Source organism: Streptomyces sp. NPDC048361 (genome assembly GCF_040651795.1).
Taxonomy (GTDB): Bacteria; Actinomycetota; Actinomycetes; order Streptomycetales; family Streptomycetaceae; genus Streptomyces.
Genome location: NZ_JBEZKW010000020.1, coordinates 57,672 through 114,272, shown reverse-complemented (window position 1 = coordinate 114,272; position 56,601 = coordinate 57,672). Strand labels below are relative to the sequence as shown.

The following is a 56,601-nucleotide window of genomic DNA, read 5'->3' as shown; positions in this document are numbered from 1 at the left end:
GCCAGACCGTGTACATGCAGTACAGCGGCGCCACCTGGAAGCCCAACGAGGGCGCGCCGCAGGCGAAGCTGTTCGACACGTCGTGGAAGACCGGCGCGCCGTTCTCGACGACGATCGGTCAGGGTCAGGTCATCGAGGGCTGGGACAAGGGCCTCGTCGGCAAGAAGGTCGGCAGTCGTGTGCTGCTGGTCATTCCGCCGGAGCAGGGCTACAAGGACAAGGCGCAGGGCGCCGACATCCCCGCCAACTCGACCCTGGTCTTCGTCGTGGACATCCTCGGAGCAATGTAAGACTGGTGCGGTTGCCCATAGCGATCAGTAGGAGCATTACGTGAGCATCGACAAGCCCGAGATCGACTTCCCCGAGGGTCAGCCGCCGGCGGACCTGGAGATCAAGGAGATCTGGGAAGGCGACGGCGCCGTCGCCAAGGCCGGCGACAAGGTCAAGGTCCACTACGTGGGCGTGGCCTTCTCCACCGGCGAGGAGTTCGACGCCTCCTGGAACCGCGGCACCCCGCTTCAGTTCGAGCTCGGTGCCGGCCAGGTCATCGCCGGATGGGACCAGGGCATCCAGGGCATGAAGGTCGGCGGCCGCCGCCGGCTGACCATCCCGGCCCACCTCGCCTACGGCGACCGCGGCGCCGGCGGTGCCATCGCCCCCGGCGAGACGCTGATCTTCGTCTGCGACCTGGTCTCCGTCTGAGAGACACCTCGATCGGTCCTGAGCGATCGGACCTGATCGGAGCGAGGGTCCATGCCTGCGGGCATGGACCCTCGGCTTTTGCCCGGACAGCCCGGAGCGGTACGGTCAACGGTCGGAGCGCACAACGAGAGAGGGCGTAGGGCATCGATGGCGATTGCCAAGGCCGAGCGGCTGATGAACCTGGCGCTGTGTCTGCTCGGGACACGGCGGGCACTCAGCAAGCGCGAGCTGCGCGAGTCCATCGAGGCCTATCTGGAGGCCGGTTCCGACGACTCCTTCAACCGGATGTTCGAGCGGGACAAGGACGACCTGCGTGAACTGGGCCTGGTCATCGAGACCGTCGAGAACCTCGACGGCGAGACCGGCTATCTCGCCCGCCGCGACAGCAACCGGCTGCCGCCGGTCCAGCTCGACGCGGAGGAGGCCGCGGCCCTCGGGCTCGCCGCCCGCGTCTGGCAGCAGGCCCGGCTCGCGGGAGCGGCCAGCGGCGCACTCCAGAAACTGCGCGCCGCCGGCATGCCGGAGGCCGACAATCCGTATGAGCACAGCACGATCGAGCCGCGCATCCCGGTCCACGAGACGGCGTTCGAGCCGTTGATGCTGGCCTGCCGCGACCGGCGCCCGGTCGTCTTCGACTACCGCAAGGTCACCGCCGTACGCCCCGAGGAGCGGCACGTCGAGCCCTGGGGCCTGGAGTGCTGGCGCGGCCACTGGTACCTGGCCGGCTGGGACCGTGTCCGGGGCGCCGAGCGGGTGTTCCGGCTCAGCCGTATCTCCGGCAAGGTCCGCTCCCGCGCCGGCGCCTTCACCGCGCCCGTGCCCGATGTCGTCACCGTGCGCGAGACCGTCGAGACGTGGGCGGGGGAGACCGCGACCCGCTCGGCGAAGATCCGGCTGCGCGCCGGCGCCGGCTACCCGCTGCGCTCGCGGGCCACCTCGACGCGGGAACTCGGCGACGGGTGGGAGGAGTTGGAGATTCCGTACGGGCACGGGCTCGACGCCCACCTCGTGGAGTTCGGCCCCGACGTGGTCGTGCTGGAACCCGCCGATCTGCGGGCCGATGTGATGGACCGGCTGCGTGCCGTGGCCAAGGGCTGAGGGGGACCGTACGACCATGGCTGCCAATGCCATCGACCAGACGCGGCGGATGCTGTCGCTGGTGACCTATCTGCGCGAGCGCCCCGGCGCCCATGTCGCGGACGTCGCCCGCGCCTTCGGCATCACCGAGGACGAACTGATCTCCGACCTCGATGTGCTGCCCATGTGCGGCACGAGTTTCCGCGGCGGCGACCTCCTGGACATCGACACCGACGGCGACCGCATCTGGTGGCACAACCCGGACGACGTCGCGGCGCCGCTGCGGCTCGCCGCCGACGAGGCGACCGCGCTGCTCGTCGCCGCCCGGGCCGTCTCCACCCTGCCGGGTCTGCGCGAGGGCGACCGGCAGGCGCTGCTGCGCGCCACCGCCAAGCTGGAGGCCGCGGCGGGCGAGGCCGCCGGCGCCAGCTCGCGGCTCTCGGTCACCTTCGAATCCGAGGGCGGGGTCTTCGCCGAGGTCGACCGGGCGATCTCCGAGCGCCGCCGCCTGTGGGTGAAGTACTACTCGCCCGCGCGCGACGAGCTCACCGAGCGCGAGGTCGACCCGATCCGGCTCTTCGCCGTGGGTCACACGTACATGGAGGCGTGGTGCCGCCTCTCCGAGGCGCGGCGCACCTTCCGGCTCGACCGGGTCGCCGAGATCCGTCTGCTCGACGAGGCGTCCGCGCCGCCCGAGCTGGAACTGCGCGACCTGTCCGAAGGGCTCGTCCAGCCGTCCGCCGAGGACCCCGAGGTCGTCGTCGAGGTCGGCCCGGGCGGGCGCTGGGTCGCGGAGTACTACCCGCACGACAGCGCCGAGGAGCTGCCCGACGGCGGCCTGCGGATCACCCTGCGCACGCCCGACCCGGCGTCGCTGCGACGGCTCGCGCTGCGCCTCGGTCAGGACGGCCGGATCGTCTCGCCGGACGCTCTCGCCGAGAGCGCCCGGCGCGCGGCCACCGAGGCGCTGGCCGGTTACGAGGACCAGCGCACGCTCGACGACCGGAGCTGAGGAGAGTGCGGAACGTGTCGGTATTGCCCGGTATTTCCCGTCCTGTGATCCCGGTGCTCTTCAAGGCGGCCTGCCCGGAGTGCCGGGCCCGCTTCGAGCTCGGCGCTCCCGCGTTCCGCCTGGCGATCGGCGCGAGCCGCCGCACCACCTTCTACTCCTTCACCTGCCCCGAGTGCGGCTCGGCCGTCCGCAAGCCGGCCGGGGAGCGCATCATCGAGCTCCTCACCGGCGGCGGCGTCCGCACCCTCCGGCTCCACTCCACCGTCTAGGATCCGCCTCCATGTTCTGGCCGATGACCGCCATCGCCCTCGGGTTCCTCGGGATCGCCGTCCTAGGCGTCCTCGCCGTCAAGGTGTTCGTCGAGGCGCAGCGGCTCGGCCGCCAAGTGGCCGACACCACGCAGCGGATCAACCGCGCCGCCGAAGACCTGGAGCGCGCCGCGGTCCACCTCGCGGGCGCGGGGGAAACGCTGGGATGAACGGTGCGCCCCGATGTCGTCCGTTTCGGGACGGTACGCTGCACATCGCGGTCCAGCGAACGAGGCACGGTCCGCAAACGGGAGTGCGCACGGGGATTGCCCAGCGTTCACCCTTGCGCGTTACGATCGCTGCACGTAAGGCGTCCGGACATCCGTCCGGCGGCCCCAAGCAGCCCCCAACCCTGCAGCCTCGGTGAGAAGGTAAACGCTTATGTTCGGAAGGCTCGGCGCCCCCGAGATCATTCTCATCCTGATCGTCGTCGTCCTGCTGTTCGGCGCGAAGAAGCTCCCGGACATGGCGCGGTCGCTCGGCAAGTCGGCCCGCATCCTCAAGAGCGAGGCCAAGGCCATGAAGTCCGACGGTCAGGCACCGGCCGACCCGCCCACCCCGGGCGAGCAGCCGCCGGCCCAGCGCACCATCCAGTCGGCGCCCGGCGACGTGGGCAGCGCTCGCCCCGTGGCCGAGCCGACGGACACCAACAAGCGCTGACACCGGGCCCCAGCAGGCGCTGATCACCACCGGTGTGAACAGAGCGACCTGCCGCACGAGATGAGGACGTGGGTTGCTCAAGTCTGCCCGCAAACAACAGAGGGACCCCGAGGGGCGGATGCCGCTCTCGGACCACCTTCGCGAGCTGCGCAACCGGCTCGCGAAGTCGGTGTTCGCGATCCTGGTCTGCTCCATCGTGGCGGCGTTCTACTACAAGGACATCGCCGAGCTGATCACGAAGCCGATCAAGGAGGCCGTGGACTGCACGGTGCCCTTCACCGAGCTCACCAAGAAGGACAGCCACGACACCTGCGGCAACATCACGATGTCCGGTCTCATGGGGCCGTTCACTCTGATGATCAAGGTGTCCCTGGTGACGGGTGTGGTCGCGGCCAGCCCGATCTGGCTCTACCAGCTGTGGGCCTTCGTCTCGCCCGGTCTGCACCGGCACGAGAAGCGGTACTCGCTCAGCTTCGTCGCGGCCGGCTTCCCGCTCTTCCTCGCCGGAGCCTGGTTCTCGTACAACGTGCTGCCCGCGGCGGCCACCGTGCTCCTGGGCTTCACCCCGGCGGGCGTCGCCAACCTCCTGCCGCTCAACGAGCTCATCGACCTCGTCACGCGCATGATCATCGTCTTCGGCCTCTCCTTCGAGCTGCCGCTGTTCCTCGTCATGCTCAACTTCAGCGGCATTCTCACCGGCCGCCGGATGCTGGGCTGGTGGCGCGGAATGATCATGGGTGTGACGGTCTTCGCGGCGTTCGCGACACCGACCGTCGACCCGGTCTCGATGCTCTCGCTCGCCGCCCCGATCGTCGCCCTGTACTTCGTCGCCGTCGGTGTCTCGATGATGAACGACAAGCGCCGCAGGGAGCGCGTCGAGGCCGGGCCCGATGACGACGAGGCCTCCGACCTGGACCTCACCCCCGAGGACGTCGGCGCCATCGAGCCGGTGACCTCGCCCCCCGCGCTGCCCGAGCAGTCCGACGGCGGACGAGGGAGCAAGCTCAGCGGTTACGACGACATCACCTGACCTCGGGCGACCTCACCCGACCTCGTACGACGTCACCTGACCTCGCACGCTTGACGCAACCACCGGAGCTTGTAAGGTCCGGCGGGTGACCAGCGAGATCACCCTCTTCGTCAATCCCACCGCGGGACGCGGCCGGGGCGCGCACGCCGCGCAGCCGGCCGCTTCGGCATTGCGGGCCGCGGGATTCTCGGTACGCACCGTCCTCGGCGAGGACGCGGGTGACGCGCTGCGCCGCGCCCGTCACGCCGTCGAGGGCGGCACCGGGGCGCTCATCACCGTCGGCGGTGATGGCATGGTCAACCTGGCCCTCCAGGCCGTCGCCGGGACCGCCACCCCGCTCGGCGTGATCGCCGCGGGCACCGGCAACGACTTCGCCCGCGCCCTCGGTCTGCCCATACGCGACCCGGCGAAAGCCGGGGAACTGGCCGCCCGGGCCCTCACCGACGGGCACCACGCGGACATCGACCTGGGCCGCAGCGGCGACCGGTGGTTCGCCACCGTCCTCGCCTCCGGTTTCGATTCCAAGGTCAACGACCGGGGCAACCGGATGCGCCGGCCCGGCGGCCGCTTCAAGTACGACCTCGCGATGCTCGCCGAACTGGCCGCCTTCACGTCCGTCCCGTACAAGGTCACGCTCGACGACGGCGAGACCCGCGAGATCGAGGCGACCCTCATCGCCGTCGGGAACTCCTCCTCCTACGGAGGCGGCATGCGTATCTGCGCCGGCGCCGACCTCACCGACGGGCTCTTCGACGTCACGGTCGTCGGCGACTGCTCACGCGCCACCCTCATCAAGGTCTTCCCGCGCGTCTACAAGGGCACCCACCTCGACCACCCGGTGGTCAGCACCTACCGCGCCGCCTCGATCACGCTCGCCGCCCCCGGCATCACCGGATACGCCGACGGCGAGCCGCTCGGCCCGCTCCCGCTCACCGCGGAGTGTGTACGCGGTGCCGTACGGGTATTGGCTCCGGTACCGGCGTCCGGCCGGAAGGCCGCGGCACCAGGCCTCCAATAAAGATCGCGACCTCTGTCAGAGGCGGCGGGTAGGCTCGAAGACAAGATGACAGAGGACCTCTCACCAGCCGAAGCGTACGCAGCTGCCCGGCTCCGCGCCGCCGAGCAGGCCACCGCGCTCGCACCCTTCCGTGACCTGTACGACTTCGATCTGGACCCCTTCCAGATCGAGGCCTGCCAGGCCCTCGAAGCCGGAAAGGGCGTGCTCGTCGCGGCCCCCACCGGCTCGGGCAAGACCATCGTCGGCGAGTTCGCCGTGCACCTGGCCCTCGGGCAGGGCCGCAAGTGCTTCTACACCACGCCCATCAAGGCGCTCTCCAACCAGAAGTACGCCGACCTGGCGCGCCGCTACGGCGCCGACAAGGTGGGCCTGCTGACCGGCGACAACAGCGTCAACGCGGACGCACCCGTGGTCGTCATGACCACCGAGGTGCTCCGCAACATGCTGTACGCGGGCTCCCAGGCGCTCATCGGTCTGGGCTATGTGGTGATGGACGAGGTGCACTACCTCTCCGACCGCTTCCGCGGCGCCGTCTGGGAAGAGGTGATCATCCACCTCCCGGAGTCCGTCACCCTGGTCTCGCTCTCCGCGACCGTCTCCAACGCCGAGGAGTTCGGCGACTGGCTCGACACCGTCCGCGGTGACACCGAGGTGATCGTCTCCGAGCACCGGCCCGTTCCGCTGTGGCAGCACGTCATGGCCGGACGGCGGATGTACGACCTCTTCGAGGAGGAGTCCGACCACGGCGGCCGCGGCACCGCCCGGCGCGAGGTCAACCCCGACCTGCTGCGCATGGCGCGCCTGGAGAACCAGAAGACGTACAACCCGCGCGACCGGCGCCGCGGCAAGATGGTGCGCGAGGCCGACCGGGAGCGGGAGCGCCGCTCGCGCTCCCGGATCTGGACGCCGGGGCGCCCCGAAGTCATCGAACGGCTCGACGCCGAAGGCCTGTTGCCGGCCATCACCTTCATCTTCAGCCGCGCCGCGTGTGAGGCCGCCGTCCAGCAGTGCATGTACGCGGGGCTGCGGCTCAACGACGAGGAGGGCCGGCAGAAGGTCCGCGAGATCGTCGAGGAGCGCACCGCCTCCATCCCCGGTGAGGATCTGCACGTCCTCGGCTACTACGAATGGCTCGAAGGCCTGGAGCGCGGCATCGCCGCCCACCACGCCGGCATGCTGCCGACCTTCAAGGAGGTCGTGGAGGACTTGTTCGTACGCGGCCTGGTGAAGGCCGTGTTCGCCACCGAGACCCTCGCCCTCGGCATCAACATGCCCGCGCGGTCGGTGGTGTTGGAGAAGCTCGTCAAGTGGAACGGCGAACAGCACGCCGACATCACCCCCGGCGAGTACACCCAGCTGACCGGCCGGGCCGGGCGCCGGGGCATCGACGTCGAGGGCCACGCGGTGGTCCTGTGGCAGCGCGGCATGGACCCGGACGCCCTGGCTGGCCTGGCCGGCACCCGTACGTATCCGCTGCGCTCCAGCTTCAAGCCGTCGTACAACATGGCCGTCAATCTGGTCCAGCAGTTCGGCCGGCACCGTTCGCGCGAGCTGCTCGAAACCTCCTTCGCGCAGTTCCAGGCCGACAAGTCCGTCGTCGGCATCTCGCGCCAGGTCCAGCGCAACGAGGAGGGCCTCGACGGCTACCGGGAGGGCATGCGCTGCCACTTGGGCGACTTCGAGGAGTACGCACGCCTGCGGCGCGACCTCAAGGACCGTGAGACCGACCTCGCCAAGCACGGCGCGGCCCAGCGCCGGGCGGCCGCCGCGGCCTCCCTGGAGAAGCTGAAGCCGGGCGACATCATCCATGTGCCGACCGGCAAGTTCGCGGGCCTCGCCCTGGTCCTCGACCCGGGGATCCCCGCCGGCCGCACCAACGGGCACCGGGGCTTCGAACAGCACGACGGGCCGCGGCCGTTGGTGCTGACCGTCGAGCGGCAGGTCAAGCGGCTCGCCTCGATGGACTTCCCGGTGCCGGTGGAGGCCCTGGAGCGGATGCGGGTCCCGAAGTCGTTCAACGCGCGCTCGCCGCAGTCCCGCCGGGACCTGGCGTCCGCGCTGCGCACCAAGGCCGGGCACATCGTCCCCGAGCGGCACCGCAAGGCGCGCTCCGAGGCGGCCGACGACCGCGAGATCACCCGCCTGCGCGCCGCCCTGCGCGCCCACCCCTGCCACGGCTGCGACGAGCGCGAGGACCACGCCCGCTGGGCCGAGCGCTACCACCGCCTCCAGCGCGACACCCAGCAGCTGGAGCGGCGCATCGAAGGGCGCACCAACACCATCGCGCGCACCTTCGACCGGATCGTGGCGCTCCTCACCGAGCTCGACTACCTGCGCGACGACGAGGTCACCGAGCACGGCAGGCGCCTGGCCCGCCTCTACGGCGAGCTCGACCTGCTGGCCAGCGAATGCCTGCGCGCCCGCGTCTGGGAAGGCCTGAGCCCGGCCGAACTGGCCGCCTGCGTATCGGCGTTGGTGTACGAGGCCCGCCAGTCCGACGACGCGGTGGCGCCCAAGACACCGTCCGGCAACGCCAAGGCCGCGCTTGGCGAGATGGTACGGATCTGGGGCCGGCTCGACGCCCTGGAAGAGGACCACAAGATCAACCAGGCGGAGGGCGTCGGCCAGCGCGAGCCCGACTTCGGCTTCGCGTGGGCGGCCTACCAGTGGGCCTCGGACAAGGGCCTCGACGAGGTGCTGCGCGAGGCCGACATGCCGGCCGGTGACTTCGTCCGCTGGTGCAAGCAGGTCATCGACGTCCTGGGCCAGATCGCGGCCGCGGCCCCGCGTGAGAACAGCACGGTGTCGAAGAACGCCCGCAAGGCGGTCGACGCGCTGCTGCGGGGCGTCGTCGCCTACAGCTCGGTGGGCTGACGGGTAGGCCACTGCGGGCGGGGCCGGCAGCCGGCCCCGCCCGCAGTGGCCGAGCAACGTGCCGCCCCGCCCGTCAACTGCCGTGACCTACAGGCAGGTTCAGGCGACTTCAGGCGAGGCTCAGCCGTCCACGCGGTGCGTGCCGAGCCGGGTGACCATCTCGGGGTCGTGGTGGTCGAAGAAGAGGGAAGCGCCGGTGTCGAGGGTGGCGATCCGGGCCATCTGCTCGTCCGTGAGCCGGAAGTCGAAGACGTCGAAGTTCTCGGCCATGCGCTTGGCGCGCACCGACTTGGGGATGGCGATGACGCCGCGCTGGACCAGCCAGCGCAGCACGACCTGAGCGACGGACTTGTCGTACTCCTTCCCGATCCCGGCGAGCAGCGGGTTGGTGAAGAGGTCGTTCCTGCCCTCGGCGAAGCCGCCCCAGGACTGGATCCGCACCCCGTGCTCGCGCATGAGGTCCTGGTAGTCGGCGCGCTGGAAGAACGGGTGGGTTTCGATCTGGTTGACCTGCGGGGTGATCTCGTTGTGGAGGATCAGGTCGATCAGCCGGTCGGGGTAGAAGTTGGCGACACCGATGGCCTTCGCCGTGCCCGCGCGGTACAGCGCCTCCATGGCGCGCCACTGGCCGTAGACGTCGCCGAAGGGCTGGTGGATCAGGTACAGGTCGAGGTGGTCGAGACCCAGCTTGTGCAGGGACGTTTCGAACGCGCGCTGGGTGTTCTCCTCGGCCGGGGCGTCCTGCACCCACAGCTTGGTCGTGACGAACAGGTCACCGCGCGGGATGCCGCTCGACGCGATGGCCCGGCCGACGGCTTCCTCGTTGCCGTAGGCGGCGGCCGTGTCCAGCAGGCGATAGCCGGCGGCCAGCGCCTCGGAGACGGCGCGCTCGGTGTCGTCGGCGGGGATCTGGTAGACGCCGAAGCCGAGGAGCGGCATCTCGACGCCGTTGTTGAGGGTGACGGTCTCCATGAGCGGTTGTCCTTCGCTGGGAGTAGGTGTGGACGCCCGTGGCGGCGCCGGACAAGCCTGGCCTGGGCTTCCGTTCCGGGGGCACCGCTGGTGCCGCATGCATCCTCGCGCTGTCGGGCCGCGGAACCGTGTACCCCCGGCCGCGCCCCCATGACGCGCTCGGCTTGAGTGCGCCCGCAGCAGCGCTCCGTGAGCAACGGACCCCGCAGGCATCGCCCTGAGAAGAACCGTCGCGAAACGCGATACATCGTGGTTGACGGTCGCCTGCACTCGCGATATGTTCGGCGACGAATAATCGGAGACGAGGTGATGGTGATGGCAGCCGGGCGGCGCAAGCTCCGCAACCCCTTGGCGCTGGCTGTCCTGGTGCTGCTCGCCGAGCGGTCGCCGATGCACCCGTACGAGATCGCCCAGACTCTGCGCCGACGCGGCAAGGAGTACAGCATCAAGATCAATTACGGGTCGCTCTACACCGTCGTCCAGAACCTGGAAAAGCACCGCTTCGTCGAGGTCGCCGACGTCCAGCGGCAGGGCAACCGCCCCGAGCGCACGCGGTACGCGCTCACCCCGGCGGGCCGCGAGGAGATGCTCGACTGGATGGCGGACATCGTCGCGGTCCCTGTGCACGAGTTCCCCATCTTCGAGACGGCGCTGTGCCTCATGGGCGTACTGCCGCCCGACGAGGTCACCGCGCTCCTCGAACAGCGCGTCAATACGCTGGAGGTGCAGGCCGCCGGGCTCCGCGGGGCGCTGGCGAAACTGTGCGAGACGTTGCCGCGGGTGTTCGTCGTGGAGACCGAGTACCAGCTCCACATGATCGACGCCGAGGTCCAGTGGGTGCGCGGTTTCCTCAAGGAGATGACCGACGGCACCCTGGAAGGCCTCGACGGCTGGCGCGCCTGGCACGCCACGGGCCGACTCCCGCAGGAATGGGAGCAGTTGGAGGGCGAGGACCACTCCCGCGGTGACGCCGCAGACGCCTAGGCGCGGACACCTCACCGCACGGGGAGAGGCAGAGAGACAGAGAAACGGAGAGGCACGCAGGACGCGACGTTACGCAGACACGTAGTTCTACGCGAAAAACCCCGGCACGGGCTGTTGCAGCAGCCCACGCCGGGGTTGCGACCCCGGACCGGACCCGCGTGAAGCAGGCCAGGCGATCGAGGGTGCGGCACGCCAAGGATAGCCCGGCGCTCCACACGCGGATCGGTCCGTCATCCCGACCGACCCCGCTCACCACAGGAGAGCCTCGTCATGAGCAACCGGGCGCCCGCCGTAGAGGCGCGCAACCTGATCAAGACGTACCCCGGTGATGTCATCGCCCTCAACGGCATGGCCATCACCGTCGAACCCGGCACGGTTTTCGGACTGCTCGGCCCCAACGGCGCCGGCAAGTCCACCACCGTCAAGATCCTCACCACCCTCGCCCGCCCGGACAGCGGCACCGCCACCGTCGCCGGGCACGATGTGCTGCGCCACCCCGACCGGGTGCGCCGCGCGATCGGCGTGGTGGCCCAGAAGTCCGGCGCCGACCCCGTCGCCACCGGCCGCGAGAACCTCCGGCTGCAAGGGCGGCTCTACGGCCTGACCGGATCATCCCTCAACCGGCGCGTCGACGAGCTCCTCGAACGGTTCGACCTCGCTCACGCCGCCAAACGCATCGTCAAGGGCTACTCCGGCGGCATGCAGCGCCGTCTCGACGTGGCGCTCGGCCTGGTCCACCGGCCCGAGGTCCTCTTCCTCGACGAGCCGACCACCGGGCTCGACCCCGAGGCGCGCACCGCGATGTGGGAGGAGATCTCCCGCCTCGCCGGCGACGAGGGGCTGACCATTGTGCTCACCACCCACTACCTCGAAGAGGCCGACCGGCTCGCCGAGCGGATCGCGATCGTGGACCGCGGCCGGGTCGTCGTGGAGGGCACCCCCGACGAGCTGAAGGGCGAACTGCGCGGCGACGCCGTCCATGTGGAGCTGCGCGAGTCCGTCGACGAGTCCGCCACCGGGCCCTCGCCGCTGCGCGCGGCCCTCACCGGGCTGCCCGGCGTCCACGAAGTGCTGCTCGACGGCCGCCGGATCAGCGCCCGCGCCGACGACGGCGCGGCCGCCGTGCCGGTGCTGCTCGCCGCCCTGGAACGGGCCGGTGCCTCCGTCGCGGCGGCGACCGTGGCCCGGCCCTCCCTCGACGATGTCTATCTGCGCTATGCGGGACGCCGTTACTCCGAGGCCGAGGCGGCAGCCGAAGCCCCCGCCCGCGCGACCGCCGGAGGCCCCCGATGAGCCGCTCCACCCCCGCGTCCACGCCCCTGCGCTCCAACGCCCTTGCCCAGACCTGGTACATGACGCAGCGTCAGCTGATGGCGATCTTCCGTCAGCCCGCCTATCTCCTGATCACCCTGGTCCAGCCGGTGATCTGGCTCTTCCTCTTCGGCAACCTCTTCAAGAAGGTCGTCCAGCTCGGCGGGTTCGGCACCACCTCGTATCTGGACTACCTCGTGCCCGGCATCGTCCTGATGAGTGCGCTCGGCTCCAGCATGTGGGCCGGCATGGGCACCCTGGAGGAGATCGAGCGGGGCACGCTCAACCGGTTTCTCACCACGCCGGTCAGCCGCGGCGCCCTGATGAATGCCAACGTCGTGCAGAACGGCATCAGCATCACCGTCCAGACCGTGATCATCCTGCTGCTCGGCAAGCTCGGCGGCGCCCACTACCCGGGCGGATTCGGCGGGCTTGTCATCCTCGCGGTCGCGGCGATCCTGCTCGGCACGGTCTTCGGGGCCTTCTCCAACGCGCTCGGCATGCTGGTCCGCCAGCGTGAGTCGATCATCGGCATCAACACCTTCCTGCTGCTGCCGCTGACCTTCCTGTCCTCGGCGTTCATGGCGCCGGCCCAGATGCCCTCGTGGATGCGGCACATCGCCGACTTCAACCCGCTCAACTGGGGGATGGTGGCGGGCCGTTCGGCCATGTCGGCCGACCCGGACCGGGGCCTCGTCCTCGGCCGCGGCGGCGCGCTCCTGGCCCTCGCGGTCGTCGCGGTGTGGCTCTCGACCCGTACGTTCCGCTCGTACCAGAAGTCGGTGTAACTCCGCGGCACACGGCCGTCCGGACGCACGAGACCCCCGGCGGGCAGACGCCGGGGGTCCCGCGCGTGAACGAGCGGGAGACGCTGCGGCCGGGGGAGCGGTCGAACGGTCCTGCCGGGGGAGTGTCCGGACGGTTCTGCCGGGGGAGTGGTTCCGGACCGGGGAGCAACCAAAACCCCGCCGGCGTACGAACCTCAGGCGGCCGGAGCCTCCTGCTCGCGCTCCACCTGCTCGTTCCACTCGCGCTTGCCCGCGCGCCAGGCCTCGTCGTCCTGACCCAGACGCCAGTAACCCGAAATGGACAGGCGTTCGCGCGGCACGTGGTGCGAGACGCGGAGCAGCGCGCGCAGCTCCTTCACGAAGCCCGCCTCGCCGTGCACGAAGGCGTGCACTTCGCCGGCCGGGAACTCCAGGCCCTGCACGGCCTGCACCAGCGTCGAGCCGACCGGGGCCCTGCCCCGGTGCAGCCACGTCACCGTCGTGCCGTCCGGAGTGCTGATCTTCTGCTGCTCCTCGGGGCCACCCACCTCGACGAAGGCGTGCACCACGGCGCCCGCCGGCATGCGCTCCATGGCCGCCGCGATAGCGGGCAGCGCGCTCTCGTCGCCGGCGAGCAGGTGCCAGTCCGCCGCCGGGTCCGGTGCGTATCCGCCGCCGGGGCCGAGGAAGCGCACTGTCTCGCCGGGCTCGACCCGGGCCGCCCAGGGGCCCGCGAGGCCCTCGTCGCCGTGGACCACGAAGTCGACGGACAGCTCGCCGAGCTCCGCATCCCAGCGGCGCACCGTGTACGCGCGGGTGCTGGGCCACTGCTCGCGCGGGAACTCGGCGCGGATGCGCTCCATGTCGAAGGGCTCGGGGTAGCTCACACCCGGCGCCGGGAACAGCAGCTTGATGTAGTGGTCGGTGTGCTCGCCCGCGGTGAAGCCGGCGAGCGACTCACCGCCGAGCACGACCCGCACCATGTGCGGGGTGATCCGCTCGGTGCGCACCACCTGTGCCTCGTTGATCTTCGGTGCTTTACGAGACGGCCGTTCTGCCACAGTGCGCTCCCCTGATTCACCATTAGTTAGGTTTACCTAAGCTAGCACCTCAGCTGCGCAGAGTGGAGAGCAGCCGGCCCGTCGCCCCCGTGAGCCCCCACTGTGCCACCAGCTCCTCCAGCGTCGCCGGATCGAGCGGCTCCGTGGGCAGCACCGGGTCGAACGCCGGCAGTGCCACGTCCATCGCGACCCGCACCACCTTCGGCGCGACGTCCAGATAGTCGGCCGCCTCCAGGATTCCCCTGCGCTTGGCCGGGGTCAGCCGTGAGAAGCGGTCGGCGGCGGCCGCGCGGACGCCCGCCAGATCGCCGTACTCGTTGATGAGCTGCGCCGCCGTCTTCTCGCCGATGCCCTTCACGCCGGGCAGCCCGTCGCTGGTGTCGCCGCGCAGCGCCGCGAAGTCCGCGTACTGATCGGGGCGCACCCCGTACTTCGTACGGATCATCTCGTCGTCCACCAGGTCGCAGTCGCCGACGCCCTTGCGGGGGTAGAGCACCCGTACCCCGCGCTTGTCGTCGACCAGCTGGAACAGGTCGCGGTCGCCGGTCACGATGTCGACCGGGCCGGGCGCGAGGCCGGACAGGGTGCCGATCACGTCGTCCGCCTCGTATCCCGCGACGCCGACGCGGGCGATGCCCAGCGCGTCCAGCATGGCGTCGATCACCGGGACCTGCGGGGCGAGCGTGTCCGGCGTCTCCTCCTCGTCGGGCTGCCCCGCCGGGGTCTCCTCGGCCACCCGGTGTGCCTTGTAGGAGGGGATCAGATCGACCCTCCACTGCGGCCGCCAGTCCGCGTCCATGCACGCCACCAGGTCGTCCGGCCGGTGGTCGTGGACCAGGCGGGAGATGAAGTCGAGCAGACCGCGCACGGCGTTGACCGGCGTGCCGTCCGGGGCCCTGACCGTGTCGGGGACCCCGAAGTAGGCCCGGTAGTAGAGGGACGAGGTGTCGAGGAGCATCAGGCGTCGCGTCACATCCCCGATGATGCCGCACGCCACTGACAGTGACCGCATGCAAGCGCGGCAGGCCCGCCCTCCCCGCGGTACGCGCCGCACATGTGAACAAGTGAACTGGATCACTCTTGTGTTTGCCCGGGAACCGCCTGGGAAGGCGCGTCGCCGGAGCGGACCCAAGTCTGGTTTTCAACCATTTCTCGGGCTGCGGACCGAATCCGCGCCGCTCCACGGCCCGCCCGCGGGGGTGCGGGCCGTTTTCAGTTCAACCCGTGAGGTGTATGTGTCCAGGCTGCAAGCCGAGCAGCTCTACAAGGTGTTCGGCAGACGACCCGAGGAAGCCGTCGGCAAGCTCGAAGGCGGCGCCGACCGCGACGAGCTGCGGGCGGACGGGACGACCGCGGCGGTGATCGACGCCTCGTTCACGGTGGAACCCGGTCAGATCTTCGTGGTCATGGGCCTCTCCGGCTCCGGCAAGTCGACCCTGCTGCGCATGCTCAACGGGCTCCTTGAGCCCACATCGGGCCGCGTCCTGTTCGACGGGCAGGACCTGACCGGCCTGTCCGCCCGCGACCTGCGTACGGTCCGCTCCAGCAAGATCAGCATGGTGTTCCAGCACTTCGCGTTGTTCCCGCACCGCAGCGTCCTGGAGAACGCCGCGTACGGCCTTGAAGTACAGGGCGTACCCCGTGCCGAGCGCGACAAGCGTGCCGCCGAGGCCCTGGAGCTCGCCGGCCTCGGAGGGTGGGGCGACTCCTGGCCCGACGAGCTCTCCGGCGGCATGCAGCAGCGCGTGGGCCTGGCCCGCGCGCTCGCCACCGACGCCGACCTGCTCCTGATGGACGAGTCGTTCAGCGCGCTCGACCCGCTGATCCGGCGCGACATGCAGGACCAGCTGCTCGAACTGCAGAAGGGGCTCAAGAAGACGATCGTCTTCATCACGCACGACCTCAACGAGGCCATGCGGCTCGGCGACCACATCGCCGTCATGCGCGACGGCCGCATAGTGCAGCTCGGCACCGCCGAGGACATCCTGCTCACCCCGGCCAACGACTACGTGGCCTCCTTCATCCAGGACGTCGACCGCTCCCGGGTGCTCACCGCGCTCTCCGTGATGACCGTCCCGCACCGGCCCGACGTGGGCTCCTGCGACTGCGAGACCGTGCTGCCCGAGACGCCCGTCGCCGACGTGTGCGCGGTGGCCGCCCGGGTCCCGCACCCCGTCGCCGTCAAGGACGCCGAAGGGGACGTGCTCGGCGTCGTACCCCAGGAACGGCTCATCGCCTTCCTCGGTGACGACAAGCAGGGCCCGGTCGAATGCTCGATGAAGGATGTGGCCGCCCATGCCTAGGCTCCATCTCGGCGACTGGGTCGACAGCGCCGTCAACTTCCTCCAGACGCACCTGTCCTGGCTGTTCGACGCCATCACCCAGGTCGTCAACGGCATGTACGACGGCATCAACACGGTGCTCGACGCGCCGCAGCCCCTGCTGTTCGCGGGCATCCTCGCCGTCGTCGCCTGGTGGCTGCGGGGACTCGTCGCCGGCGTCCTCACCTTCGCCGGCTTCGCGCTGATCGACTCGATCCAGCTGTGGGACGACACCATGTCGACGCTGTCGCTGGTGCTCGTCGCCGCGATCGTGACGCTCGTCGTGGCGATCCCGCTCGGCATCTGGGCCTCGCGCTCCACGACGGTCAGCGCCGTGATGCGGCCGGTCCTCGACTTCATGCAGACCATGCCGGCCATGGTCTATCTGATCCCCGGCATCATCTTCTTCGGCGTCGGCGTGGTGCCCGGCATCATCGCCACCATCGTCTTCTCGCTGCCGCCGGGCGTGCGCATGACCGAACTCGGCATCCGCCAGGTCGACGGTGAACTCGTCGAGGCGGCCGAGGCGTTCGGCACCACCCCGCGCAACACGCTGCTCCGGGTCCAGCTGCCGCTCGCGCTGCCCACCATCATGGCCGGCATCAACCAGGTCATCATGCTCAGCCTCTCCATGGTCGTCATCGCGGGCATGGCGGGCGGCGGTGGCCTCGGCGGCGCCGTCTACCGCGCCATCGGCAACGTCGACATCGGGCTCGGCTTCGAGGCCGGCATCTCCATCGTCGTCCTCGCCATGTACCTGGACCGGATGACCGGCGCGCTCAGCCGGCAGGTCTCCCCCCTCGGCCGGCGCGCGCTCGCCAAGGCGAAGGCCGCCACCGGCGGGCTCAAGATCTGGAACTACCGGCCGCAGCCCGTCGTCGCGATCGTCGGCGTGGTCGTCCTCGCGCTCGTCGCCGGCGGCATGAACATGTTCGGCTCCTCGGGCGAGGCCACCGCCACCGGCGCCAAGAACGTCGGCAAGGGCAAGAAGATCTCGCTCGGCTACATCCCCTGGGACGAGGGCGTTGCCTCCACCTTCCTGTGGAAGGAGCTCCTGGAGCGCCGCGGCTTCACCGTGGATGCCCGCCAGTACGAGGCCGGCGCGCTCTACACCGGCATGGCCGGCGGCCAGATCGACTTCGAGACCGACTCCTGGCTGCCCACCACACACGCCCAGTACTGGGCGAAGTACAAGGACAAGCTGGAGGACATGGGCCCCTGGTACGGCCCGACCTCCCTTGAGCTGTCGGTGCCGTCCTACGTCAAGGACGTCAACACCCTCGACGACCTCAAGGGCAAGGGCTCCGAGTTCCAGAACCGCATCGTCGGCATCGAGCCGAGCGCCGGCGAGACCGGGATCCTGAAGGACAAGATCCTCAAGCAGTACGGTCTCGACGGCGAGTACAAGGTCGTCGACGGGTCCACGCCCGGCATGCTCGCCGAGCTGAAGCGGGCGTACGCCAAGAAGGAGCCCATCGTGGTTCCGCTCTGGTCGCCGCACTGGGCGTACAACACCTACGACCTGAAGAAGCTCAAGGACACCAAGGGTGCCTGGGGCAAGGGCGACGAGGTGCACACCCTGGCCCGCAAGGGCTTCGGCGCCGACAACAAGCAGGTCGGCAAGTGGCTCAAGAGCTTCAAGATGGACGAGAAGCAGCTCACCAGCCTTGAGGCGAAGATCCAGTCGACGGGCAAGGGCAAGGAGCAGGACGCCGTGCGCGCCTGGCTCAAGGAGAACCCGGGCCTCGCCGACAAGTGGACCCCGGTCGCTTCGTAGCCGGCCCCCGCGGTTCGTTGCGGGCTCCTCGCCTCGTAGCGGGCCTCGGTCCACCTCCCTTTCCGCAGCCGCGGCCGGTCCTCCGGCCGCGGCTGCGGAACGTCGCGATCCGGTCCGTTCGCGTATTCAACCGCCGGCGATCTCGGCGGGACGGTCCCCTCGGGGCCCGAAGCTGCGTAGGGTGACCTGCACGCAGCCGGTGCGACCGCGGACCGAGTGAACGGGGAGGGAGCCCGGGCGATGGACGACAAGGAAACTCTTCGGGTGGGGGTGGCGGTGCGGCGTCTGCGCCGCAGCCTCGGCCTCACCCTTGCCGTGGTCGCCGAACGCAGCGGCCTGTCGGTGCCCTTCCTCAGCCAGGTGGAGAACGAGCGCGCCCGCCCCAGCGCCCGCTCCCTGCAACGCGTGGCGGACGCCCTGAACACCACGGTCGGCGCGTTGTACGACGCCGCCGACTGCACCCGCACCGTCGACGTCGTACGGGCCGAACCGGAGGCCGATGACCAGGGCCACGGGGTGCGCGAGCTGCTGCGCGGCCACCATCAGCTGCACGCGATGGAGTTCACCGGCGAGCAGGACACCGGGCGCGAGTTCCAGCACCGCAACGACGAGTTGATGTACGTGGCCGACGGCGCGGCCGAGGTCGAGGCCGAGGGCCGCGCCTACCGTCTGGAGCGCGGCGACACGCTGTGTCTGTCCGGCGGGGTGCGCCACCGCTGGCGCGCGGCGCTGCCCGGCACCCGCATCCTGATCGTGGCGGTCGCCGACCACATCGAGGCGATCGAGGAGACCCGCCACTGATGGCCGGTGCCGTCGAGGGGACCCGCCCCTGATGGCCGGTGCCGTCGAGGGGACCCGCCCCTGATGGCCGGTGCTGTCGAGAGGGCCCGCCACTGACCTCGTCGTGCTGCCCGACGAGCCCTGCCGGTTCACCCCCGACGGCGGCCCCGAGGCCTTCCCCGCGCTGCCGTCGGCCCTCGTCGACGGGCGTCAACTCGCCAGGTACGGGCCGTCGTTGGTCACGGCGTCGGCCGTGATCGGCGCGGCGCTCGGCATCGCCGTCCGAGCGGCCCCCGCTCGTCGGCGGGGAACTACTTCTTCACGGGTGCCGCGAGCAGTTTCCCGTTCACCAGGCCCCGTACGGTGTGGAACCCGGCCACCAGCCATGCCGCCGCAAGGAGCGCGTACAGGGCGACCGCCAGCCACTCGAAGGCGTGCAGACCGGTGTGCCGGGCGAGGCCCTCGGCGCCGGTGACGCAGGTGCCGACGGGGAAGGTGAAGGCCCACCAGGTCATCGCGAAGCCCATGCCGCGTCGGGCCGCGCGTACCGCCATCGCCACCGCGAGCGCGAGCCACATCAGGGCGAAGCCCATCACCGGTACCCCGTACAGGACGGCGAAGGCGGTCATGCCGTGCGCGTACGTGGCCTCGATCGAGCCGCCGGCCACATCGGCCAGATTGTTCACGGCGGTGGTCGACTGGCCGAGCGGGCCGAGGACCAGGAACAGGGTCGGCGTGAGGAACAGGGGCAGCGCGCCCCGGTGGATCAGGCGCGAGAACACCACCGGCAGGATGACGAGGGTGGCCAGCAGGCTCATCCCGAACATCGCGTACGAGCCGAGCAGCATCGCCTCGCGGGCCTGGCCTGCGGGCAGGTGGGGGATGAGCAGCGGGCCGAGCGTCGCCGACACCATGGGCGCGACCACGGGCAGCAGCCATACGGGGGAGGCGCTGCCGGGCGCCACGTCGTGCCGCACGACCATCAGATACGGCACGGCCACAGCGGCCACCAGACCGGTCGCGGTGCCGAGGGCGTACAGCACCCAGGCCAGCGGGACGGCCGCGCTCTCGCCGATCAGGTCGGCGCCGACCGAGAGCGAGCCGATGCCGACGGCGAGGAACGCCATGGACAGGCAACCGTAGAAGGGCGCGACCGCCGGGTCGAGGAGGTGGGCGCGGGCCTGGTCGCGGTGGTGCAGCCAGTGCCCGGCGCGGGCCACGAGCAGCAGGACGAGCAGGGCGAGCGAGAGCGCCCAGATCAGCGGGAGGCCCGGGATGTGGAAAGGCAGGCCCGCACCCGCGTTGGCGATGATCGCGGTGCCCATGACCGCGGCGTACCAGTTCGGGCCGAGGTGACGCAGGGCGGGACGGCGTTGGGCGGCGACGAGGGGGCGGGTGCGGGGGCGCGGTTGCGCGACGGTGGCCATGCAGCCAGCTTCGGCGCGGTGCTCCGGTCCCGCCACGCCCCTTATTGCTATGGGCCCATAAGCTGGGTTTATGAGCGCGAACGGTTCCGATGACACCAGCCCGTTGGCCCACCGCGTGCCCGACCTGGGCGCGATGGAGCTGCTGCTCGCCGTCGCCCGGCACGGCAGTCTCGGGCGTGCGGCCCGCGACCTGGGCATCACGCAGCCCGCCGCGAGCAGTCGCGTCCGCTCCATGGAACGGCTGCTCGGTGTCGCCCTCGTCGACCGGTCCCCGCGCGGCTCCCGGCTCACCGCCGAGGGCGTTCTTGTGACGGACTGGGCCAGGCGGGTGGTGGAGGCGGCCGAGGCGTTCGACGCGGGTGCGCAGGCGCTGCGCGGGCGCCGGGACTCGCGGCTGCGGGTCGCCGCGAGCATGACGATCGCCGAGTACCTGCTGCCGGGTTGGCTGATCGCGCTGCGCGCCGAGCGGCCCGGCACCGCGGTGTCGCTCAGCGCGGGCAACTCGGCGGTGGTTGCCGAGCAACTGCTCGGGGACGAGGCCGACCTCGGCTTCGTCGAGGGCCTCGGGGTACCGGCGGGGCTCGACTCGGCGGTCATCGGCCACGACCGGCTGGTGGTGGTCGCCGCGCCCTCGCACCCGTGGGCCCGCAGGCGCCAACCGCTGGCGCCCGCCGAGCTGGCCGCGACCCCGCTCATCCTGCGCGAGCACGGCTCGGGCACGCGGCAGGTCCTCGACGCGGCGCTCGCCGCCCACGGTGGGCTGGCCGACCCCCTCATCGAGCTCTCCTCCACCACGGCGGTGAAGGCGTCCGTGGTCAGCGGAGCGGGGCCGTCGGTCCTCAGCGAGCTGGCCCTGGGGGAGGAGCTTGCGGCGCGCCGGCTGGTACGGGTGCCGGTGGAGGGGGTGCGGCTGCGACGCGACCTGCGCGCGGTCTGGCGCCGGGGTCCCCTCCCGGCGGGCCCCGCCCGCACCCTCCTCTCCCTCACCCAAGCGACTGGCTCCGCCGGGGGGTGAGGTGTGCATGCTGCCAGGCGCCGACCCCGCCAGGGGCGCGGGGAACCGCGCGGGACGCGGGCACGGTCCGCACCCGAAAGTGGGGTTGCCTGGGGCTTCGCCCCAGGCCCCGGTTCGGGCCTGGACGGCCCTCGTCCTCAAACGCCGGACGGGCTGAGGATGCCCGTGCCGACCGGCGCCGAGCAGCCGGCCGGGGTCGAGCGGGCGGATGCCGCTTGGATCAGGCCCTCGGCCACTCGGAGGTCCACGCCCATCTCGGGGTGCCACTGAACCCCCAACGCCCAGGCGGAGCCGTGGAGTTCGGCCGCCTCCACCGTGCCGTCCTGCGCGTACGCCGAAACAACCAGACGCTCCGCGAGCCGGTCCACGCACTGGTGGTGGTAGGTCGGCACGGACACCGCCTCGGGGACGAGCGAGGCGTACAGCGTGCCCGGCACCGGCTCAACCGTGTGCTCGCCGAACACACCGCGGCCCCCGGTGTGCCCGTCCACGTGCTGCACCAGCGTCCCGCCGAGCGCCACGTTGAGGAGCTGGAGACCCCGGCAGATGCCGAGCAGCGGGGTGCCCGCCGCCAGCGCCGCGTCGATCAGGGCCAGCTCCCACGCGTCCCGCTCACGCGCGGGCGGTCCGGTACGCGGCGACGGCTCGGCCCCGTACCGGACCGGCTCCACATCCGCGCCGCCCGCGATGATCAGCCCGTCCAGGCGCGCCACCACCTCCGCCGCGGCCACCGGGTCGTCGTCCGGCGGCACCATCGCGGCCAGGCCGCCCGCCGCCCGGACGAGCCGGGGGTAGCCGGCCGGCAGCAGGGCGGCGGGCAGCTCCCACACACCCCACCGGGCGGGCTCCAGATACGTACTGATGCCGATGAGCGGCTTGGGCACGGTGCCAGTCTCCAATCAGGGAGCGGGACGGGGTCGGTTCCGGGCGGGTCCGGTCTCGGCCCGGGGTCGGTTCCGGGCGGGTCCGGTCTCGGGACGAGGTCAGTCCCGGGCGAGTTCCGCCTCGGCCGCGGCCAGCGCCGCGAACTCCTCCTCGGGCGCGTGGGCGACCAGCCGGTGGCGACTGTAGAAGGCGAAATAGGCCAGCGCGATCGCATAGACGCCCAGCGCGATGAACGCCGCGTCCTTGTCCACGAGGAAGGTGGCCACCAGGGCGAACAGCGCGAGGACGAACGCGACCGACGAGGTCAGCACCCCGCCCGGGGTGCGGTAGGGCCGGTCGAGACCCGGCTCGCGGCGCCTGAGCACCACGTGCGAGAGCGCCATCAAAGCGTACGAGATGGTGGCGCCGAACACCGCGACGTTCAGCATCCGGCCACCGTTGCCGCTCCACGCGGCGAGCGCGAACCCGAGCGCGCCGGGGATCAGCAGGCCCAGATAGGGCGACTTGCGGCGGCTGGTCAGGGAGAGGAAGCGGGGCAGATAGCCGGCCCTCGACAGGGCGAAGAGCTGGCGCGAGCCCGCGAAGATCAGCGAGAAGAACGACGCCACCAGGCCGGCCAGGCCCGCATAGTTGACGAACCGGCTGAGCGCCGTCGGGCCGCCGTCGCCCTGGAGCGCCACGACCAGCGGGTTCCCTGCGTCCTTGATGGCGGCCGAGCCGTGCGCCCCGGTCGCGGCGAAGAAGGTCACCACGGCGAGCAGCACCAGGATCGAGAGAGAGATGGCGAGCGCGCGGGGCATGGACCGCACCGGGTCCTTGGCCTCCTCGGCCGCCAGCGGGACACCCTCGACGCCGAGGAAGAACCACATGCCGAACGGGAACGCGGCCCAGATCCCGAGCACCCCGAACGGCAGCCACGAATTGGAGCCGAGCGCGGAGGCGTCCACCGGGATGTCGTTGAGGCGGCCGGCGTCGAAGTCGGTGAACGCGCCGACGGCGAAGACCAGCAGGGCGGCCACGGCGATCGCGGTGACCACCAGGCTGAAGCGCAGGGCCTCGCCCACGCCCCACAGATGGATCCCGATGAAGATCGCGAAGCAGGCGAGGTAGACGGGCCAGCCGGAGGTCAGCCCGAACAGGCCGAGCGATTCCACGTAGTCGCCGATGAAGAGCGAGATCGCGGCGGGCGCCAGGATGTACTCGATGAGAATCGCGGTGCCGGTCAGGAAACCGCCCCAGGTGCCGAGCGCCCGGCGCGCGAAGCCGTAACCCCCGCCCGCGGTGGGCAGGATGGCGGAGAGTTCGGCGAGCGAGAAGACGAGACAGGCGTACATGATGCCCATCAGGACGGTGGCCGCGGCGAGACCTCCAAAGCCGCCCTTGGACAGGCCGATGTTCCAGCCGGAGAAGTCGCCCGACACCACGTAGGCGACGCCGAGCCCGGTGAGCAGCAGCCAGCCGGCGCTGCCGCGCCGCAGGGTGCGCCGGTGCAGGTAGTCGTCCTCGGCGGAGGCGGGTGGTGCGGTGCGCAGGTCGGTGCCCTCGGCCATGAGCCGCTCCAGATGATCGTCGGGGGAGATCAAGTCAATGGTTCGGCTGCATACCTTTGCCTTAGGGTAGGGGGATGCGCAAGGGGTGTACGTAAAACCGCGGTTACGGGCGCGTCGGGGGTGTCGGGGCGCCGGGCGCCCGTGCGCCGTAGGGTCGGCATGTCGGTGTGCCGTGGCTGGAACCGGTGGACCGGGGGACCGGTGGACCGGGGGACCGGGGGACCGGTGCTTCGGTGGGCCGGGCGTACGGCGCTTCGGGCGGGGCGGCCTGCCAGTGCCCTGCCCCGAAGGTTCCGCTCAGGTCAGGAAGCCGCGCAGCAGCGCCGCCGTGCCCCCGCAGTGCTCGCGCATCACCTCGCGCGCCCCGTCCGCGTCGCCGTCGAGCACCGCCTCGACCAGCGCGGTGTGCTGGTGCTGTGAGTGCTCCAGGTTGCGCACCAGGAGCGGGATGCAGTCCAGGAGGTCGTTGACCGTGGCCCGTACCGCCGCGTACTGCGCGGTGAGGCTGGGGGATCCGGACAGCTCGGACAGGGTGAGGTGGAGCAGGGTGTCCTGGCGGCGGTAGTCGGAGAGCTCGGCGTCATGGGTGGCGGTGAGCGCGGCCCGCAGCCGCTCGGCGCCCTCCTCGCTCAGGCCGTGCGCCGCGCACAGCCCGGCCGCGCCGACCTCCAGGACCTCGCGGAAGCGCAGGATGTCCTCGACGTCGACCGAGGCAATGCGCCGGCGCAGCTCGTCCTCGCCGCCCTCGGCCGGTCTGGGCAGCACGAACGTACCGCCGTATCTGCCGCGCCTGCTCTCCACCAGGCCCTGGTCCTGGAGGACCTTGAGCACCTCGCGCAGGGTGACCCGGCTGATGCCCATCCGCTCGGCCAACTCCCGTTCCGACGGCAGGCGTTCACCCGGCGGCACCAGGCCGAGGCGCAACAGCTGGAGAACCTGCTCCAGCGCTTCCTCGAAGCCGTTCCCGGCCCGTACGGTCCGCAGGACGGGGACGAGCGTGTCCGGGGTCCGGCTTCCCGGGCGGTCCGGCGGATCGATCTTCTTCGCCACGTCGTGGATTCCTCTTCCCAATCAATGGTCTTACCCCATACCTTATGGCTCTCGGCTGACCCAAGGAGGAGCTTCCCGTGGCAGACCGCACACCCCCGCTCTCGATCGAGGAGCTGCGAGACCTCGTCGCGAGCGGTGAGATCGACACTGTCGTCCTCGCCTTCCCCGATATGCAAGGGCGGCTGCAGGGCAAGCGCTTCGCGGCCGGCTTCTTCCTCGACGAGGTCCTGGCACACGGCACCGAGGGCTGCAACTACCTGCTCGCCGTCGACACCGAGATGAACACGGTCGACGGTTACGCGATGTCGTCCTGGGAGCGCGGCTACGGCGACTTCGCCATGCGCGCCGACCCGGCGACCCTGCGCCGCGTCCCGTGGAACGAGGGCACCGCGATGCTCATCGCCGACCTCGGCTGGAACGACGGCTCGCCCGTCGTGGCCGCCCCCCGGCAGATCCTGCGGCGCCAGCTGGAACGGCTCGCGGAGCTCGGCTACACCGCGCAGGTCGGCACCGAACTCGAATTCATCGTGTTCAAGGACAGCTATGAGCAGGCCTGGGACGCCGGATACCAGGGCCTCACCCCGGCCAACCAGTACAACATCGACTACTCGGTGCTCGGCACCGGCCGCATCGAGCCGCTCCTGCGCCGGATCCGCAACGAGATGCAGGCGGCAGGCCTGACCGTCGAGTCCGCCAAGGGCGAGTGCAACCCCGGTCAGCACGAGATCGTCTTCCGCTACGACGAGGCCCTCGTCACCTGCGACCAGCACGCCATCTACAAGACGGGCGCCAAGGAGATCGCGGCCCAGGAGGGCGTCTCGCTCACCTTCATGGCCAAGTACGACCAGCGCGAAGGCAACTCCTGCCACATCCACCTCTCACTCACCGACGAGAACGGCGCCAATGTGATGGCGGGCGACGGGCCCGATGCCATGTCGCCCGTGATGCGCCACTTCCTCGCCGGCCAGCTCGCCGCGCTGCGCGACTTCTCCCTCCTGTACGCACCCAACATCAACTCCTACAAGCGCTTCCAGCCCGGCTCCTTCGCGCCCACCGCCGTCGCCTGGGGCCACGACAACCGCACCTGTGCGCTCCGGGTCGTGGGCCACGGCGCCGGAACGCGCTTCGAGAACCGCCTCCCGGGCGGCGACGTCAACCCGCACCTCGCCGTCGCAGGACTCGTCGCGGCCGGCCTGTACGGCATCGAGAACAAGCTGGAGCTGCCCGAGGCCTGCACCGGCAACGCCTACACCGGCGACTACGCCCACGTTCCGACCACCCTGCGCGAAGCCGCCGAACTGTGGGAGAACAGCCCCATCGCCCAGGCCGCCTTCGGGGACGAGGTCGTCGCGCACTACCGCAACATGGCGCGGGTCGAACTCGACGCGTTCGACGCCGCGGTGACCGACTGGGAGCTCCGCCGCTCCTTCGAACGCCTGTGAGGAACGAGTTGTCCACTGCGTACGAGCTTCAGGTGCTCAACCCGGCCACCGAGGACGTGATCGCGGTCGTCGCCGGCGCCACCGCCGCCGATGTGGACGCGGCGGTCGCGCGGGCCCGCGTCGCTCAGCGCGACTGGGCCGCCGCGGCCCCCGCCGACCGTGCCCGCCTCCTGCGGCGGTTCGCTGCCGTGGTCGACCAACACGTCGAGGAACTGGCCCAGTTGGAGGTCCAGGAGGCCGGCCACACCATCGGCAACGCCCGCTGGGAGGCGGGCAACGTCCGCGATCTGCTCGACTTCTCGGCCGGGGGAGTGGAGCGTCTGAGTGGCCGTCAAATCCCGGTCGCGGGCGGTCTCGACATCACCCTGCTCGAACCGCTCGGCGTCATCGGCGTCATCGCGCCGTGGAACTTCCCGATGCCGATCGCCGCCTGGGGCACCGCCCCCGCGCTCGCGGCCGGCAACGCCGTCATCCTCAAGCCCGCCGAGACGACCCCGCTCACCGCGCTCCGCCTGGCCGGTCTCGCCCTGGAGGCGGGCCTTCCCGAGGGCCTGTTCCAGGTGCTGCCCGGCGCGGGTGCGATCGCCGGGAACGCGCTCGTCGAGCACCCCGGCGTCGCCAAGATCGTCTTCACCGGCTCGACCCGCGTCGGCAAGCAGATCATGGCCAAGTGCGCCGACCGCGTGAAGCGGGTGACCCTCGAACTCGGCGGCAAGAGCCCCAACATCGTCTTCGCCGACGCCGACATCGAGGCTGCCGCCGCGGCCACGCCGATGTCCTTCCTCGACAACTCCGGCCAGGACTGCTGCGCCCGCACCCGCATCCTGGTCCAGCGCACCGCGTACGACCGCTTCATGGAGCTGCTCGGGCCCGCCATCGAGGAGATCGTGGTCGGCGACCCCGCCGACGAGAAGACGCAGATGGGCCCGCTGATCTCACGCGTCCAGCTGGACCGCGTCCGGTCGTACGTCGCCGACGACGCGGCCGCCCTGCGCGGCGGCGCACCCGACGGCCCCGGCTTCTGGTTCCCGCCGACCGTCCTGACCGGACTCGACCCGGAGGCACCCGCCGCCGTCGAGGAGGTCTTCGGACCGGTCGCCGTCGTGCTGCCCTTCGAGGACGAGGCGGACGCGATCCGGCTCGCCAACGCCACCGAGTACGGGCTCTCCGGGTCGATCTGGACCCGCGACGTGGGCCGGGCACTGCGGGTCTCGCGGGCCGTCGCGGCCGGCAACCTGTCCGTCAACTCCCATTCCAGCGTGCGCCATTCGACCCCGTTCGGCGGCTACAAGCAGTCCGGCCTCGGCCGTGAGCTCGGCCCCGACGCCCTGACCGCTTTCACCGAGACCAAGAACGTCTTCATCAGCACGGAGGCCTGAGCACACATGACCGACGACACCGCAACGACCTCTGGGGAATCCCCCCAGACCCCCGTCTGCCGCCGCCTGGTCGGCCGCACCGCCGTCATCACCGGCGCCGGCAGCGGCATCGGCCTCGCCACCGCCAAGCGCCTGGCCGCCGAGGGCGCCCACGTGGTGTGCGGCGACATCGACGAGAGTGCCGGAAAGGCCGCCGCGGAAGCTGTCGGCGGCACCTTCGTCAAGGTCGACGTCACCAACCAGGAGCAGGTCGAGGCGCTGTTCAGGACCGCCTTCGACACCTACGGCAGCGTCGACATCGCGTTCAACAACGCCGGCATCTCGCCGCCCGACGACGACTCCATCCTCACCACCGGGCTCGACGCCTGGCGCCGCGTCCAGGAGGTCAATCTCACCTCCGTCTACCTGTGCTGCAAGGCCGCCCTGCCCTACATGCAGCGCCAGGGCCGCGGCTCCATCATCAACACCGCCTCCTTCGTGGCGATCATGGGCGCGGCGACCTCACAGATCTCGTACACCGCGTCCAAGGGCGGCGTGCTCGCCATGTCACGCGAGCTCGGTGTGCAGTTCGCCCGCGAGGGCATCCGTGTCAACGCGCTCTGCCCGGGCCCGGTGAACACCCCGCTGCTTCAGGAGCTGTTCGCCAAGGACCCCGAGCGCGCAGCGCGGCGTCTGGTGCACATCCCGGCCGGCCGGTTCGCCGAGGCCGAGGAGATCGCCGCCGCCGTCGCCTTCCTCGCCAGCGACGACTCCTCCTTCATCAACGCCACCGACTTCCTGGTCGACGGCGGCATCTCCGGGGCGTACGTCACCCCCCTCTAAACCCCCTCTCCCCGCCTCTGAACCTCTCTGAACCCCGCCGACCCCCGCTGTTCACCCGGGGGTCACGCACCCGGCAGCCGGGCGTCGCACGACGCCCGGCTGTGCTGTCTAACGTCCGCGATGATCGCCCCGACGTCAGGAGTCCTCCAGCGTGTCCACGTCCCCCGCCGTTCGCCGCCTTCCGGTCCTCGCCGCAGCGCTCTCCATAGCCGCGGCCGGCCTCGTCGCCGCGCAGCCCGCCGAGGCGCACTCAACCCGCTGCCCCCAACTGGCCGTCTCCGAGGGCTGGTTCGGCGACAACCAGGACCGCATCCAGGACCTGATCGACAGCTACGGCACTTGCGGCGCGGGCGCCGGCGCCGGTGCCGGTGCGCGTGCGGGCCATGGCAAGAAGCCGGTCGCCGTCTTCGACTGGGACAACACCGTCGTCAAGAACGACGTCGGCGACGCCACCATGTACTGGCTGCTGCGCCACTCCAAGATCCAGCGCCCCGCGCACGGCGACTGGCGCACCACCAGCCGCTACCTGACCGCCGCCGCCGCGAACTCCATCGCCGCCGCCTGCCCGGCCGGCCGCTCCGCCACCCTGCCCACCGCCACCGACACCCGGTGCGCCGACGAGATCCTCGCGGTCTACGGCGAGGGCACCACCGGCAAGGGCGCCCCCGCCTTCGCCGGCTACGACCGGCGCACCATGGAGCCCTCGTACGCCTGGCTCGCCCAGCTTCTGCACGGCTGGACCCCGGCCCAGGTCAAGGCCTTCGCGAGCGCGGCCCGCACCGAGAACCTCAAGGCCCCGGCCGACGCCGTGCAGACGGTGGGCAGCAACACCAAGGCGACGGCCTGGGTGCGCTACTACGACCAGCAGCGCGATCTGATCCGTACGCTTCAGAAGTCAGGCTTCGACGTCTGGATCACCTCCGCTTCGCCCGAGCCCGTCGTCGACGTATGGGCACGCGGCGCGGGCGTCGACCCCGACCACGCCATCGGCATCCGCTCCACCACCGAGCACGGCCGCATCACCTCTCATCTCAAGGGCTGCGGTTCGGCCAAGGACGGTGACGACGCGATGATCACCTACATCGACGGCAAGCGCTGCTGGATGAACCAGGAGATCTTCGGCGTGCGGGGCGCCGCGGCGGAGAAGGTGCAGCCCGCCAAGCAGCGCCAGGTGTTCGCGGCCGGCGACTCCGACACCGACGTGTCCTTCCTGCGGGACGCCACCGGCCTGCGCCTCGTCCTGAACCGCAACAAGAACGAGCTGATGTGCCGGGCGTACGACGACAGCGACGGCCGCTGGATCGTCAACCCCATGTTCATCGAGCCCAAGGGACAGAAGGCCGCGCCCTACCCCTGCGCCACCACCGGCTACACCGAGCACGACGGCACCCCGGCTCCCGTACGGCGCGCCGACGGCTCGGTCGTGCCCGACCAATGGGACTCGGTGTACGGCGGCTGAACACACGTCCTAGGGTGTGCGCATGACCATGACGACCCCGCCCGGCTGGTACCCGGACCCGGGCCTGCCGGGCACCGAACGCTGGTGGGACGGCGCCGCCTGGACCGCTAACACCAGGACGCACGGCGCGCCGGCCTTCGGGCCGCCGCAGCCGGTCGCCGTGGTGGTCCCGCCGCCCGCGCGGCGGCGCGGCCGGACGGCGGCGATCGGCGCCGCGGCCGTGGTCCTGGTGGCCGGGGCCGTCGGCGGGGCCGTCCTGCTCGGCCGGGGCGACGACGACCCCAGCCCCACGAGCGCGAGCGACAGCGCCTCCGCTCCGGTGGCCGCCGACTCGCCGTCCACACAGGCGAGTTCATCGCCGACCGGCAACCCGAACACCCTCGTCGACCAGCTCAACGGCATCACCCTGCCGATCCCGGAGGGCTGGGAGAAGACCGACGACCCGGTGTCCGGACTTCTCACCATGACGACGAAGGACACCTACGACTGCCCCGGCGGCTCGGGCTTCTGTCACCACGGCACGGTCACCACCTCGACGGCCACCGCGACCGACCTCAAGACCCCCGAGGCCGTCGCCAAGAACGACATCACCGACGCGGCCAACGACGCCTACGACCACGACCTGGTCGGCTCCCGCCCCTACAACGGCATCACCGCGCACCACGAGGTGAAGTCGGGCTCCGTGGTGGTCGACGGGCGCACCGGTTACCTGGTGCGCTGGCAGGTCACGACCGGCTCGGGCCCCGGCGGCTACGTCGAGTCGCTCGCCTTCCCCTCCACGGTGGGCAGCCAGGCCATGGTCATCGCGCGGTTCGCCTTCGACACCGGCGCGGACGGCCCGCCGCTCGCCCTCATGGACACCATCACCCGGGGCATCGCGCCCATCGGCGGCGGAGGCGGCCAGAACGGCGGCGCCGGCACCAGCCTGGCCCCGCCGTCGCTCTGAGGCCGGGACGCCCAAGTCACGGGCACGTGCGGCCGTCGAGCCACCTCTGTAGTGCGGGCCGGGCCCCGGGCCACAGGAACGCGCCGCCCTCGCCGCGGTAGGGCCGCGGGCCCCGCTACAGGAACGTGCGGCCCTTGCCGCGGTACGGCCGCGCGCCCGCTACAAGAACGTGCGGCCCTCGCCCCGGTACGTCGGCACGGTTGCCGTCACCCGGTCGCCCTCGACGAGCTGCAACTCCTCGAAGCGTTCACACAGTTCGCCCGCCTTCGCGTGCCGGAACCACACCTTGTCCCCGATCAGGAGATCGTCCGCGGCGGAGCCGAGCAGCGGCGTCTGCACCTCGCCCGCGCCCTCCTGCGGGTCGTAGCGCAGCCCCTCCGGCAGATACGGCACCGGAAGGCGGTCCGCGCCGGGCGCGCCCGACGCCGGGTAACCGCCGCCGAGCACGGTCACGACACCGACACCGGGCCTGCGCACCACCGGCTGGGCGAACAGCGCCGCCGGACGCCCGCTGAACGACGTGTAGTTGTCGAAGAGCCGCGGCACATAGAGCCCCGAGCCCGCCGCGATCTCCGTCACCGCCGCCTCGGCCGCCGTGTGCTGCACACTGCCGGTGCCGCCGCCGTTGACGAACTCCAGGTCCGGCGCGACCGCCCGTACCGCGCGCACCACCTCCGCCCGGCGCGCCGCCAACTCCTTGCGGGCCGCCGCCTGCATCAGACGGATCGCGCGCGAGCGCAGCGGACTGCCCGCCACCGCGTCCCCGACCCCGGCGACATGGCCCTCGTACGCCATCAGACCGACCAGCCGGAACCCGGGGCGCCGGGCCACCGAGCGGGCCAGTTCGGCCAGTTGCTCCGGAGTGCGCAGCGGGGAGCGGCGGGCGCCGACCCGCACCCGGCCCCGGAAGAGCTGGAGCGAGGTGTCCAGCTCCAGACAGACCCGCACCTCCTGGCCGTCGCCCTCACGGGCCCGGTCCACCAGGTCGAGCTGGGCCGGGTCGTCGACCATGACGGTGATGGCCCCGGCGAGTTTCGGGTCGCCGGTCAGCTCCGTAAAAGCGGCCCGGTCGGCGGACGGATAGGCGAGCAGCACGTCCTCGAACCCGGCCCGCGCGAGCCACACCGACTCGGCCAGCGTGAACGACATGAGCCCCGCGAAGCCGGGCCTGGCGAGCACCCGCTCCAGAAGCGCCCGGCACCGCACCGACTTGCTGGCGACCCGGATCGGTTTGCCGGCCGCCCGGCGCACCAGGTCGTCCGCGTTGGCGTCGAACGCCTCCAGATCGACGATCGCCACAGGCGCGTCGAGGTGAGCGGTCGCCCGGTCGTACCGGGCGCGGTCAGCGGCGCGGGGAGTCATGACGGAAGCCTGCCAGAACCGGTTACCACAAGGTAGGGGTCGGCCGGTGCGGATGCCGCGCGACCTGGACCGGCGTATCCGCCGGCTCGCCCTCGCGGCAGCGGCGGTACCCCCACCGGTCTGCACCCGCACAGGATCAGCCCGTAGAGTGACGCCCGAGCGCAAGAGGGCTGGACCGAACGGCAAGCGGGGTACGAGGGGGGCGGATGACCACCGACGCACGGCCCCCGCACAGCCGCCCTCAACTGCCGCCGCCCGCACCGGAACCCGACCTGCCCGGCCCATCATGCCCGGCCGCCCCGTCAGGCTCGTCGGCCTCAGGGCCGGCCACCCTGTCAGGCTCGTCGGCCTCGTCAGGCCCGGCCACCCCCTCAGGCTCGTCTGCCTCAGGGCCGGCCACCCCGTCAGGCTCATCGGCTCCGGGCGTGCCGAGTCTGTCCGGCTCGGCAGCGCCGTCAGGCCCGTCCGACCCGGGGCCGTCAGGTCCTTCGGGTTCTCCCGCGCCGGCCCCACCGCGCGCGTCCGTACGCGCCGCCGAGCGACTGCGCTCCGCGCTCGACCTCATCGACCCGGGCCCGGTCCTGCCGAAGCCTCGGACCACGCCGATCGCGCCGGTCACCCCGTACCCCTCGGATCCCCCGTACCCCTCAGACCCCCCGAACTCCTCGAACACTTCGCTCACCTCGACCAGCCCGAACGCCCCCATAGCGTCCCCGACTTCGGCCGTGCCGCCCGCGGTCGCGGTGCCCCGTCCGCCCGCGATACCCCCGCAGCCGGCCGCGCCGCCCAGACCGCTGCTCCCGCCGGAACCGCTCTCCGACGAGCCGGGCCCGCTGCGGCCGGTGCCGCCGCGGCGGCCCGGGCGCGTGGCGGCGGCCGCGATATGCGTGGTCCTCGGCGTCGGACTCATCGGCGGGGCGGCCGCGGGCACCTGGCTGGACGACGACTCCGACGGTCCCGCCGCCCACAGCAACTACACCGCAGCCCGCGACCTGTGGCACAGCGTGCCCGTCGACACCCTCTTCCCCCGCACCATCCTCGGCACCGGCGCCGGGCCCGGCGGCGCCCAGCGGCAGTGGACCCGGATCGGCGTCGCTCCGGACGGCGACTGCGCGGGCGCGCTCGACCCCCTGCTCCTCAAGGTGATCGCACCGGTCGGCTGCGTCCGTATGCTGCGCGCCACCTACACCGACGCGACGGCCAGCAGCGTGACCACGGTCGGCCTGGTCTTCACGCGCGCCGACCCCGCCGCCATGACCACCCTGGCGAACCGGTTCAGCAACGAGAAGCTCGGCGAGCGCACCGATCTGCTGCCCCTGCCGTACGCCGTGAAGGGCAGCGTGGCCGCCGCGTTCGGCGCCAAGCAGCGCGCGGGCTGGACGGTACGGGTCCTCACCGACGCGCCCGTACTCGTCACCGCCGTCTCCGGCTTCGCCGACGGCCGTGTGGTGGCCACGCCGCAGTCCGCCGAACAGGCCACGGCGGGCGGCGCGACCGGCCCCGTCGCCGAGGCGGGCCTGGGCCACGACGCCAAGGGCATCGCCGACGCCGTAGAACGCGACCTGCGCAAGAAGGTCGCCGCAGGCCCGGAGCCCACACCATGAGCGAACTGCCCCCTTCCGGCCCCCCCATGGCCGAACCGCCCGAACCGGCCGCCCCCCATCTGCGCCGCGCCAGCGCGCTTGGCCGGCCCTTCCGCCTGCGCCGCACCGTCGCGCTCCCGGCCGCCCCCCGCCTGCGCCGCACCGGCGCGCTCGGGGTGATCGCCGCGCTCAGTCTGCTGCTCTGCGCCGGTCCGGCCCACGCCGACGGGATACGGGACCGGCAGTGGGAGCTGACCGCGATGCACACCCAGCAGGCGTGGCGCACGACCAAGGGGAAGGGGATCACCGTCGCCGTCCTGGACACCGGCGTGGACGGCAGCCACCCCGACCTCGCCGGGCAGGTCCTGCCGGGCGAGGACCTCATCGGGTTCGGGGCCGGGCAGGGCAGCCGCGACTGGGCCCGGCACGGTACGGCGATGGCCGGCATCATCGCGGGCCACGGCCACGGCGCGGGAGACCGCTCAGGTGTCCTAGGCATCGCGCCCGAAGCCAAGATCCTCCCGGTCCGGGTCATCCTGGAATCGACCGACCCGGCCCGCAAGCAGGCCCGCGAGAGCAAGGGCGGCGCGCTCGCCGAAGGCATCCGGTGGGCCGCGGACCACGGCGCCGACGTCATCAACCTCTCGCTCGGCGACGACAGCGCGTCCGCGCACCCCGAACCCGCGGAGGACGCCGCGATCCAGTACGCGCTCGGCAAGGGCGCCGTCGTCGTGGCCTCCGCGGGCAACGGCGGCGATCAGGGCGACCACATCTCCTACCCGGCCGCCTACCCCGGCGTCATCGCGGTGGCCGCCGTCGACAAGTACGGCACCCACGCCTCGTTCTCCACCCGCCACTGGTACGCCACCGTCAGCGCGCCCGGCGTGGACGTCGTCATCGCGGACCCGGACCGCAAGTACTACGAGGGCTGGGGCACGAGCGCCGCCTCCGCGTTCGTCTCCGGCGCCGTCGCCCTCGTACGCTCCGCGGACCCCGGCCTCAGTCCCGCGCAGATCAAGAAGCTCCTGGAGGACACCGCCCGTGACGCCCCCGAGGGCGGCCGGGACGACGCCCACGGCTATGGCCTGATCGACCCGGCCGCCGCGCTCGCCGCGGCCGCCAAGCTGAAGCCGGCCGGGCTGCGCCCCGAGTCCGCCGGAAACGGCAGGACGTACTTCGGCGGCGGGCCGGACGCCCCGGCCGCCACCGGCGGCCCGTCGAACTGGCTGGCCCCGCTCTCCGCGGGCGGCGGCGTCCTACTGCTGGTGACCGGCGTGGCGCTGTGGCGCTCCACCCGGGTCAGGACACCGCGCGCGTGGCTGTGAAGCCGGCGCGGAGGCCATGACGGGCCGACCGCACGGCCCGGCTAGTCTCATGGCGTGGCGCTCAAGAACATTCCGGATTCCGGCTTCTCCGACGACGACGGCACTGCCGCCCCCGAACTGACCGAGGCCCTGGCCGCCTGGGCGAAGGACAGATCGGCCGAGCCGCGGGTGCTCGCGGCGCTCCGCACAGCGCGGCTCCTCGTGCCGGTGGTCGCCATGCTCGGCGAGAGCGAGATCGACGAGAACGGTCTCAAGCGCGAGAAGACCAGCGACATGGCGGTGCCCACCCTGACGGCGGGCGGGCGCACGGCGCTGCCCGCGTTCACGTCGATCGAGGCGCTCGCCCTGTGGGACCCGGCGGCCCGGCCCGTCGCGGTGCCGCTGCACCAGGCGCTCGCGGCGGCCGTGCACGAGAAGGCGGACACCGTGGTCGTCGACCTCGCGGGACCGGTGGCGTACGAACTGAAGGGCGCGGCCCTGCTCGCCCTCGCGGAGGGCCGCACCAGCGCGGACCCGCTCCACGACCCCGCGGTGCTGGAGGCGGTCCGCTCGGCGGTCGCCGCCGTTCCCGCGGTACTCCGCGCCCACCTCGGCCCCGGCAGCGCGGACGGCACCCTCGCCCTGGTCGTCGCCGACGGCGTGGAACCGGCGGAGGCCGGCCGCGCGGTCGCCGAACTGATCGCCGCCGACGAGACACTGCGGGCCCGGCTGGTGCGCGGCCTCGACCTGGCCCTGCTGCCGTCCGGGGCCCCACAGCCGAACGAGCCGCTCTTCACCCGGTGAGGTGCGAAGCGGCCCGTTCGTGAGCGTGCGGGGGAGCGGGTCAGCCGAAGACGGCGCCCGTGTACTTCTCGCCCGGCCCCTGGCCCGGCGCGTCCGGCACGATCGAGGCCTCACGGAACGCCAGCTGGAGCGACTTCAGGCCGTCGCGCAGCGGGGCGGCGTGGAAGGACGAGATCTCGGTGGCCCCGGCGTCGAGAAGCCCGGCCAGGGCGTGCACCAGCTTGCGGGCCTCGTCGAGGTCCTTGTACTGGTCGCCCTCCTCGGTCAGACCGAGCTTCACGGCGGCGGCGCTCATCAGGTTCACGGCGACCGTCACGATCACCTCGACGGCCGGAACCTCCGCGATGTCGCGGGCCATGGTGTCGAAGTCGGCGGTGTCTTGGGGGGGCGTCTCACTCATGCCCACACGATATGCGGTGCGCGGAGTCCGCTCTTCCCGCGCACTCGATTAGCCCGCCCGTCGGGTTGCTGCTAACCTTGTGTAACGACCGGCCGGGCACGTGTGCCCGGCCCACAAGTGGAGGCTCCGATCTCCCACCCGACCACCCTCACGGGAGGCGGGTCATCCGGTCAGGTGGCCCCCATCGTTCCGTACGGACGATGGAGCCGCCCGATGTACGCCCCGCGGTGGACCCGCGGCGGTGTTCCGGTTTTCTTGGAGCCCCGCCTGTGTCCGTGACGGGGCATTTTTTGTGTCTCGTAGCGGTTGGTCATGTCACTAGAGACATACGCGGCTGTCTGCCAGACAGCCGTGTGGTGCTACTGAGGAGGATCCATCAGCGCCGAGCCCCGCATCAACGACCGGATTCGCGTTCCCGAGGTCCGACTTGTCGGCCCCAGCGGCGAGCAGGTCGGAATTGTTCCGCTTGCCAAGGCCCTGGAGCTCGCCCAGGAGTATGACCTCGACCTGGTCGAGGTCGCGGCGACCGCCCGTCCGCCCGTGTGCAAGCTCATGGACTACGGGAAGTTCAAGTACGAGTCGGCCATGAAGGCCCGTGAGGCGCGCAAGAACCAGGCGCACACGGTCATCAAGGAGATGAAGCTCCGGCCGAAGATCGACCCGCACGACTATGACACCAAGAAGGGTCACGTCGTTCGGTTCCTCAAGCAGGGCGACAAGGTCAAGATCACGATCATGTTCCGTGGTCGTGAGCAGTCCAGGCCGGAGCTCGGCTACCGACTGCTTCAGCGCCTCGCTTCGGACGTGGAGGAGCTCGGCTTCGTCGAGTCCAGCCCGAAGCAGGACGGCCGAAACATGATCATGGTTCTCGGTCCGCACAAGAAGAAGACCGAGGCGATGGCCGAAGCCCGCGAGGCCCAGGCGGCCCGCAAGGCGGAGCGCCAGGGTCTGTCTGCCCAGGCCGACGAGTCCGTCGAGGACGAGTCCGCCGAGGACGAGTCCGCCGCCGAGGCGCCCGCCGCCGAGGCAGTGGCCGAGGAACACCCCGCCGAGGCCTGATTCCGGGACAGCCCGTTCCGGAAATCAACCGACATATATGACGCTCCCGAGCGCCGGTCCCCGGACCGGCTGGGAGCGCCACTGACGAGGAGATAACGGCGCTATGCCGAAGAACAAGTCGCACAGCGGTGCCAGCAAGCGCTTCAAGATCACCGGCTCCGGCAAGGTGCTCCGCGAGCGTGCCGGCAAGCGCCACCTGCTCGAGCACAAGTCGTCCAAGAAGACCCGCTCGCTGACGGGCACGGTCGTCCTGGCTCCGGCCGACGCCAAGAAGATCAAGAAGCTTCTCGGCAAGTGACGTTCCTCCGCCCCCTCACCCGGGGCGGAACGTCGAGTCCGGGACCTATTCGATTTCGGGTCGTGTGAGTCCAACCACGGCCCCGCTACAAGGAGTTAACAAGTGGCACGCGTCAAGCGGGCAGTAAACGCCCACAAGAAGCGCAGGGCAATCCTCGAGGCGGCCTCCGGCTACCGCGGTCAGCGTTCGCGCCTGTACCGCAAGGCCAAGGAGCAGGTCACCCACTCGCTGGTCTACAACTACAACGACCGCAAGAAGCGCAAGGGCGACTTCCGTCGGCTGTGGATCCAGCGCATCAACGCTGCTGCCCGCCAGAACGGCATGACGTACAACCGCCTCATCCAGGGTCTGAACGCCGCCAACATCGAGGTGGACCGCAAGATCCTGGCCGAGCTCGCGGTCAACGACGCCAACGCGTTCGCCGCGCTCGTCGAGGTGGCCCAGAAGGCCCTCCCGAGCGACGTCAACGCCCCGAAGGCCGCGTAAGCGCCTGACGGCTGGTTGAGCCGGACCGGACCCGCAGGCCGCTGGCCTGCGGGTCCGGACGCGTTACGGGACCTTCCCCGGCGGCTGCGCCCCAAGCCTCCCGCCCTCGGGAGGGGGACCGAGCCCCTGCCCCCGGAGGGCCCCAGCCCGCCACCTCGTAGAGAGACCGCGTACATGCCCACCCCCGAGCTGATCTCCCCGCGTTCCCCGCGCGTCGCCGCCGCCCGCCGGCTCGCGCGGCGCAACGTCCGGGGCAAGGAACGCCGGTTCATCGCCGAGGGACCGCAGGCCGTGCGGGAGGCCGTCGAGCACCGCAGTGACGGCGCGCCCACCCTGATCGAGCTGTTCACGACCGTCGAGGCCGCCGAGCGCTACGCCGACATCGTGCACGCCGCCCTCGACGCGGGGGCCCGCGTCCACTACGCCGACGACGAGGTCCTCGCCGAGGTCTCCCAGACCGTCACCCCGCAGGGTTTGGTCGGTGTCTGCCGATTCCTGGACTCGCCGTTCGAGGAGATCCTCGCCGCGAAGCCCAGGCTGGTCGCCGTGCTCGCGCACGTCCGCGACCCCGGGAACGCCGGTACCGTCCTGCGCTGCGCGGATGCCGCGGGCGCCGACGCGGTCGTCCTCACCGACGCCTCCGTCGACCTGTACAACCCCAAGTCCGTGCGGGCGTCGGTCGGTTCGCTCTTCCATCTGCCGGTCGCGGTGGGGGTCCCCGTCGAGCAGGCAGTCCAGGGCCTGCGGGACGCGGGCGTACGGATCCTGGCCGCCGACGGCGCGGGCGAGGACGACCTGGATGCCGAGCTGGACGCCGGCACCATGGGCGGCCCCACCGCGTGGATCTTCGGCAACGAGGCGTGGGGCCTGCCAGAGGAGACCCGCGCACTCGCGGACGCCGTGGTGCGCGTGCCCATCCACGGCAAGGCCGAAAGTCTCAACCTCGCGACGGCCGCCGCCGTATGCCTCTATGCCTCGGCTCGTGCGCAGCGTGCTGCCGCAGGGTGCCGCTCCGTCACCTCCTACTAGTAGGGTGGCGGGCCCGGGGTCCCACTCAGCGCTTCGGAGAGGGGGGATAGGGGGATGGCTGTCGGCATGAGCAGCATCGGCAACAGCACCGCGCTGTGTCCGTCCGGCCGTCCTGACGTCCTCGGCTTCGACCCCGACGACCTGCCCGACGGGATCGTCGTCGCGGACGACAAGGGACAGGTGATCTGCTTCAACGCCGCCGCCGTCAGGATCACGGCGGTCGCGAAGCACGAGGCACTGGGCTTCCCGCTGGAGCGGGCGCTGCCCCTCGAAGACCTCAAGGGCCGCCGCTGGTGGCAGCTGACCGACCCCTACGGCGGCCTCGCCATCCGGGTCGGCCAGCCCGAACGCAATCTGCTGCTGCCCGGCGGCCGCGAAGTGCTCGTCTCCGCGCGGTACGTACGCGAACGCCCCACCGGGCCCGTGCGCCGGGTCGTGGTCAGCCTGCGCTCCACGGAGGCACGGCGGCGCACCGAACGCTCGCACGCCGAGCTCATCGCCACCGTCGCCCACGAGCTGCGCTCTCCACTGACCTCCGTGAAGGGCTTCACCGCGACGCTGCTCGCCAAGTGGGAGCGGTTCACCGACGATCAGAAGCGCCTCATGCTGGAGACCGTCGACGCCGACGCCAACCGCGTCACCCGGCTCATCGCCGAACTCCTCGACATCTCCCGCATCGACTCCGGCCGCCTGGAAGTGCGCCGTCAGCCGGTCGACGTGCCGGCCGCCGTCGGCCGCCACCTCCAGGCCCACGTCGCATCCGGGCAGGCCCCCGACCGCTTCCTGGTCCGCGTCCAGCGCCCGTTGCCCGATCTGTGGGCCGACCCCGACAAGATCGACCAGGTGCTCGGCAACCTGCTGGAAAACGCGGTGCGCCACGGCGAGGGAACCGTCACCATTGAGGTGGCACCAGCGCCCGTCCGCATCGACGAGCACGACGAGAAGGGAACGGCCGTCACCGTGAGCGACGAAGGCCCCGGCATCCCCGAGGAGTCGATGGGCCGTGTCTTCACCCGTTTCTGGCGGGGGAGCAAGCGCGGTGGTACCGGGCTCGGCCTGTACATCGTCAAGGGCATCGTCGAGGCGCACGGCGGCACCATCACGGTCGGCGGGGGGCCCGGCGGCGGCGCCCAGTTCCGATTTATCCTGCCCGTCGGCGCTCCGGCGTATCTCCAGTAGATCGCCCTCCGAGCCGCCCACGGGCGCAACCGCATTCCCTCACCCCGTTAGACTCGACCTTTGGCGCGTTTGTGTCCGCGCGCTATCGCGGTATCGCTGTCGCGGTCGCGGGGACCCCCAGCCAAGACAATCGGAAGCACGGGAAGAGATGTCGGCACCTAATAAGTCGTACGACCCTGTCGAGGTCGAGGCGCTGAAACCGGAAGAGATCGAGCGCATGCGGGACGAGGCGCTCGCCGCCTTCGCCGCCGCGGGCGACCTCGACGCGCTCGCCCAGGCGAAGACCGCGCACACCGGTGGCACCTCGCCCCTCTCACTCGCCAACCGCGAGATCGGCGCGCTGCCGCCGCAGGCCAAGGCCGCGGCCGGCAAGCTCGTGGGCATGGCCCGCGGCGCCGTGAACAAGGCTCTGGCCGCGCGCCAGGCCGAGCTGGAGGACGAGCGGGACGCCCGGGTCCTGGTCGAGGAGGCGGTCGATGTCACGCTGCCCCACGACCGCGTACCGGCCGGCGCCCGCCACCCGCTGACCACGCTCTCGGAGCGCATCGAGGACGTCTTCGTGGCCATGGGCTACGAGGTCGCCGAGGGCCCCGAGGCCGAGGCCGAGTGGTTCACCTTCGACGCGCTCAACATCGGCCCGGACCACCCGGCCCGCACCGAGCACGACACCTTCTTCGTGCAGGGTCCGGAGGCGGCGGCCAACTCCGGCGTCGTCCTGCGCACGCACACCTCGCCCGTACAGATCCGCTCCATGCTCCACCGCGAGCCTCCGGTGTACGTGATCTGCCCCGGCCGGGTGTACCGCACCGACGAGCTGGACGCCACGCACAGCCCGGTCTTCCGCCAGGTCGAGCTCCTCGCCGTGGACGAGGGCCTCACCATGGCCGACCTCAAGGGCACCCTCGACCACATGGTCAAGGCGCTCTTCGGCGAGGACATCACGACGCGGCTGCGGCCGAACTTCTTCCCGTTCACCGAGCCGTCCGCCGAGATGGACATGGTCTGCTACGTGTGCCGCGGCGAGTCCGTCGGCAACCCGGACCGCCCCTGCCGCACCTGCTCGTCCGAGGGCTGGATCGAGCTCGGCGGCTGCGGCATGGTCAACCCGAAGGTGCTGACCGCCTGTGGTGTGGACGCCGAGAAGTACAGCGGCTTCGCCTTCGGCTTCGGCATCGAGCGGATGCTGATGTTCCGCCACAACGTAGAAGACATGCGAGACATGGTCGAGGGTGACGTCCGGTTCACCCGGCCGTTCGGGATGGAGATCTGATGCGGGTCCCGCTTTCCTGGCTGCGGGAGTACGTCGATCTCCCCGCCACCGAGACCGGCCGCGACGTGCAGGCCAAGCTGGTCGACTGCGGTCTCGAGGTCGAGACAGTCGAGCAACTCGGCGCCGGGCTCAAGGGCCCCCTCGTCGTCGGCAAGGTGCTCACCATCGAGGAGCTGGAAGGGTTCAAGAAGCCCATCCGCTTCTGCACCGTCGACGTCGGCCAGGCCAACGGCACCGGTGAGCCCCAGGAGATCGTCTGCGGCGCCCGCAACTTCGCGGTCGGCGACAAGGTCGTCGTGGTGCTGCCCGGCGCGGTGCTGCCCGGCGACTTCGCGATCGCCGCGCGCACGACGTACGGCAGGACGTCGCACGGCATGATCTGCTCCAGCGACGAGCTGGGCATGGGCCCGGACACCACCGGCGGCATCATCGTGCTGCCCCCGGAGCACGAGGTGGGCAGCGACGCGATCGCGCTGCTCGAACTCGTCGACGAGGTCCTCGACATCGCGGTCACCGCCAACCGCGGCGACTGCCTGTCGATGCGCGGTGTGGCCCGTGAGACCGCCATCGCCTACGGTCTGCCGCTGCGCGACCCGGCGCTGCTCGACGTGCCCGCGCCCAACTCCTACGGCTACCAGGTCAAGGTCGCCGACCCGATCGGCTGCGACCGCTTCACCGCGCGCACCGTGACCGGTCTCGACCCCGAGGCCCGCTCCCCGATCTGGCTGCAGCGCCGCCTGCAGAAGGCCGGGATGCGTCCGATCTCGCTCGCCGTCGACATCACCAACTACGTGATGATCGAGCTCGGCCAGCCGCTGCACGCCTACGACCGCACCCTGGTCGACGGGCCCATCGGCGTGCGCCGCGCCGAGGCCGGCGAGCTGCTCACCACCCTCGACGGCACCCAGCGCAAGCTGGACGCCGCCGACCTCGTCATCACCGACAACCGGGGCCCCATCGGTCTCGCCGGTGTGATGGGCGGAGCCAACACCGAGATCGCCGACTCCGTCACGGACCCCGAGACCGGCGAGGTCAAGGGCACCACCGAGGTCGTCATCGAGGCCGCGCACTTCGACCCGGTCGCCATCGCCCGCACCGCGCGCCGCCACAAGCTGTCCTCCGAGGCGTCCAAGCGCTTCGAGCGTGGCGTCGACCCGCAGGCGGCGTCCGCCGCCGCCCAGCGCACCGTCGACCTGCTGGTGCTGCTCGCGGGCGGCACGGCCGAGGCCGGTGTCACCGAGATCGTCTCGCCGTCCGCGCCGCGCACCATCGCCATGCACGCCGACCACCCGGACCGCGTCGCGGGCATCGAGTACGGCCGCGAGACCGTCGTACGCCGCCTCCAGGAGGTCGGCTGCGATGCGTACGGGCAGGACGAACTCGTCGTGACCGTGCCGTCCTGGCGCCCCGACCTCACCGAGCCGAACGACCTGGCCGAAGAGGTCATCCGGCTCGAGGGCTACGCCAACCTGCCCTCCACGCTGCCCAAGCCGCCCGCCGGACGAGGTCTGACGGAGCGTCAGCGGCTGCACCGCAGGGTCGGCCGTGCGCTCGCCGGCGCCGGGTTCACCGAGGCGCCGAGCTACCCGTTCGTCGCCGAGTCGGTCTTCGACCAGCTGGGCCTCGACGCGGACGACGCCAACCGCGCCGTCGTGAAGCTGGTCAACCCGCTGAGCGACGAGGAGCCGGCGCTGCGCACCACGCTGCTGCCGGGTCTGCTCGCCACGCTGCGCCGCAACGTCGGGCGCGGCAGTCACGACCTGGCCCTGTTCGAGACGGGCCTGGTCTTCCACCCGTCGCCGACTCCGGGCGTCGCGGCCCGGCTGCCCGTCGACCGCCGCCCCACCGACGAGGAGATCGCCGCTCTCGACGCCGTGCTGCCTGTGCAGCCCCGGCACGTGGGCGCCGTCCTTGCCGGTGCGCGCGAGCAGGCCGGCTGGTGGGGTAGGGGCCGCCCGGCCGACTGGGCCGACGCCGTCGAGGCGGCGCGTGCCGTGGCCGCCGAAGCAGGGCTCGAACTCGCCGTGGAGCAGGGCCAGTACGGCCCCTGGCACCCGGGCCGCTGCGCCGAGCTGTATGTGTTCCCCGAGGGCGTCAAGACCCTCGTCGGGCACGCCGGTGAGCTGCACCCGCGCGTCGTCAAGGCGTTCGGTCTGCCCGCCCGCAGCTGTGCGATGGAGCTCGACCTCGACGTCCTGGAGCGGGCCACCGAGGGCGTCGTGCAGGCTCCGTCGATCTCCACCTTCCCGGTGGCCACCCAGGACGTGGCGCTCGTCGTCGACGCCCAGGTGCCGGCCGCCGCGGTGGAGAACGCGCTGCGCGCCGGAGCAGGTGAACTCCTGGAGTCCATCCGCCTGTTCGACGTCTACAGCGGCGAGCAGACCGGCGAGGGCAAGAAGTCCCTCGCGTACGCGCTGCGCTTCCGCGCCGCCGACCGCACCCTGACCGTCGAGGAGGCCTCGGCCGCCCGCGACGCGGCGGTGGCCCACGCGGCCGAGGCCGCGGGCGCGGTGCTGCGCGGCGCGTAGCCCGCGGCAGAACGCACCGAGAGGGGCGCACCGGGACTCCCGGCGCGCCCCTCTCGCCGTTGTCCGGAGCGGTCCTGTCACCGTTGCCCGGCCCTTCGCCGCGTCCCGCGGCGCCGCCCCCGGACCGGACCAACCGGTGCACCTCACTCGTTCGGGTGAGAACTCCGTTCGGCTCCCGCACGGCGGTGCCCGCGATCGAAAGAATCGACCCGGCCGTGCGAGTCGGCGGGGCTCGGCCCCGCGGCCCGGTGCACCACAGCGCGCAGAGGCCGAGGGGGCCGACGGCATGATCCGTACACCGGGATGGACCACGCGCGGCGGCGGTGTCCCGCACATCCGACGGGCCGCGACCCCGGGCCTGGTCCTGCCGTCCGGCTGGCTCGCCCTCGTCGTCATCTGGCAGCTGGTGCGACCGCCGGGCGGCGGGGGTGGCGCGGGGCCGCGCATCGCCACCTGCCTCGCCTTCCTGACCGCCGTGGTGTGGCTGGTCGTCGGCGTCCGGAACGCGGCCGAGCGGGAGGTACGGCGGATCGGACACATCGCCGATGCCGCCCAGCGGGTGGTCCTGCGGCCACCGCCCGCGCGGCTCGACGGGATCGCCCTCGCGGCCGGACAGCTCTCCATGAGCCGCGGAGCGTCGGTCGGCGGCGACCTGTACGAGGCGATGGCGACCCCGTACGGCGTACGCATCGTGATGGGCGACGTACGCGGCCACGGGCTCCCCGCGATCGGCGCGGTCGCGGCGCTCCTGGGCAGCTTCCGTGAAGCCGCCCACGACGAGCCCCAACTGGCGGGCGTGTTACGGAGGTTGGACCGTGCGCTCGCGCGGCATCTGCGGGAGCGCTGCCGCGCCGAACATCCGGCGTGCGGCGGCGGAGAACCGGAGAGCCCGCTCGCCGAGGAGTTCGTCACGGTCCTGCTCCTGGAGATCCGCGCCGACGGTGATATGGACGCCCTCAACTGCGGTCATCCCTGGCCCCATCGGCTCGGCCCCGGAGTCGAACAACTCGCGCCCGGCGACCCGTTGCCCCCGCTCGGGCCCTTCCCGCTCCCGGCCGAGCTCGTCCCGCTGCGCTGCGGGCGGCTGCTGCCGGGCGAGGCGCTCTGCCTCCACACCGACGGCGCGGAGGACGCGCGGGACGCCGCCGGGCGGTTCTTCGCGCTGCGCGAGGCGCTCGCCGATGCGGCCCGCACCTCCCCGGTGTCGCCCGCGGCCGTGGTGGCCCAGGTGCAGCGCGCGCTGCTCGACCACACCCGCGGGCGCCTCTCGGACGACGTGGCTCTCCTCGTTCTGCGCAACGACCGGGTCCGGGTGCCGGCGCAGCCGATCGGCAGCGGCGCGGCCGGAGTTCATCTCTGAGGTGGGGCGCCGCCGCCCTGCCGGGAGTGCCGGGCAGCGCGGACAGGGCGGACGGCGCCGAGAGGGCCGCCGCACTGTTCGAGGGGGAGCCGGCGGCCCGGTCGCCTCGGGGAGAGGCGGTACCGAGTCAACCGACTCCGGGCGCTCCCGGGCAGAGAGCGCGGCGCATAAATGCGGGTACTCGCTTCACACCCCGTGTGAACCGGGCTCCTTTACGCTGATGTCACCGAGCCGACGGAGGGGCCTCATGCAGCCCAATACCCTGCTCGACGCGCTGGTGGACGAGGCGGGGATCTCGCACGCCGGTCTCGCGGCCCGAGTCAACCAGGCCGGGCGGGCCAAAGGCGTCACTCTCAGATACGAACACACCGCCGTGGCACGGTGGTTGAAGGGTCAGCGGCCGCGCGGCCAGGTGCCCGACCTGCTCTGCGAGGTGCTCGCCGGCCGGCTGCGGCGCCGGGTCACCCTCGACGACATCGGCCTCGGCGTGCCGGGCGAACCGGCCCCGCTGCACGGCTCGCCGCTCGCCGGCTTCGTCGAGCGGGCCACCGCCCTGTGGCGCTCGGACGAACAGCAGCGCACCCACATACTCGACGCGCCCGCCGTCACCGGCACCCCGGCGGTCATGCCCGTATGGGAGTGGGAGAACCCGCCCGAGGACACCGATGTCTCCCGCAACGGCCAGACGGCGGTGGGGGAGTCCGACATCGAGATGCTCCGCTCGGCGCGCGAGCACTACGAGCTGATGTACCGCAAGGCGGGCGGCATCGCGACCCGTTCGCGCATCGTGGGCTTCCTCAACGCGGAGACCGCCCCGCTGCTGCGCGGCGGCTACACCGACGCGACAGGACGCCAACTCCACCGGGCCACCGGCGGGTTGGTGGCCATCGCGGGCATCTGCGCCTACGACTCCAACGCGCAGGGCCTCGCCCAGCGCTACTTCCACCAGGCGCTGCGACTCGCGAAGGCCAGTGGGGACCGGGGACTTGGGGCCTATGTCATCGCGCTCCTCGTCAACCAGTCGCTCTTCATGCGGGACTACCGCCAGTCGGTCGCCTTCGCGGAGGCGGCGCTCCGTGCGGCGGGCGGCCGGCTCAGCCCCGCCCTCGCGGCCGATCTGCATGCCATGCAGGCCAAGGCGTACGCCCATCTCGGGGACGGGCAGAGCGCGTTGTCCTCGATCAGGAGCGCCGAGACGGCGGCCGGACGGATCCGGCCCGGGCAGGAACCGGCCGAGACCGGCTACGTCCAGCCGGGCCTGGTCAACGTCCAGGTGGCGGAGGCCCTGCTCAGCCTCGGCGATCTGACGGCCGCCCGCGAACAGGCCGCGCTCGCGGCCGACGAGCCCTCCCACGACAGGGGAAGGGTGCACCGCCTTGCGATGCTCGCGCAGATCGAGCTGCGGCAGGGCGACGCCGACCGGGCCGTGGCCACCGCGGTCGAGATGGCGGAGCGGGCCCGGGGGATGGAGTCGCAGCGATTGCGTGACCGGCTGCGCGTGGTGCGTGAGCACCTGGTCGAGAGCGGTTGCGCGGGCGCGGCCGAAGCCGCCGAGCTGATCGACGGGGCACTTCGCGTTCCCCTGTAACCGTCAGCCTGCTGCGATATTGCCATCTACTTGTCGGAAGGTGGCAGAAACGTGCAGTGGACGAATCTGAACGAACAAACTGTGTACGAGAATCGCTGGTTCCGGGTCAACCTCGCGGACGTAGCGCTCCCGGACGGCCGACACCTGGACCACTTCCTCATCAGGCTGCGGCCGGTCGCCGTGGCCACCGTCGTCAACACCGCCAACGAGGTGCTGCTGCTCTGGCGGCACCGCTTCATCACCGACAGCTGGGGCTGGGAACTCGCGGCCGGCGTCGTCGAGGACGGCGAGGACATCGAGGGCGCCGCGGCCCGTGAAATGGAGGAGGAGACCGGCTGGCGGCCCGGCCCGCTCAAGCCCCTGCTCACCGTCGAGCCGGCCAACGGCCTCATCGACGCCCGGCACCATCTGTTCTGGTCCGAGTCGGCCGAGTACATCGGCCACCCCGAGGACGACTTCGAGTCGTCACGACGCGAGTGGGTCCCCCTCAAGCTGGTGCCCGACATGGTCGCCCGCGGGGAGGTCCCGGCCGCCAACATGGCGGCCGGTCTCCTGCTCCTGCACCATCTGCGCCTGGGCGACGGCTGACCCCGCCGCCTCAGGAGGGCTAGCGACCGAGTGCCTGCCACACGGCGAGCGAGAGCGCGCCGAGGGCGGCCATCACGGTGAGGGCGGGGAGCGGCCATCGCAGATGTTCGAGGGCCGTCAACCGCCCCACCGCGTCGGTCAGTTCACGCTCCGTCTGCTCGCCCCGCTGGGCGAGCAGCGCGAGCTGTCCGTCCACGTGGGCCATGCCGACTTCCAGGCGGCGGCGTAACTCCGCCAGTTCGTCGACGGTGATCGAATGTCCCGAGTGGGTGGACACGGCTGACTCCTTAGTCCTGTTCCGGACGTGCCAGGGAAGTGCTGGCTCAGAGTCAACTCGCCGTGGTCCAGGGGCGGGAGCGTGTGCGATGGGCATATGCGGGCTCGCCGCGCACACCCGGTGTGCGCGGCACGAGCCCGGCCCACGCCTTTCAGACGTACACCCGCGTATACAGACGTACGCCGTTCTCCTCAGGCATACGAGTAGAAACCGGACCCCGTCTTGCGGCCCAGACGTCCCGCGTCGACCATCCGCTGGAGCAGCGGGGGAGCGGCGTACAGGGGTTCCTTGAACTCGTCGTACATGCTGTCGGCGACCGAGGCGACCGTGTCCAGACCGATGAGGTCGGAGAGCTTCAGCGGGCCCATCGGGTGGGCGCAGCCCAGCTCCATGCCGTTGTCGATGTCCTCGCGGCTCGCGATGCCCGACTCGAACATCCGGATCGCGGAGAGCAGGTACGGGATGAGCAGCGCGTTGACCACGAACCCCGAGCGGTCCTGGGCGCGGATGGCGTGCTTGCCGAGCACCTTCTCGACGAGGACCTGGGCGCGGCTGATGGTGCCCTCGGACGTGGTGAGGGCCGGGATCAGCTCGACCAGCTTCTGCACCGGCGCCGGGTTGAAGAAGTGGATGCCGATGACCTGGTCGGGGCGCGAGGTGGCGACCGCGAGCTTCACCAGCGGGATCGAGGATGTGTTGGATGCCAAGATCGCGTCCGGGCGGGTCACCACCTGGTCGAGGATCTGGAAGATCTCCGTCTTGACCTGCTCGTTCTCCACGACGGCCTCGATCACGAGATCGCGGTCGGCGAACTCGCCGAGGTCGGTGGTGAAGCTCAGGCGGGCGAGCGTCGCGTCGCGCTCCTCCTCGGTGATCTTGCCGCGCTCGGCGGCCTTCGAGAGGGAGTTGTGCAGCCGGGTGCGGCCGATCTCCAGGGCCTCGCCGGTGGTCTCCGCGACCATGACGTCCAGGCCGCTGCGCGCGCACACCTCCGCGATGCCCGCGCCCATCTGGCCACAGCCCACAATTCCGACGCGTTCGATGTCGGTCACATCGTGCCTTTCGCTCTACTGCAGTCCCCGGCAGGTCCCCCGTGTGATTCCGGCGCCCGCCTTCGGCCCCTGACGTTACTCCGAACGCGCGCGTGCCCGTGGGGGCGGGGCGGGCCCGTCGTCCGGTACACCTGGGCGCATGGCACCTGAGCGAGGGGCGAACGTGGGACGAATCACTCGAAGGCGCTTCGTCACGGCCACGGCCGGAGCGCTCGGCGGGCTGATCACCACGGGCGGCGCGGCCGCCGCCGGCGACCGGCGCGAGTTCCGCGGGATGTGGCTGGCCACCGTCGTGAACCGGGACTGGCCCTCGCGCCCCGGCCTCGCCGCCGCGGCCCAGCGCGCTGAGCTCCTCGCACACCTGGACAAGGCGGTGGAGCGGCGGCTGAATGCCGTGGTCTTCCAGGTCCGCCCCACCGCCGACGCGTTCTGGGACTCGCCGTACGAGCCGTGGTCCCAGTGGCTCACGGGGGTGCAGGGCCAGGACCCCGGCTGGGACCCGCTGGGCACCGCGGTCGCGGAGGCGCACCGCCGGGGCCTCGCCCTGCACGCCTGGTTCAACCCCTACCGCGTCGCGAACCACACCGACCCCACGCGTCTGGTGGCGACCCACCCCGCCCGTGTGCACCCGGGCTGGACCGTCCCGTACGGCGGGAAGCTCTACTACAACCCGGGCCTGCCCGAGGTCCGCAGGTTCGTCGAGGACGCCATGCTGGACGCGGTCACCCGCTACGACGTCGACGGCGTCCACTGGGACGACTACTTCTACCCCTATCCGGTGGCGGGCGTGAGCTTCGACGACGACGAGGCGTACGCCCGGTACGGCGGAGGGTTCGCGGACCGGGCCGCCTGGCGGCGCGACAACATCGACCTCCTGGTACGCGAGACGGCCGCGCGGATCAAGGAGATCAAGCCCCAAGTCCGGTTCGGCGTCAGCCCGTTCGGCGTGTGGCGCAACGCCGCGAACGATCCGCTGGGCTCGGCCACGCAGGCCGGCGCCCAGACCTACGACGACCTGTACGCCGACACGCGCCGGTGGGTGCGCGAGGCGTGGATCGACTACATCTGCCCGCAGCTCTACTGGAACATCGGGCTGGCCGCCGCCGACTACGCGGTCCTCGTGCCGTGGTGGAACGAGGTCGCCCGGGGCACCGGCGTCGACCTCTACATCGGCGAGGCCCTCTACAAGGCGGGCGACCCCGCGCAACCCGCCGCCTGGCAGGACCCGGCGGAGCTGTCGCGCCATCTGACCCTGGCGAAGCGGTACGCCTCGGTACGCGGGCACTGCTTCTTCGCCGCGAAGGAGGTCACCGAGGACCGCACCGGGGCGATGGCCCGCGTCGTCGCCGATCATTACGCGGCCCGGGCCAGGACGGCGTGACGCCCTGCGGCCCGGCCCCGCGTCAGGGGCGCCCGGGGGACCCGGGCGACAGGCTGTCGATGACCAGGCCGAGGCTGAAGTCGAAGCGGTCGTGCCCCGAACCCGAGGTCAGCTCCGCCGCGTGGCGCCTGATCGCCGGGAACCGGTCGGCCGGCAGCGCCTCGAACCGGCTGACCAACTCGTCCCGGCTGAGCACCCACGCGTGGTCCTGGTGCTTCTGCCGCTGCGCGAGCAGGGAACGCTCCAGGGCGTACGCGCTGACGTAGAGCGACAGGCTGTCGATGGCCCACGCCGCCCTCTGCGGCTCCAGACCGCCGGCGAGGAGGATGGCGAGCATCCCCTCGTTCACCCGCAGGGCCTCCAGGTTGGTGGGGAGCATCGCGAGCGCGGCCCGCGAGACGCCCGGGTAGGCGAGGTACTGGTCGCGCAGCTGGGCGCACACATCGCGGATCTGGTCGCGCCAGAGCGCGGGATCGGGTTCGGGGAGCACGATCTTGGAGCAGAGCCGCCCGATGATCAGGTCGTCGATGTCGTCCTTGTTGACGATGTGCGCGTACAGCGACGACGGCCCGGTGCCCAGGACGTGGGTGATCCTGCGGACGGTGAGCGCGTCGTACCCCTCGGTGGCGATCACATGCAGCGCGGCGTCGGTGATCCGGGCGAGGGTGATCGGCTCCCTCTGCGGGCGCGGCTGCGGGGTGTCGGCGGGCTGCGGCTGCGCGTGGCGGGCGGCTCGGCCCCGCCTGGGCTGGTCGGACGGCATGCGCACATCCTATCTTGACCTGAACTAAGTTCGTCGCGTAGAACATTGTTCGTGACTACTGAACAAAGTTCGTTCACCGTTTCGCGGACCACCGGTCCGCCTCCGCCCCCGTTTCCGCTCCGCAAGGCCTGGCTGGTCCTGGCCGTCGTCTTCATCGCCGAGATCATGGATCTCATCGACTCCAGCGTCGCCAACCTGGCCGGGCCCTCCATCCGTGCCGACCTCGGCGGCGGTCCGATGACCCTGCAATGGGTCCTGACCGCCTACACCGCCGCCTTCGCGCTCGGCCTCGTCACTTCCGGCAGGCTCGGCGACCTCCTCGGCCGGCGCCGCCTGTTCCTGCTCGGCATGGGCGCCTTCACGCTGGCCTCACTGGCCTGCGGTCTCGCTCCGAACCCCGGATTCCTGATCGGCGCCCGACTGCTCCAGGGGCTCTTCGGGTCCGTGATGATCCCGCAGGGCATGGCCCTGGTGAAGGTCGTCTTCCCGCCGCAGCACCTGCGCAGAGCCCTCATGCCGTTCGGCCCGGTCATGGGGCTCGCCACCGTGGCAGGGCCGATCCTGGCCGGCTGGCTGCTCCACCTCGACCTGTTCGGCAGCGAGTGGCGCTCGATCTTCCTGATCAACGTGCCGTTCGGTGTCGCCGCCACCCTGCTCGGTCTGCGCGTCCTGCCGCACCGCGGCGGTGAGACGCCCGGCGCCCGCCTCGACCTCACCGGCGTCGCGCTGCTCACCGTGGGCTCCGCCCTGCTGATCGTGCCGCTCATCCAGGGCCGTGACCTGGGCTGGCCGCTGTGGACCTACCTCATGATGGCCGCCTCGATCGTGGTCTTCGCGCTCTTCGTCGTCTCCGAACGCCGCAGCGCACACCCCGTCATCACGCCGACGCTGTTCCGCCGGCGCAGCTTCGTCGTCGGACTGCTGATCGTCGGCGGTTTCTACGCCTCGCTCAGCGCGTTCGTCCTCGTCATCAATCTGCTCCTCCAGCTCGGTCTGCGCTGGACGCCACTGCGCACCGGCCTGACCCTCATCCCCTGGGCCGTCGGCACCGCCGTGGCGGTGCTGCTCGCCGGTGCCGTACTGGCCGAGAGGCTCGGGCGCGCCACCCTGCGCATCGGGCTGGCCGTGGCGACCGTCGGCCTGCTCGCCCTGTGGTGGTCCACCGCGCACTGGGGGACCGGGCTCACCGCAGGGCAGCTCGCGCCGTCGCTCTTCCTGACCGGATTCGGCGCCGGCCTGATGTTCGTCCCGCTCTTCGACTTCATCCTCGGCGACTCCACGGCCGAGGAGGTCGGCACCGGCGCCGGCATGCTCAACGCGGTCCAGCAGTTCGCCGGAGCCATCGGCGTCGCGGCCATCGGCACCGTCTTCTTCTCCCACGCGGCCCGCGGCACCACGCACTCCTACCTCACCGCGGCGCAGCTCGTCTTCGGCATCTGCGCCGGAATGTATGTGCTGACGCTTCTCCTCGTGGGCCTGCTGCCGAAACACGCCCAGCAGGCCCACTGAGCCACATCGCCGACAAGTGGCTTGTCCAGAAGGAGAGTTGCGGAGTCAGGACCGGGCCCGCTGCGTCACCACGATGCACACCAGGACGCCCACCGCGGCGATCGGGGCGGCCGGGGTCAGATGCTCGCCGAGCAGCAGCACCGACCAGACGAGTGTCAGGAGGGGCTGCGCCAGCTGGAGCTGGCTCGCCTTGGCGACACCGATGGCGGCCATGCCCCGGTACCAGAGGTACAGGCCGAGGAAGGTGGAGGCGGAAGCCACCCAGAGCAGCCCGACGACCCCGTGGCCACTCAGGTGCCAGGGTTCGAGGGTCAGGCCGAGGACCGCGCCGACCAGGGCGAGCGGGGCACAGAGCAGCAGGGCCCAGCCCACGACGTGCCAGCCCGGCATCAGACCGGAGAGCCGTCCGCCCTCGGTGTAACCGGCCGCGCACAGAACCAGCGCCGCGAACAGATAGAGGTCGGCCCGCGACAGCGCCCCGCCGCTCTGCTCGACCGTGAAGACGACCACTACCGCGGCACCGGCGAGCGCCGCCGCCCAGAAGGCACGGGAGGGTCGCCGCCGGGTACGGAGCGCCGCGAAGGCGGCCGTGGTGAGCGGCAGCAGGCCCACCACGACGGCCGCGTGCGAGGTCGTCGCGGTCCCGAGGGCCAGCGTCGTCAGGACCGGGAAGCCGATCATCACGCCCAGGATCACCACGGCGAATCCGCCCCAGTGCGACCGGTCGGGGAACGGCACCCGGCCCCGCCCCAGGAAGACACCGGCGATCAATGCGGCGATCAGCAGCCGCAGGGACACCATCGACCACGGGCCGAAGCTCTCCAGTCCCCAGGCGGTGCTGGGAAAGGTCAGGGAGAACGAGAGCACGCCGAGGGCGGCGAGAGCCGTTCCGCGCGGGAGCGCGGGCCGACGGCCATCCGCGTCAACCGCTATCGGGACAAGGGGAGTAGCGCTATCCTGTGCTGTCATGCAAGAGCGTAGCAGCGTATCTGACCTGGTGAAATCCCTACGGAGCGAACTCAACCGCTACTCCGTGGGCGGAAGGCTTCCGTCCAGCCGGGCACTCGTCGAGCGGTACCGGGTCTCCCCGGTGACGGTCTCCAGGGCGCTCGCCCAGCTCGTCGCGGAGGGCCTGGTCGTCACCCGCCCCGGCGCCGGCGCCTACCGCGCCGAGCCCCGCACCGTCACTGGCCGCACCGGCGACACCTCCTGGCAGGAGGTCGCGCTCAGCGCCGACGGCGCCACCGAGGCGGCGCCGCGCGCGGTCGACGCCACCGGAGTCCTGAGCGCCCTCGCGATTCCGGCGACCGGCGTCATCGACCTCAGCGGCGGCTACCTCGACCCCGGGCTCCAGCCCGAGCGGGCCATGGCCGCGGCTCTCGGGCGGGCCGGGCGCCGCCCCGGCGTATGGAGCCGCCCGCCCGTCGAGGGCCTGCCCGAACTGCGCTCCTGGTTCGCCCGCGAGATCGGCCCGGCCGTCACCGCGGCCGACGTCCTGATCACCTCGGGCGGCCAGGCCGCCCTGACCACCGCCCTGCGCGCGCTCGCCGCGCCCGGCGCACCCGTCCTCGTCGAATCACCCACCTACCCCGGCACCCTTGCGGTGGCCCGCGCCGCGGGGCTGCGTCCCGTCCCGGTACCGGTCGACCCCGACGGCGTACGCCCCGACCTGCTCGCCCGCGCCTTCCGGGCCACCGGCGCCCGCGTCTTCTACTGCCAGCCCCTCTTCCAGAACCCGACCGGCGCGCTTCTCTCGCCGGAGCGCGGCCGCGAAGTGGTCAGCATCGCCCACTCGTTCGGCGCCTTCGTCATCGAGGACGACTTCGGCCGCCGGCTCGCTCACGTGGACGCCGGGCCGCTGCCCGCGCCGCTCGCCGCCGACGACCCCGACGGCGTCGTCGTCCATGTCTCCTCCCTCACCAAGGCGACCTCGCCGAGCTTGCGGGTGGGCGCGCTCGCCGCCCGCGGACCCGTACGGGAACGCCTGCGAGCCATCCAGGCCGTCGACTCCTTCTTCGTGCCGCGTCCCTTGCAGGAGACCGCCATCGAACTCGTCGGCTCCCCGGCCTGGGGACGCCATCTGCACGCCGTTTCCGCCGAGTTGACGGCCCGCCGCGAAGCCCTGGCCGCCGGCGTCCTGCACCACCTGCCCGAACTGGCCCTGCCCCACATTCCCTCCGGCGGCTACCACCTCTGGCTCCGGCTCCCCGAGAGCGCCCCCGAGCCGGCCGTCGTCGCCGCCGCGCTGCGCGCCGGCGTGGCCGTCTCCCCGGGCCGGCCCTACTTCGGCGCCGAGCCCCCGGCCGGTCATCTGCGCCTCAGCTTCGCGGGCGTGACGGGGCGGGCGGAGATCTCCGAAGCGGTGCGCGGGCTACGCAACGCCCTGGACGAGGTGGGGAGTTGACCGTATGCGCGCTGCGCGGCCCCAAGAAGCGCTGCGTGGCCCCAAGAGGGTGGCGCCGGCCACTGACAAGCCGCCCGCCGTTTGCGAGGCTCCCCGCATGAGTGAAGTGATCTTCCGCGAGTACGCGATCTCGGCCGACCCTGCCCGCCTCGACCCCGCCCGGGTCCACCACTGGCTCTCCACCGACGCCTACTGGGCGCTCGGCCGCACCCGCGAGAAGCAGGACGCGGCGATCGCGGGCTCCCTCAACTTCGGTGCTTACGAGGTGAGTTCAGGCCTCCAGGTGGCCTATGCGCGCGTCGTCACCGACCACGCCACGTTCGCCTGGCTGTGCGATGTGTACGTCGATCCGGCGGTACGCGGCAAGGGGCTGGGCACCGCACTCGTGGCCGCGGTGCGTGACCACCTCGCACCGGCCGGCCTGCGCAGGATCATGCTGGCAACGGCCGACGCCCACGGGGTGTACGAGAAGCTGGGTTTCCGCGCCCTGGAGGACCCGACGCGGTGGATGACGCTGGGCCTGTAGTAGGGGGCGTGCGGCCGCGGGAGCGGCGTCCCGATTAGCCGGCGCCGCCCGGAGCAGGTGTGCGGCTGAAGCTCACGGTGGGCCCGCACCCGGCGTCTCACCGGCCCCCCGGGCCCGGTCCGCGGTGTCGGCGACGCTCAGTGCGGGGCCGCCCCCGGTGTTTCGGTGAGCCAGGCGCCGATGCCCGGCAAGGCGTCGGCTCTGTCGATCGTCGGGGCGGACCGGGTCCCCCAGCTGGACTACTACCGCGCCAAGGTGCTCCAGGAGGAGCTGCTGCGCGGCGGCCCCACCCCGTACTCGATCGTCCGCGCCACGCAGTTCTTCGAGTTCATGGAGCCCACGATGGGCTGGACGTCGGACGACAATGCCGTGCGGCTGCCGGCCACGCCCATCCAGCCCATCTCCAGCGCCGACGTCGTCAACGCTCTCGCCGAGGTGACCGCCGGCGACCCGCTCAACGGCACTCTGGACGTCGCGGGCCCCGACACGTTCACGCTCGACGCGCTCGGCCGGCTCACCCTGGCCGCCCGGGGCGACAACCGCCCCGTGATCACCGACGACCAGGCCGGCCTCTTCGCCGCGGTCCACGGCGACGTCCTGACGGCGGGTCCCGACGCCCACCTGGCGCCCACGCGCTACGAGGACTGGCTGAAGGGAACCCTCAACGCCTGACGTTCCAGGGGAAGTTGAGGAGGAGGCCGGCCGCTCGGGGGGCGCGGGGTACGGCTGCCGCGGCCCCCACCGCCGTATGCGGTCGGCCTCCGCCGCCAGAGCGCTTCGCCGAAGGTCGGTGACCTCCGCCGGAGCGCTTCGCCGGACGTCAGGCGGGGTCGGTGTGGGCTGTTCGCCGGACCTCAGGCGGGTGTCGGTGTGGGCTGTTCGCCGAAGACCCAGGGCGCGAGGACGACGAGCCAGCCGTCCGGGTCCTCGAAGCTCACGGCGCCGCGTTCCGGCCAGTAGGGGTTGGCGGCGGGTACCGGGCTGTGCCCGTGTTCGGCGAGCCGCCGGGCGGCGCGGGCGACGGCCTCGGGGCCGCGCAGGTAGAGCACCAGCTGGTTCTCCGGGTGCGGCTCCGGGATGCGGGGCGCTTCGCCGTGTTGCAGGAGCTCCATGTGCACCGGGGCGCCCGGCAAACCGAACACGACAGCGTCGTACCCCTGATGGCCGCGCCACTGGGCGAGCACCGGCAGGCCGAGCGCGTCGCGGTAGAAGACCAGGACGT

At 71.7% G+C, this 56,601-nt stretch carries 53 protein-coding genes and 2 pseudogenes (2 of these 55 running past the window's edge); 41 read left to right on the top strand and 14 right to left on the bottom strand.

Annotation, left to right across the window (positions count from 1 at the left end; translation table 11 throughout):
* From AB0D31_RS14650 to AB0D31_RS14605, 10 genes are all read left to right on the top strand, one after another.
* A protein-coding gene (locus AB0D31_RS14650; RefSeq protein WP_362721911.1) for an FKBP-type peptidyl-prolyl cis-trans isomerase crosses the window boundary here: on the top strand, nt 1-290 show its final stretch. It extends 724 nt beyond the left edge of the window; only the last 290 of its 1,014 coding nucleotides appear in the window; its start codon lies off the left edge, out of view; it ends in the stop codon at nt 288-290.
* A 40-nt stretch (nt 291-330) separates the two neighbouring features.
* Nucleotides 331-702 (top strand): FKBP-type peptidyl-prolyl cis-trans isomerase, encoded by a 372-nt coding sequence (locus AB0D31_RS14645; RefSeq protein WP_362721908.1) that lies wholly within the window; start codon nt 331-333, stop codon nt 700-702.
* A gap of 147 nt (nt 703-849) precedes the next feature.
* Complete coding sequence (locus AB0D31_RS14640) at nt 850-1,800, top strand: WYL domain-containing protein (protein ID WP_362721906.1); 951 nt, start codon at nt 850-852, stop codon at nt 1,798-1,800.
* 16 nt (nt 1,801-1,816) lie between these two features.
* Nucleotides 1,817-2,791 carry a WYL domain-containing protein gene (locus AB0D31_RS14635; RefSeq protein WP_362721904.1) on the top strand — a complete coding sequence of 325 codons (975 nt, stop codon included), beginning with the start codon at nt 1,817-1,819 and terminating at the stop codon, nt 2,789-2,791.
* A 5-nt stretch (nt 2,792-2,796) separates the two neighbouring features.
* On the top strand, nt 2,797-3,060 hold the full coding sequence (locus AB0D31_RS14630; RefSeq protein ID WP_362721901.1) for a hypothetical protein: 264 nt from the start codon (nt 2,797-2,799) through the stop codon (nt 3,058-3,060).
* 11 nt (nt 3,061-3,071) lie between these two features.
* Entirely contained in the window at nt 3,072-3,269 is a 198-nt protein-coding gene (locus AB0D31_RS14625) for a hypothetical protein (protein WP_362721898.1), read from the top strand.
* A 211-nt stretch (nt 3,270-3,480) separates the two neighbouring features.
* A complete protein-coding gene (gene tatA, locus AB0D31_RS14620) occupies nt 3,481-3,759 on the top strand; it encodes a Sec-independent protein translocase subunit TatA (protein ID WP_362721895.1) in 279 nt (92 codons plus the stop codon).
* A gap of 73 nt (nt 3,760-3,832) precedes the next feature.
* The gene (gene tatC, locus AB0D31_RS14615; protein ID WP_362721892.1) at nt 3,833-4,789 is read left to right on the top strand and encodes a twin-arginine translocase subunit TatC; all 957 of its coding nucleotides are present in this window, start codon (nt 3,833-3,835) and stop codon (nt 4,787-4,789) included.
* Between the two features lie 85 nt (nt 4,790-4,874).
* On the top strand, nt 4,875-5,807 hold the full coding sequence (locus AB0D31_RS14610) for a diacylglycerol kinase (protein ID WP_362721890.1): 933 nt from the start codon (nt 4,875-4,877) through the stop codon (nt 5,805-5,807).
* 45 nt (nt 5,808-5,852) lie between these two features.
* Nucleotides 5,853-8,681, top strand: a complete 2,829-nt coding sequence (locus AB0D31_RS14605; RefSeq protein ID WP_362721887.1) for a DEAD/DEAH box helicase — start codon at nt 5,853-5,855, stop codon at nt 8,679-8,681.
* A gap of 120 nt (nt 8,682-8,801) precedes the next feature.
* Here the strand turns inward: AB0D31_RS14605 and AB0D31_RS14600 are convergent, their stop codons facing one another.
* Nucleotides 8,802-9,653, bottom strand: coding sequence for an aldo/keto reductase (locus AB0D31_RS14600; protein WP_362721885.1), 852 nt, complete (start codon nt 9,651-9,653; stop codon nt 8,802-8,804).
* Between the two features lie 315 nt (nt 9,654-9,968).
* On the opposite strand from AB0D31_RS14600, the gene AB0D31_RS14595 reads away from it, so the two are divergent.
* The 3 genes from AB0D31_RS14595 to AB0D31_RS14585 all read left to right on the top strand — a co-directional run bounded on the left by AB0D31_RS14595 (nt 9,969) and on the right by AB0D31_RS14585 (nt 12,736).
* Entirely contained in the window at nt 9,969-10,637 is a 669-nt protein-coding gene (locus AB0D31_RS14595) for a PadR family transcriptional regulator (protein WP_362721882.1), read from the top strand.
* Nucleotides 10,638-10,907: 270 nt separating this feature from the next.
* A complete protein-coding gene (locus AB0D31_RS14590; protein ID WP_362721879.1) occupies nt 10,908-11,930 on the top strand; it encodes an ATP-binding cassette domain-containing protein in 1,023 nt (340 codons plus the stop codon).
* The gene (locus tag AB0D31_RS14585; RefSeq protein WP_362721877.1) at nt 11,927-12,736 is read left to right on the top strand and encodes an ABC transporter permease; all 810 of its coding nucleotides are present in this window, start codon (nt 11,927-11,929) and stop codon (nt 12,734-12,736) included. Before AB0D31_RS14590 ends, AB0D31_RS14585 begins: the two co-directional genes overlap by 4 nt.
* A 194-nt stretch (nt 12,737-12,930) precedes the next feature.
* Here AB0D31_RS14585 and AB0D31_RS14580 read toward each other — a convergent pair whose 3' ends face one another.
* Together AB0D31_RS14580 and AB0D31_RS14575 are read right to left on the bottom strand one after the other, a co-directional pair.
* Nucleotides 12,931-13,776 carry a siderophore-interacting protein gene (locus tag AB0D31_RS14580; RefSeq protein WP_362721874.1) on the bottom strand — a complete coding sequence of 282 codons (846 nt, stop codon included), beginning with the start codon at nt 13,774-13,776 and terminating at the stop codon, nt 12,931-12,933.
* Between the two features lie 49 nt (nt 13,777-13,825).
* Complete coding sequence (locus AB0D31_RS14575; RefSeq protein WP_362721926.1) at nt 13,826-14,734, bottom strand: 5'-3' exonuclease; 909 nt, start codon at nt 14,732-14,734, stop codon at nt 13,826-13,828.
* Between the two features lie 277 nt (nt 14,735-15,011).
* Between AB0D31_RS14575 and AB0D31_RS14570 the strand changes: the two genes are divergently transcribed.
* The 4 genes and pseudogenes from AB0D31_RS14570 to AB0D31_RS14555 all read left to right on the top strand — a co-directional run.
* A complete protein-coding gene (locus AB0D31_RS14570; RefSeq protein ID WP_362721872.1) occupies nt 15,012-16,079 on the top strand; it encodes a betaine/proline/choline family ABC transporter ATP-binding protein in 1,068 nt (355 codons plus the stop codon).
* The gene (locus AB0D31_RS14565; protein WP_362721869.1) at nt 16,072-17,874 is read left to right on the top strand and encodes an ABC transporter permease/substrate binding protein; all 1,803 of its coding nucleotides are present in this window, start codon (nt 16,072-16,074) and stop codon (nt 17,872-17,874) included. Before AB0D31_RS14570 ends, AB0D31_RS14565 begins: the two co-directional genes overlap by 8 nt.
* A gap of 240 nt (nt 17,875-18,114) precedes the next feature.
* Nucleotides 18,115-18,675: a helix-turn-helix domain-containing protein gene (locus tag AB0D31_RS14560; protein ID WP_362721866.1), complete on the top strand. Its 561-nt coding sequence runs from the start codon at nt 18,115-18,117 to the stop codon at nt 18,673-18,675.
* 94 nt (nt 18,676-18,769) lie between these two features.
* Nucleotides 18,770-18,940 (top strand): annotated as a pseudogene (locus tag AB0D31_RS14555) (helical backbone metal receptor); the annotation flags it as partial.
* 25 nt (nt 18,941-18,965) lie between these two features.
* Here AB0D31_RS14555 and AB0D31_RS14550 read toward each other — a convergent pair.
* Nucleotides 18,966-20,081 (bottom strand): TDT family transporter, encoded by a 1,116-nt coding sequence (locus tag AB0D31_RS14550; protein ID WP_362721863.1) that lies wholly within the window; start codon nt 20,079-20,081, stop codon nt 18,966-18,968.
* Between the two features lie 70 nt (nt 20,082-20,151).
* Between AB0D31_RS14550 and AB0D31_RS14545 the strand changes: the two genes are divergently transcribed.
* Entirely contained in the window at nt 20,152-21,096 is a 945-nt protein-coding gene (locus AB0D31_RS14545) for a LysR family transcriptional regulator (protein WP_362721862.1), read from the top strand.
* A gap of 137 nt (nt 21,097-21,233) precedes the next feature.
* On the opposite strand, the gene AB0D31_RS14540 is transcribed toward AB0D31_RS14545, so the two are convergent.
* The 3 genes from AB0D31_RS14540 to AB0D31_RS14530 form a co-directional block, all read right to left on the bottom strand.
* On the bottom strand, nt 21,234-21,980 hold the full coding sequence (locus AB0D31_RS14540) for a gamma-glutamyl-gamma-aminobutyrate hydrolase family protein (protein ID WP_362721859.1): 747 nt from the start codon (nt 21,978-21,980) through the stop codon (nt 21,234-21,236).
* A 99-nt stretch (nt 21,981-22,079) separates the two neighbouring features.
* Nucleotides 22,080-23,531 carry an ethanolamine permease gene (gene eat / locus AB0D31_RS14535; RefSeq protein WP_362721923.1) on the bottom strand — a complete coding sequence of 484 codons (1,452 nt, stop codon included), beginning with the start codon at nt 23,529-23,531 and terminating at the stop codon, nt 22,080-22,082.
* A 297-nt stretch (nt 23,532-23,828) separates the two neighbouring features.
* Nucleotides 23,829-24,569, bottom strand: a complete 741-nt coding sequence (locus tag AB0D31_RS14530) for an FCD domain-containing protein (protein WP_362721920.1) — start codon at nt 24,567-24,569, stop codon at nt 23,829-23,831.
* Nucleotides 24,570-24,658: 89 nt separating this feature from the next.
* Between AB0D31_RS14530 and AB0D31_RS14525 the strand changes: the two genes are divergently transcribed.
* From AB0D31_RS14525 to AB0D31_RS14505, 5 genes are all read left to right on the top strand, one after another.
* The gene (locus tag AB0D31_RS14525) at nt 24,659-26,023 is read left to right on the top strand and encodes a glutamine synthetase family protein (RefSeq protein ID WP_362721857.1); all 1,365 of its coding nucleotides are present in this window, start codon (nt 24,659-24,661) and stop codon (nt 26,021-26,023) included.
* A gap of 8 nt (nt 26,024-26,031) precedes the next feature.
* Nucleotides 26,032-27,402 carry an aldehyde dehydrogenase family protein gene (locus AB0D31_RS14520; RefSeq protein WP_362721854.1) on the top strand — a complete coding sequence of 457 codons (1,371 nt, stop codon included), beginning with the start codon at nt 26,032-26,034 and terminating at the stop codon, nt 27,400-27,402.
* A gap of 6 nt (nt 27,403-27,408) precedes the next feature.
* Complete coding sequence (locus tag AB0D31_RS14515; protein ID WP_362721852.1) at nt 27,409-28,224, top strand: 3-oxoacyl-ACP reductase; 816 nt, start codon at nt 27,409-27,411, stop codon at nt 28,222-28,224.
* 151 nt (nt 28,225-28,375) lie between these two features.
* On the top strand, nt 28,376-29,683 hold the full coding sequence (locus AB0D31_RS14510; protein ID WP_362721849.1) for a haloacid dehalogenase-like hydrolase: 1,308 nt from the start codon (nt 28,376-28,378) through the stop codon (nt 29,681-29,683).
* 22 nt (nt 29,684-29,705) lie between these two features.
* On the top strand, nt 29,706-30,629 hold the full coding sequence (locus AB0D31_RS14505) for a DUF2510 domain-containing protein (protein WP_362721847.1): 924 nt from the start codon (nt 29,706-29,708) through the stop codon (nt 30,627-30,629).
* 159 nt (nt 30,630-30,788) lie between these two features.
* On the opposite strand, the gene AB0D31_RS14500 is transcribed toward AB0D31_RS14505, so the two are convergent.
* Nucleotides 30,789-31,991 carry an amino acid deaminase/aldolase gene (locus AB0D31_RS14500; RefSeq protein ID WP_362721844.1) on the bottom strand — a complete coding sequence of 401 codons (1,203 nt, stop codon included), beginning with the start codon at nt 31,989-31,991 and terminating at the stop codon, nt 30,789-30,791.
* A 725-nt stretch (nt 31,992-32,716) separates the two neighbouring features.
* Here AB0D31_RS14500 and AB0D31_RS14495 point away from each other — a divergent pair.
* The 3 genes from AB0D31_RS14495 to AB0D31_RS14485 are packed head-to-tail and all read left to right on the top strand — an operon-like array spanning nt 32,717 to nt 35,682.
* On the top strand, nt 32,717-33,595 hold the full coding sequence (locus AB0D31_RS14495; RefSeq protein WP_362721842.1) for a hypothetical protein: 879 nt from the start codon (nt 32,717-32,719) through the stop codon (nt 33,593-33,595).
* Nucleotides 33,592-34,899, top strand: a complete 1,308-nt coding sequence (mycP, locus tag AB0D31_RS14490; RefSeq protein ID WP_362721839.1) for a type VII secretion-associated serine protease mycosin — start codon at nt 33,592-33,594, stop codon at nt 34,897-34,899. Before AB0D31_RS14495 ends, mycP begins: the two co-directional genes overlap by 4 nt.
* Before the next feature lie 54 nt (nt 34,900-34,953).
* Complete coding sequence (locus AB0D31_RS14485; RefSeq protein ID WP_362721836.1) at nt 34,954-35,682, top strand: SseB family protein; 729 nt, start codon at nt 34,954-34,956, stop codon at nt 35,680-35,682.
* A gap of 40 nt (nt 35,683-35,722) precedes the next feature.
* Here the strand turns inward: AB0D31_RS14485 and AB0D31_RS14480 are convergent, their stop codons facing one another.
* Nucleotides 35,723-36,082, bottom strand: a complete 360-nt coding sequence (locus AB0D31_RS14480; RefSeq protein ID WP_362721833.1) for a DUF1844 domain-containing protein — start codon at nt 36,080-36,082, stop codon at nt 35,723-35,725.
* Nucleotides 36,083-36,457: 375 nt separating this feature from the next.
* Between AB0D31_RS14480 and infC the strand changes: the two genes are divergently transcribed.
* The 10 genes from infC to AB0D31_RS14430 all read left to right on the top strand — a co-directional run bounded on the left by infC (nt 36,458) and on the right by AB0D31_RS14430 (nt 47,467).
* Complete coding sequence (infC, locus tag AB0D31_RS14475; protein WP_362721917.1) at nt 36,458-37,141, top strand: translation initiation factor IF-3; 684 nt, start codon at nt 36,458-36,460, stop codon at nt 37,139-37,141.
* Nucleotides 37,142-37,244: 103 nt separating this feature from the next.
* Entirely contained in the window at nt 37,245-37,439 is a 195-nt protein-coding gene (gene rpmI, locus AB0D31_RS14470; protein ID WP_362721830.1) for a 50S ribosomal protein L35, read from the top strand.
* A 102-nt stretch (nt 37,440-37,541) separates the two neighbouring features.
* Entirely contained in the window at nt 37,542-37,925 is a 384-nt protein-coding gene (rplT, locus tag AB0D31_RS14465; protein ID WP_024494113.1) for a 50S ribosomal protein L20, read from the top strand.
* A 174-nt stretch (nt 37,926-38,099) separates the two neighbouring features.
* Entirely contained in the window at nt 38,100-38,954 is an 855-nt protein-coding gene (locus AB0D31_RS14460; protein WP_362721827.1) for an RNA methyltransferase, read from the top strand.
* A 66-nt stretch (nt 38,955-39,020) separates the two neighbouring features.
* Complete coding sequence (locus tag AB0D31_RS14455) at nt 39,021-40,133, top strand: ATP-binding protein (protein ID WP_362721825.1); 1,113 nt, start codon at nt 39,021-39,023, stop codon at nt 40,131-40,133.
* Nucleotides 40,134-40,281: 148 nt separating this feature from the next.
* Nucleotides 40,282-41,403 (top strand): phenylalanine--tRNA ligase subunit alpha, encoded by a 1,122-nt coding sequence (gene pheS, locus AB0D31_RS14450; protein WP_362721823.1) that lies wholly within the window; start codon nt 40,282-40,284, stop codon nt 41,401-41,403.
* Nucleotides 41,403-43,931: a phenylalanine--tRNA ligase subunit beta gene (gene pheT, locus AB0D31_RS14445; RefSeq protein WP_362721820.1), complete on the top strand. Its 2,529-nt coding sequence runs from the start codon at nt 41,403-41,405 to the stop codon at nt 43,929-43,931. The genes pheS and pheT overlap by 1 nt, the downstream gene beginning before the upstream one ends.
* 286 nt (nt 43,932-44,217) lie before the next feature.
* Nucleotides 44,218-45,291: a PP2C family protein-serine/threonine phosphatase gene (locus tag AB0D31_RS14440; protein ID WP_362721817.1), complete on the top strand. Its 1,074-nt coding sequence runs from the start codon at nt 44,218-44,220 to the stop codon at nt 45,289-45,291.
* Nucleotides 45,292-45,538: 247 nt separating this feature from the next.
* Nucleotides 45,539-46,879 (top strand): transcriptional regulator, encoded by a 1,341-nt coding sequence (locus AB0D31_RS14435; RefSeq protein ID WP_362721814.1) that lies wholly within the window; start codon nt 45,539-45,541, stop codon nt 46,877-46,879.
* Between the two features lie 51 nt (nt 46,880-46,930).
* The gene (locus AB0D31_RS14430) at nt 46,931-47,467 is read left to right on the top strand and encodes an NUDIX hydrolase (protein WP_362721812.1); all 537 of its coding nucleotides are present in this window, start codon (nt 46,931-46,933) and stop codon (nt 47,465-47,467) included.
* Between the two features lie 19 nt (nt 47,468-47,486).
* On the opposite strand, the gene AB0D31_RS14425 is transcribed toward AB0D31_RS14430, so the two are convergent.
* The gene (locus AB0D31_RS14425; protein WP_362721810.1) at nt 47,487-47,744 is read right to left on the bottom strand and encodes a hypothetical protein; all 258 of its coding nucleotides are present in this window, start codon (nt 47,742-47,744) and stop codon (nt 47,487-47,489) included.
* A 191-nt stretch (nt 47,745-47,935) separates the two neighbouring features.
* On the bottom strand, nt 47,936-48,796 hold the full coding sequence (locus AB0D31_RS14420; protein ID WP_328313876.1) for a 3-hydroxybutyryl-CoA dehydrogenase: 861 nt from the start codon (nt 48,794-48,796) through the stop codon (nt 47,936-47,938).
* A 139-nt stretch (nt 48,797-48,935) separates the two neighbouring features.
* On the opposite strand from AB0D31_RS14420, the gene AB0D31_RS14415 reads away from it, so the two are divergent.
* Nucleotides 48,936-50,177 carry a family 10 glycosylhydrolase gene (locus AB0D31_RS14415; protein WP_362721807.1) on the top strand — a complete coding sequence of 414 codons (1,242 nt, stop codon included), beginning with the start codon at nt 48,936-48,938 and terminating at the stop codon, nt 50,175-50,177.
* 22 nt (nt 50,178-50,199) lie between these two features.
* On the opposite strand, the gene AB0D31_RS14410 is transcribed toward AB0D31_RS14415, so the two are convergent.
* A complete protein-coding gene (locus tag AB0D31_RS14410) occupies nt 50,200-50,940 on the bottom strand; it encodes a TetR/AcrR family transcriptional regulator (RefSeq protein ID WP_362721804.1) in 741 nt (246 codons plus the stop codon).
* A 51-nt stretch (nt 50,941-50,991) separates the two neighbouring features.
* Here AB0D31_RS14410 and AB0D31_RS14405 point away from each other — a divergent pair, with 51 nt between their 5' ends.
* Nucleotides 50,992-52,449 (top strand): DHA2 family efflux MFS transporter permease subunit, encoded by a 1,458-nt coding sequence (locus tag AB0D31_RS14405; RefSeq protein ID WP_362721802.1) that lies wholly within the window; start codon nt 50,992-50,994, stop codon nt 52,447-52,449.
* A gap of 45 nt (nt 52,450-52,494) precedes the next feature.
* Here the strand turns inward: AB0D31_RS14405 and AB0D31_RS14400 are convergent, their stop codons facing one another.
* Complete coding sequence (locus AB0D31_RS14400; RefSeq protein ID WP_362721800.1) at nt 52,495-53,418, bottom strand: DMT family transporter; 924 nt, start codon at nt 53,416-53,418, stop codon at nt 52,495-52,497.
* Here AB0D31_RS14400 and AB0D31_RS14395 point away from each other — a divergent pair.
* The 3 genes and pseudogenes from AB0D31_RS14395 to AB0D31_RS14385 form a co-directional block, all read left to right on the top strand.
* Entirely contained in the window at nt 53,417-54,853 is a 1,437-nt protein-coding gene (locus AB0D31_RS14395) for a PLP-dependent aminotransferase family protein (RefSeq protein ID WP_362721797.1), read from the top strand. The genes AB0D31_RS14400 and AB0D31_RS14395 overlap by 2 nt on opposite strands.
* Nucleotides 54,854-54,950: 97 nt before the next feature.
* Nucleotides 54,951-55,379, top strand: coding sequence for a GNAT family N-acetyltransferase (locus tag AB0D31_RS14390; RefSeq protein WP_362721794.1), 429 nt, complete (start codon nt 54,951-54,953; stop codon nt 55,377-55,379).
* Between the two features lie 201 nt (nt 55,380-55,580).
* Nucleotides 55,581-56,051 (top strand): annotated as a pseudogene (locus AB0D31_RS14385) (LysR family transcriptional regulator); the annotation flags it as partial.
* 182 nt (nt 56,052-56,233) lie between these two features.
* On the opposite strand, the gene AB0D31_RS14380 reads toward AB0D31_RS14385, so the two are convergent.
* Nucleotides 56,234-56,601 carry the 3' portion of a VOC family protein gene (locus tag AB0D31_RS14380; RefSeq protein ID WP_362721791.1) on the bottom strand. 73 nt of this gene lie beyond the right edge of the window, so 368 of the gene's 441 nt are visible here — the last part of the coding sequence; the start codon falls outside the window, past its right edge; it ends in the stop codon at nt 56,234-56,236.

What these genes read in the sequence shown, in the direction of transcription:
- AB0D31_RS14640 (WP_362721906.1), top strand. Translation starts at nt 850, where the DNA reads ATGGCGATTGCCAAGGCCGAGCGGCTGATGAACCTGGCGCTGTGTCTG.
- AB0D31_RS14635 (WP_362721904.1), top strand. Translation starts at nt 1,817, where the DNA reads ATGGCTGCCAATGCCATCGACCAGACGCGGCGGATGCTGTCGCTGGTG.
- AB0D31_RS14625 (WP_362721898.1), top strand. Translation starts at nt 3,072, where the DNA reads ATGTTCTGGCCGATGACCGCCATCGCCCTCGGGTTCCTCGGGATCGCC.
- tatA (WP_362721895.1), top strand. Translation starts at nt 3,481, where the DNA reads ATGTTCGGAAGGCTCGGCGCCCCCGAGATCATTCTCATCCTGATCGTC.
- AB0D31_RS14605 (WP_362721887.1), top strand. Translation starts at nt 5,853, where the DNA reads ATGACAGAGGACCTCTCACCAGCCGAAGCGTACGCAGCTGCCCGGCTC.
- AB0D31_RS14600 (WP_362721885.1), bottom strand. Translation starts at nt 9,653, where the DNA reads ATGGAGACCGTCACCCTCAACAACGGCGTCGAGATGCCGCTCCTCGGC.
- AB0D31_RS14595 (WP_362721882.1), top strand. Translation starts at nt 9,969, where the DNA reads ATGGCAGCCGGGCGGCGCAAGCTCCGCAACCCCTTGGCGCTGGCTGTC.
- AB0D31_RS14590 (WP_362721879.1), top strand. Translation starts at nt 10,908, where the DNA reads ATGAGCAACCGGGCGCCCGCCGTAGAGGCGCGCAACCTGATCAAGACG.
- AB0D31_RS14585 (WP_362721877.1), top strand. Translation starts at nt 11,927, where the DNA reads ATGAGCCGCTCCACCCCCGCGTCCACGCCCCTGCGCTCCAACGCCCTT.
- AB0D31_RS14575 (WP_362721926.1), bottom strand. Translation starts at nt 14,734, where the DNA reads ATGCTCCTCGACACCTCGTCCCTCTACTACCGGGCCTACTTCGGGGTC.
- AB0D31_RS14565 (WP_362721869.1), top strand. Translation starts at nt 16,072, where the DNA reads ATGCCTAGGCTCCATCTCGGCGACTGGGTCGACAGCGCCGTCAACTTC.
- AB0D31_RS14560 (WP_362721866.1), top strand. Translation starts at nt 18,115, where the DNA reads ATGGACGACAAGGAAACTCTTCGGGTGGGGGTGGCGGTGCGGCGTCTG.
- AB0D31_RS14550 (WP_362721863.1), bottom strand. Translation starts at nt 20,081, where the DNA reads ATGGCCACCGTCGCGCAACCGCGCCCCCGCACCCGCCCCCTCGTCGCC.
- AB0D31_RS14545 (WP_362721862.1), top strand. Translation starts at nt 20,152, where the DNA reads ATGAGCGCGAACGGTTCCGATGACACCAGCCCGTTGGCCCACCGCGTG.
- eat (WP_362721923.1), bottom strand. Translation starts at nt 23,531, where the DNA reads ATGGCCGAGGGCACCGACCTGCGCACCGCACCACCCGCCTCCGCCGAG.
- AB0D31_RS14515 (WP_362721852.1), top strand. Translation starts at nt 27,409, where the DNA reads ATGACCGACGACACCGCAACGACCTCTGGGGAATCCCCCCAGACCCCC.
- AB0D31_RS14505 (WP_362721847.1), top strand. Translation starts at nt 29,706, where the DNA reads ATGACCATGACGACCCCGCCCGGCTGGTACCCGGACCCGGGCCTGCCG.
- AB0D31_RS14500 (WP_362721844.1), bottom strand. Translation starts at nt 31,991, where the DNA reads ATGACTCCCCGCGCCGCTGACCGCGCCCGGTACGACCGGGCGACCGCT.
- mycP (WP_362721839.1), top strand. Translation starts at nt 33,592, where the DNA reads ATGAGCGAACTGCCCCCTTCCGGCCCCCCCATGGCCGAACCGCCCGAA.
- AB0D31_RS14480 (WP_362721833.1), bottom strand. Translation starts at nt 36,082, where the DNA reads ATGAGTGAGACGCCCCCCCAAGACACCGCCGACTTCGACACCATGGCC.
- rpmI (WP_362721830.1), top strand. Translation starts at nt 37,245, where the DNA reads ATGCCGAAGAACAAGTCGCACAGCGGTGCCAGCAAGCGCTTCAAGATC.
- AB0D31_RS14460 (WP_362721827.1), top strand. Translation starts at nt 38,100, where the DNA reads ATGCCCACCCCCGAGCTGATCTCCCCGCGTTCCCCGCGCGTCGCCGCC.
- AB0D31_RS14455 (WP_362721825.1), top strand. Translation starts at nt 39,021, where the DNA reads ATGAGCAGCATCGGCAACAGCACCGCGCTGTGTCCGTCCGGCCGTCCT.
- pheS (WP_362721823.1), top strand. Translation starts at nt 40,282, where the DNA reads ATGTCGGCACCTAATAAGTCGTACGACCCTGTCGAGGTCGAGGCGCTG.
- pheT (WP_362721820.1), top strand. Translation starts at nt 41,403, where the DNA reads ATGCGGGTCCCGCTTTCCTGGCTGCGGGAGTACGTCGATCTCCCCGCC.
- AB0D31_RS14440 (WP_362721817.1), top strand. Translation starts at nt 44,218, where the DNA reads ATGATCCGTACACCGGGATGGACCACGCGCGGCGGCGGTGTCCCGCAC.
- AB0D31_RS14435 (WP_362721814.1), top strand. Translation starts at nt 45,539, where the DNA reads ATGCAGCCCAATACCCTGCTCGACGCGCTGGTGGACGAGGCGGGGATC.
- AB0D31_RS14415 (WP_362721807.1), top strand. Translation starts at nt 48,936, where the DNA reads ATGGCACCTGAGCGAGGGGCGAACGTGGGACGAATCACTCGAAGGCGC.
- AB0D31_RS14410 (WP_362721804.1), bottom strand. Translation starts at nt 50,940, where the DNA reads ATGCCGTCCGACCAGCCCAGGCGGGGCCGAGCCGCCCGCCACGCGCAG.
- AB0D31_RS14395 (WP_362721797.1), top strand. Translation starts at nt 53,417, where the DNA reads ATGCAAGAGCGTAGCAGCGTATCTGACCTGGTGAAATCCCTACGGAGC.
- AB0D31_RS14400 (WP_362721800.1), bottom strand. Translation starts at nt 53,418, where the DNA reads ATGACAGCACAGGATAGCGCTACTCCCCTTGTCCCGATAGCGGTTGAC.
- AB0D31_RS14390 (WP_362721794.1), top strand. Translation starts at nt 54,951, where the DNA reads ATGAGTGAAGTGATCTTCCGCGAGTACGCGATCTCGGCCGACCCTGCC.